The sequence below is a fragment of the Anoxybacillus suryakundensis genome, from assembly GCF_001418025.1.
GTDB lineage: Bacteria > Bacillota > Bacilli > Bacillales > Anoxybacillaceae > Anoxybacillus > Anoxybacillus tengchongensis.
Genome location: NZ_LIOK01000005.1, coordinates 76980 through 134650, shown reverse-complemented (window position 1 = coordinate 134650; position 57671 = coordinate 76980). Strand labels below are relative to the sequence as shown.

At 42.3% G+C, this 57671-nt stretch carries 60 protein-coding genes and 1 other annotated feature (2 of these 61 cut by a window edge); of the genes, 45 read left to right on the top strand and 15 right to left on the bottom strand.

Annotation, left to right across the window (positions count from 1 at the left end; all coding sequences use genetic code 11):
• Nucleotides 1-879, bottom strand: the 5' portion of a protein-coding gene (locus tag ASC42_RS05205; protein WP_055440846.1) for a spore germination protein. 591 nt of this gene lie to the left of the window's left edge; the window shows 879 of its 1470 coding nt (coding positions 1-879); its start codon is at nucleotides 877-879; its stop codon lies off the left edge, out of view.
• A complete protein-coding gene (locus ASC42_RS05200; protein ID WP_055440845.1) occupies nucleotides 876-2390 on the bottom strand; it encodes an FAD-dependent oxidoreductase in 1515 nt (504 codons plus the stop codon). Before ASC42_RS05200 ends, ASC42_RS05205 begins: the two co-directional genes overlap by 4 nt.
• 140 nt (nucleotides 2391-2530) lie before the next feature.
• On the opposite strand from ASC42_RS05200, the gene ASC42_RS05195 reads away from it, so the two are divergent.
• The 6 genes from ASC42_RS05195 (at nucleotide 2531) to pgmB (ending at nucleotide 8861) form a co-directional block, all read left to right on the top strand.
• A complete protein-coding gene (locus ASC42_RS05195; protein ID WP_055440844.1) occupies nucleotides 2531-3823 on the top strand; it encodes a hypothetical protein in 1293 nt (430 codons plus the stop codon).
• A gap of 81 nt (nucleotides 3824-3904) precedes the next feature.
• Complete coding sequence (locus tag ASC42_RS05190; RefSeq protein ID WP_032101622.1) at nucleotides 3905-4132, top strand: hypothetical protein; 228 nt, start codon at nucleotides 3905-3907, stop codon at nucleotides 4130-4132.
• Between the two features lie 173 nt (nucleotides 4133-4305).
• Nucleotides 4306-6909: a bifunctional acetaldehyde-CoA/alcohol dehydrogenase gene (gene adhE, locus ASC42_RS05185; RefSeq protein ID WP_055440843.1), complete on the top strand. Its 2604-nt coding sequence runs from the start codon at nucleotides 4306-4308 to the stop codon at nucleotides 6907-6909.
• Nucleotides 6910-6985: 76 nt separating this feature from the next.
• A complete protein-coding gene (gene ybaK / locus ASC42_RS05180; protein WP_072242666.1) occupies nucleotides 6986-7468 on the top strand; it encodes a Cys-tRNA(Pro) deacylase in 483 nt (160 codons plus the stop codon).
• 18 nt (nucleotides 7469-7486) lie between these two features.
• Nucleotides 7487-8203, top strand: a complete 717-nt coding sequence (locus ASC42_RS05175; RefSeq protein WP_055440892.1) for a TrmH family RNA methyltransferase — start codon at nucleotides 7487-7489, stop codon at nucleotides 8201-8203.
• A complete protein-coding gene (gene pgmB / locus ASC42_RS05170; RefSeq protein WP_003397136.1) occupies nucleotides 8196-8861 on the top strand; it encodes a beta-phosphoglucomutase in 666 nt (221 codons plus the stop codon). The genes ASC42_RS05175 and pgmB overlap by 8 nt, the downstream gene beginning before the upstream one ends.
• Nucleotides 8862-8869: 8 nt before the next feature.
• On the opposite strand, the gene pflA is transcribed toward pgmB, so the two are convergent.
• Together pflA and pflB are read right to left on the bottom strand one after the other, a co-directional pair.
• The gene (gene pflA, locus ASC42_RS05165; protein WP_055440842.1) at nucleotides 8870-9598 is read right to left on the bottom strand and encodes a pyruvate formate-lyase-activating protein; all 729 of its coding nucleotides are present in this window, start codon (nucleotides 9596-9598) and stop codon (nucleotides 8870-8872) included.
• A gap of 49 nt (nucleotides 9599-9647) precedes the next feature.
• Entirely contained in the window at nucleotides 9648-11906 is a 2259-nt protein-coding gene (gene pflB / locus ASC42_RS05160) for a formate C-acetyltransferase (RefSeq protein ID WP_055440841.1), read from the bottom strand.
• Nucleotides 11907-12173: 267 nt separating this feature from the next.
• Here pflB and ASC42_RS05155 point away from each other — a divergent pair, with 267 nt between their 5' ends.
• The 3 genes from ASC42_RS05155 (at nucleotide 12174) to ASC42_RS05145 (ending at nucleotide 14410) form a co-directional block, all read left to right on the top strand.
• On the top strand, nucleotides 12174-12971 hold the full coding sequence (locus ASC42_RS05155; protein ID WP_055440840.1) for a basic amino acid ABC transporter substrate-binding protein: 798 nt from the start codon (nucleotides 12174-12176) through the stop codon (nucleotides 12969-12971).
• 66 nt (nucleotides 12972-13037) lie between these two features.
• Nucleotides 13038-13691, top strand: a complete 654-nt coding sequence (locus ASC42_RS05150; RefSeq protein ID WP_055440839.1) for an amino acid ABC transporter permease — start codon at nucleotides 13038-13040, stop codon at nucleotides 13689-13691.
• Nucleotides 13688-14410, top strand: a complete 723-nt coding sequence (locus tag ASC42_RS05145) for an amino acid ABC transporter ATP-binding protein (protein WP_055440838.1) — start codon at nucleotides 13688-13690, stop codon at nucleotides 14408-14410. The genes ASC42_RS05150 and ASC42_RS05145 overlap by 4 nt, the downstream gene beginning before the upstream one ends.
• 79 nt (nucleotides 14411-14489) lie before the next feature.
• On the opposite strand, the gene ald is transcribed toward ASC42_RS05145, so the two are convergent.
• Both ald and ASC42_RS05135 read right to left on the bottom strand, forming a co-directional pair.
• Nucleotides 14490-15620, bottom strand: coding sequence for an alanine dehydrogenase (gene ald, locus ASC42_RS05140; RefSeq protein WP_055440837.1), 1131 nt, complete (start codon nucleotides 15618-15620; stop codon nucleotides 14490-14492).
• A gap of 120 nt (nucleotides 15621-15740) precedes the next feature.
• Entirely contained in the window at nucleotides 15741-16964 is a 1224-nt protein-coding gene (locus tag ASC42_RS05135) for a helix-turn-helix domain-containing protein (protein ID WP_055440836.1), read from the bottom strand.
• 216 nt (nucleotides 16965-17180) lie between these two features.
• Between ASC42_RS05135 and ASC42_RS05130 the strand changes: the two genes are divergently transcribed.
• The 19 genes from ASC42_RS05130 (at nucleotide 17181) to ASC42_RS05040 (ending at nucleotide 34657) form a co-directional block, all read left to right on the top strand.
• Complete coding sequence (locus ASC42_RS05130; protein WP_055440835.1) at nucleotides 17181-17663, top strand: PTS sugar transporter subunit IIA; 483 nt, start codon at nucleotides 17181-17183, stop codon at nucleotides 17661-17663.
• A 44-nt stretch (nucleotides 17664-17707) separates the two neighbouring features.
• Nucleotides 17708-18538: a PRD domain-containing protein gene (locus tag ASC42_RS05125; RefSeq protein WP_055440834.1), complete on the top strand. Its 831-nt coding sequence runs from the start codon at nucleotides 17708-17710 to the stop codon at nucleotides 18536-18538.
• 187 nt (nucleotides 18539-18725) lie between these two features.
• Nucleotides 18726-20096 (top strand): sucrose-specific PTS transporter subunit IIBC, encoded by a 1371-nt coding sequence (locus ASC42_RS05120; RefSeq protein ID WP_055440833.1) that lies wholly within the window; start codon nucleotides 18726-18728, stop codon nucleotides 20094-20096.
• A gap of 35 nt (nucleotides 20097-20131) precedes the next feature.
• Entirely contained in the window at nucleotides 20132-21097 is a 966-nt protein-coding gene (locus ASC42_RS05115; RefSeq protein WP_055440832.1) for an aminoimidazole riboside kinase, read from the top strand.
• The gene (locus ASC42_RS05110; protein ID WP_055440831.1) at nucleotides 21094-22533 is read left to right on the top strand and encodes a glycoside hydrolase family 32 protein; all 1440 of its coding nucleotides are present in this window, start codon (nucleotides 21094-21096) and stop codon (nucleotides 22531-22533) included. Before ASC42_RS05115 ends, ASC42_RS05110 begins: the two co-directional genes overlap by 4 nt.
• Nucleotides 22534-22646: 113 nt before the next feature.
• Nucleotides 22647-23588 (top strand): DNA-binding transcriptional repressor DeoR, encoded by a 942-nt coding sequence (locus ASC42_RS05105; protein WP_055440830.1) that lies wholly within the window; start codon nucleotides 22647-22649, stop codon nucleotides 23586-23588.
• 175 nt (nucleotides 23589-23763) lie between these two features.
• Nucleotides 23764-24978 (top strand): NupC/NupG family nucleoside CNT transporter, encoded by a 1215-nt coding sequence (locus ASC42_RS05100; protein WP_055440829.1) that lies wholly within the window; start codon nucleotides 23764-23766, stop codon nucleotides 24976-24978.
• A gap of 61 nt (nucleotides 24979-25039) precedes the next feature.
• Nucleotides 25040-25708, top strand: coding sequence for a deoxyribose-phosphate aldolase (gene deoC, locus ASC42_RS05095; RefSeq protein WP_425339069.1), 669 nt, complete (start codon nucleotides 25040-25042; stop codon nucleotides 25706-25708).
• Nucleotides 25709-25723: 15 nt separating this feature from the next.
• Nucleotides 25724-25894, top strand: a complete 171-nt coding sequence (locus ASC42_RS05090; RefSeq protein ID WP_003397112.1) for a XapX domain-containing protein — start codon at nucleotides 25724-25726, stop codon at nucleotides 25892-25894.
• Nucleotides 25895-25919: 25 nt separating this feature from the next.
• Nucleotides 25920-26315, top strand: coding sequence for a cytidine deaminase (locus ASC42_RS05085; protein ID WP_055440827.1), 396 nt, complete (start codon nucleotides 25920-25922; stop codon nucleotides 26313-26315).
• Between the two features lie 98 nt (nucleotides 26316-26413).
• Nucleotides 26414-27610, top strand: coding sequence for an MFS transporter (locus ASC42_RS05080; protein ID WP_055440826.1), 1197 nt, complete (start codon nucleotides 26414-26416; stop codon nucleotides 27608-27610).
• Between the two features lie 66 nt (nucleotides 27611-27676).
• The gene (locus ASC42_RS05075; RefSeq protein ID WP_055440825.1) at nucleotides 27677-28492 is read left to right on the top strand and encodes a glycosyltransferase family 2 protein; all 816 of its coding nucleotides are present in this window, start codon (nucleotides 27677-27679) and stop codon (nucleotides 28490-28492) included.
• An 11-nt stretch (nucleotides 28493-28503) separates the two neighbouring features.
• Nucleotides 28504-28737 carry a hypothetical protein gene (locus tag ASC42_RS05070; RefSeq protein WP_055440824.1) on the top strand — a complete coding sequence of 78 codons (234 nt, stop codon included), beginning with the start codon at nucleotides 28504-28506 and terminating at the stop codon, nucleotides 28735-28737.
• A 225-nt stretch (nucleotides 28738-28962) separates the two neighbouring features.
• Entirely contained in the window at nucleotides 28963-29526 is a 564-nt protein-coding gene (gene ahpC / locus ASC42_RS05065; RefSeq protein WP_003397103.1) for an alkyl hydroperoxide reductase subunit C, read from the top strand.
• Nucleotides 29527-29540: 14 nt separating this feature from the next.
• Entirely contained in the window at nucleotides 29541-31070 is a 1530-nt protein-coding gene (ahpF, locus tag ASC42_RS05060; protein WP_055440823.1) for an alkyl hydroperoxide reductase subunit F, read from the top strand.
• A 63-nt stretch (nucleotides 31071-31133) separates the two neighbouring features.
• Nucleotides 31134-31311 (top strand) — a binding site (T-box leader).
• A 58-nt stretch (nucleotides 31312-31369) separates the two neighbouring features.
• Complete coding sequence (locus ASC42_RS05055) at nucleotides 31370-32752, top strand: glycine--tRNA ligase (protein WP_055440822.1); 1383 nt, start codon at nucleotides 31370-31372, stop codon at nucleotides 32750-32752.
• 57 nt (nucleotides 32753-32809) lie between these two features.
• Nucleotides 32810-33484, top strand: a complete 675-nt coding sequence (locus ASC42_RS05050) for a uracil-DNA glycosylase (protein WP_055440821.1) — start codon at nucleotides 32810-32812, stop codon at nucleotides 33482-33484.
• A complete protein-coding gene (locus ASC42_RS14220; protein ID WP_055440820.1) occupies nucleotides 33459-33665 on the top strand; it encodes a hypothetical protein in 207 nt (68 codons plus the stop codon). Before ASC42_RS05050 ends, ASC42_RS14220 begins: the two co-directional genes overlap by 26 nt.
• Entirely contained in the window at nucleotides 33662-34657 is a 996-nt protein-coding gene (locus ASC42_RS05040; protein WP_055440819.1) for a potassium channel family protein, read from the top strand. The genes ASC42_RS14220 and ASC42_RS05040 overlap by 4 nt, the downstream gene beginning before the upstream one ends.
• Before the next feature lie 17 nt (nucleotides 34658-34674).
• Here the strand turns inward: ASC42_RS05040 and ASC42_RS05035 are convergent, their stop codons facing one another.
• Nucleotides 34675-36291 carry a glycoside hydrolase family 13 protein gene (locus ASC42_RS05035; RefSeq protein ID WP_055440818.1) on the bottom strand — a complete coding sequence of 539 codons (1617 nt, stop codon included), beginning with the start codon at nucleotides 36289-36291 and terminating at the stop codon, nucleotides 34675-34677.
• Nucleotides 36292-36390: 99 nt separating this feature from the next.
• Between ASC42_RS05035 and ASC42_RS05030 the strand changes: the two genes are divergently transcribed.
• Both ASC42_RS05030 and ASC42_RS05025 read left to right on the top strand, forming a co-directional pair.
• Nucleotides 36391-36627 (top strand): YwdI family protein, encoded by a 237-nt coding sequence (locus ASC42_RS05030; RefSeq protein WP_032101365.1) that lies wholly within the window; start codon nucleotides 36391-36393, stop codon nucleotides 36625-36627.
• A gap of 11 nt (nucleotides 36628-36638) precedes the next feature.
• Entirely contained in the window at nucleotides 36639-37001 is a 363-nt protein-coding gene (locus ASC42_RS05025) for a DUF423 domain-containing protein (protein WP_055440817.1), read from the top strand.
• Between the two features lie 26 nt (nucleotides 37002-37027).
• On the opposite strand, the gene gerQ is transcribed toward ASC42_RS05025, so the two are convergent.
• From gerQ to ASC42_RS05005, 4 genes are all read right to left on the bottom strand, one after another.
• On the bottom strand, nucleotides 37028-37471 hold the full coding sequence (gene gerQ / locus ASC42_RS05020) for a spore coat protein GerQ (RefSeq protein WP_055440816.1): 444 nt from the start codon (nucleotides 37469-37471) through the stop codon (nucleotides 37028-37030).
• Nucleotides 37472-37490: 19 nt separating this feature from the next.
• Entirely contained in the window at nucleotides 37491-37913 is a 423-nt protein-coding gene (locus ASC42_RS05015; protein ID WP_055440815.1) for a cell wall hydrolase, read from the bottom strand.
• Between the two features lie 121 nt (nucleotides 37914-38034).
• Nucleotides 38035-38781, bottom strand: a complete 747-nt coding sequence (gene hemQ / locus ASC42_RS05010; protein WP_055440814.1) for a hydrogen peroxide-dependent heme synthase — start codon at nucleotides 38779-38781, stop codon at nucleotides 38035-38037.
• A 67-nt stretch (nucleotides 38782-38848) separates the two neighbouring features.
• A complete protein-coding gene (locus ASC42_RS05005) occupies nucleotides 38849-39412 on the bottom strand; it encodes a YqaA family protein (protein ID WP_055440813.1) in 564 nt (187 codons plus the stop codon).
• Between the two features lie 196 nt (nucleotides 39413-39608).
• Between ASC42_RS05005 and pta the strand changes: the two genes are divergently transcribed.
• Complete coding sequence (gene pta / locus ASC42_RS05000) at nucleotides 39609-40592, top strand: phosphate acetyltransferase (protein WP_055440812.1); 984 nt, start codon at nucleotides 39609-39611, stop codon at nucleotides 40590-40592.
• Nucleotides 40592-41416: an octanoyl-[GcvH]:protein N-octanoyltransferase gene (gene lipL, locus ASC42_RS04995; RefSeq protein WP_055440811.1), complete on the top strand. Its 825-nt coding sequence runs from the start codon at nucleotides 40592-40594 to the stop codon at nucleotides 41414-41416. Before pta ends, lipL begins: the two co-directional genes overlap by 1 nt.
• Before the next feature lie 26 nt (nucleotides 41417-41442).
• Here the strand turns inward: lipL and ASC42_RS04990 are convergent, their stop codons facing one another.
• Nucleotides 41443-42114 carry an RsfA family transcriptional regulator gene (locus ASC42_RS04990; protein WP_032101357.1) on the bottom strand — a complete coding sequence of 224 codons (672 nt, stop codon included), beginning with the start codon at nucleotides 42112-42114 and terminating at the stop codon, nucleotides 41443-41445.
• A 145-nt stretch (nucleotides 42115-42259) separates the two neighbouring features.
• Here ASC42_RS04990 and ASC42_RS04985 point away from each other — a divergent pair, with 145 nt between their 5' ends.
• The 3 genes from ASC42_RS04985 to ASC42_RS04975 all read left to right on the top strand — a co-directional run bounded on the left by ASC42_RS04985 (nucleotide 42260) and on the right by ASC42_RS04975 (nucleotide 44429).
• Nucleotides 42260-42484, top strand: coding sequence for a YuzB family protein (locus ASC42_RS04985; protein WP_055440810.1), 225 nt, complete (start codon nucleotides 42260-42262; stop codon nucleotides 42482-42484).
• Nucleotides 42485-42581: 97 nt separating this feature from the next.
• Nucleotides 42582-43904 (top strand): HD domain-containing protein, encoded by a 1323-nt coding sequence (locus ASC42_RS04980; protein WP_055440809.1) that lies wholly within the window; start codon nucleotides 42582-42584, stop codon nucleotides 43902-43904.
• Between the two features lie 12 nt (nucleotides 43905-43916).
• A complete protein-coding gene (locus tag ASC42_RS04975) occupies nucleotides 43917-44429 on the top strand; it encodes a YwgA family protein (protein ID WP_141653495.1) in 513 nt (170 codons plus the stop codon).
• Nucleotides 44430-44438: 9 nt separating this feature from the next.
• On the opposite strand, the gene ASC42_RS04970 is transcribed toward ASC42_RS04975, so the two are convergent.
• On the bottom strand, nucleotides 44439-44627 hold the full coding sequence (locus ASC42_RS04970) for a 2-hydroxymuconate tautomerase (protein WP_003397075.1): 189 nt from the start codon (nucleotides 44625-44627) through the stop codon (nucleotides 44439-44441).
• Nucleotides 44628-44758: 131 nt separating this feature from the next.
• Here ASC42_RS04970 and ASC42_RS04965 point away from each other — a divergent pair, with 131 nt between their 5' ends.
• Nucleotides 44759-45427, top strand: a complete 669-nt coding sequence (locus ASC42_RS04965; protein ID WP_055440807.1) for a site-2 protease family protein — start codon at nucleotides 44759-44761, stop codon at nucleotides 45425-45427.
• A 17-nt stretch (nucleotides 45428-45444) separates the two neighbouring features.
• On the top strand, nucleotides 45445-45951 hold the full coding sequence (locus ASC42_RS04960; protein ID WP_055440806.1) for a YwhD family protein: 507 nt from the start codon (nucleotides 45445-45447) through the stop codon (nucleotides 45949-45951).
• Nucleotides 45952-46089: 138 nt separating this feature from the next.
• On the opposite strand, the gene ASC42_RS04955 is transcribed toward ASC42_RS04960, so the two are convergent.
• Nucleotides 46090-48141, bottom strand: a complete 2052-nt coding sequence (locus ASC42_RS04955) for a transglycosylase domain-containing protein (protein WP_055440805.1) — start codon at nucleotides 48139-48141, stop codon at nucleotides 46090-46092.
• 176 nt (nucleotides 48142-48317) lie between these two features.
• On the opposite strand from ASC42_RS04955, the gene speE reads away from it, so the two are divergent.
• From speE to argS, 5 genes are all read left to right on the top strand, one after another.
• Complete coding sequence (gene speE, locus ASC42_RS04950; RefSeq protein WP_003397067.1) at nucleotides 48318-49145, top strand: polyamine aminopropyltransferase; 828 nt, start codon at nucleotides 48318-48320, stop codon at nucleotides 49143-49145.
• Between the two features lie 12 nt (nucleotides 49146-49157).
• Nucleotides 49158-50030 carry an agmatinase gene (gene speB, locus ASC42_RS04945; RefSeq protein WP_035049330.1) on the top strand — a complete coding sequence of 291 codons (873 nt, stop codon included), beginning with the start codon at nucleotides 49158-49160 and terminating at the stop codon, nucleotides 50028-50030.
• Nucleotides 50031-50141: 111 nt separating this feature from the next.
• On the top strand, nucleotides 50142-50510 hold the full coding sequence (locus tag ASC42_RS04940) for a hypothetical protein (protein ID WP_055440804.1): 369 nt from the start codon (nucleotides 50142-50144) through the stop codon (nucleotides 50508-50510).
• Nucleotides 50511-50600: 90 nt separating this feature from the next.
• The gene (locus tag ASC42_RS04935; RefSeq protein WP_055440803.1) at nucleotides 50601-51038 is read left to right on the top strand and encodes a YwiB family protein; all 438 of its coding nucleotides are present in this window, start codon (nucleotides 50601-50603) and stop codon (nucleotides 51036-51038) included.
• Nucleotides 51035-52705 carry an arginine--tRNA ligase gene (gene argS, locus ASC42_RS04930; RefSeq protein WP_055440802.1) on the top strand — a complete coding sequence of 557 codons (1671 nt, stop codon included), beginning with the start codon at nucleotides 51035-51037 and terminating at the stop codon, nucleotides 52703-52705. Before ASC42_RS04935 ends, argS begins: the two co-directional genes overlap by 4 nt.
• 38 nt (nucleotides 52706-52743) lie before the next feature.
• On the opposite strand, the gene cls is transcribed toward argS, so the two are convergent.
• Nucleotides 52744-53922, bottom strand: a complete 1179-nt coding sequence (gene cls / locus ASC42_RS04925) for a cardiolipin synthase (RefSeq protein WP_055440801.1) — start codon at nucleotides 53920-53922, stop codon at nucleotides 52744-52746.
• A gap of 87 nt (nucleotides 53923-54009) precedes the next feature.
• Here cls and ASC42_RS04920 point away from each other — a divergent pair, with 87 nt between their 5' ends.
• From ASC42_RS04920 to ASC42_RS04910, 3 genes are all read left to right on the top strand, one after another.
• On the top strand, nucleotides 54010-56148 hold the full coding sequence (locus ASC42_RS04920) for a (Fe-S)-binding protein (RefSeq protein WP_055440891.1): 2139 nt from the start codon (nucleotides 54010-54012) through the stop codon (nucleotides 56146-56148).
• 166 nt (nucleotides 56149-56314) lie between these two features.
• Entirely contained in the window at nucleotides 56315-57496 is a 1182-nt protein-coding gene (locus tag ASC42_RS04915; RefSeq protein ID WP_055440800.1) for an acetyl-CoA C-acetyltransferase, read from the top strand.
• A gap of 14 nt (nucleotides 57497-57510) precedes the next feature.
• A protein-coding gene (locus ASC42_RS04910) for a 3-hydroxybutyryl-CoA dehydrogenase (RefSeq protein ID WP_055440799.1) crosses the window boundary here: on the top strand, nucleotides 57511-57671 show its 5' portion. Its footprint extends 685 nt past the window's final position; 161 of the gene's 846 nt are visible here — the first part of the coding sequence; it begins with the start codon at nucleotides 57511-57513; the stop codon falls past the right edge of the window.

Genomic DNA, 57671 nt, shown 5'->3' with positions numbered 1-57671 from the left:
CATGAAAAAGGCAAGCAGGCGCAGTAAGCGTAAAAACGAAGCGATCATCCAACGTGTACTATAGTCATCAACCGTTTGGAAGAATGTAATAAACGTCATCGGTCCGATCATCACGCTAGGCGACCGATCAACAACGATGACGATGCGTCCTTGCAGTAGGTTGCTTACTGCTGCATCTGGCCGCTCCGTCAATAAAAACTGCGGAAATGGCGAAAACGGGTTATCTTCAATCAGTTGCATAAGCTCGCCTGTATTGACAATTGTATCGACGTCAACTTGTTCAATTCGATCTTTCAATTCTTGCAGTACTTCTGGATGAGCAACGTCTTCTAAATATAATAATGAGACAGGGGTATGTCCCCGTCTGCCGACAGTCGTTTCTTCAATTTTTAGTTGTTGATGTGGCAAATAGCGACGAATTAAGGCGATATTTTTTTCGCACGTTTCAATAAATCCTTGATGTGATCCTTTTAGTGACGATTCAATTTGTGGTTCTGCGATGGCACGTTGTGGCCATCCTTGCGTGTCGAGTAGTAATACGTGGTCGTCGCCGTCTAGAAATAGCGCTGTTTCCCCTTGAAACACGCGCTGAATAACATGTTCCCATATTGTCGCATATGATTTTGCCCCGATTGGCAATTGAATATCAGCAATTGTATTTATTTGTCCCGTTTCAAATAAAAGTGGGTTAATCACGTTATTGTTGATTGAGTTTTTATCAACAAGTGTGTTGAGATATACAAGCAACGCCCGTTTTTTCGGTTCTCCAATGAGTAGATGGCAATATACAAGATCAGGCGTTTTTGTAAAATAGTCACGCAACGTTTGTTCATTCGCATCAAGCGAATGAGTCAATAGTTGTTGAGTGCCGTTCATTATTCATCTCCTTTCAGCTGTTGAAGCGGTTCGATGGCCGGCCCTTCTAGCACTTTTCCTGTGAAACAAAACCGTGAACCATGACATGGACAGTCCCATGTCCTTTCCCCGTTGTTCCATTCGAGTTCACACCCCATATGTGTACACGTCGTATCGACGACATAAAGTGTACCGTCATCGTCGCGATAAGCACCAGCTCGTTTTCCTCCTACATTGACCACAGCCCCTTCTCCACGCAATATGTCGCGGGGGGTACGAATGGCGTATTCAAGCTTTCCGATCAAGAAATGTTTCGCGACATTGATGCCGTCTGCCAGTAAGTGATTGAGCGACGGATCAGCAACAAATCGCGAAGGGGAAAAAAGCTGAGCGTAACGATTTTCTTTTTGTAATGCTAGATCGGCTAACAGCTGAGCTGCGACCGTGCTTGCCGTCATTCCCCATTTTCGATATCCTGTTGCAACAAGTACGTGTGGAAGGTTTGTACGAACAGGACCGATGTATGGAAGATTGTCTAGTGTGACGAGATCTTGCGCTGACCAACGATATTGCACGTTCGAAAGTCCGAATATATGTTCTGAAAATGATTGCAACGCTTCGTAGTGTTGAATCATGTTCGTTCCTTGTCCAACTTTGTGCGACTCACCACCAATCAAAAGAAGAGGTTTGTCGTCTATCATCGTGTATCGCAACGATCGCTTTGGTTCATTTGTGCTTAAATACATACCTTGCAGTCGTTCACGAGCTTCAACTGCAATGACGTACGACCGTTCTGCATGCAAGCGTGCAAAGTAAAAAGAAGGGTCAACAAACGGAAAATGGGTACAAATGACAACCGTGTCGCACGTGATCGTTGCGCCATTTTTCGTTTGTACAATCGGGCGATTGGTTGTCTCGATATGTTGTGCAACAGTTTGTTCGTAAAAAGATGCCCCATGTTTGACCGCGAGCTCCACTAATGTTTTTAAATAATGGAGGGGATGAAATTGCGCTTGGTTGCGCATCATGACTGCACCTCGGACGGAAAAAGGAAGCGAAAGTTGATCGACATATGCCCCATCAATGCCGAGCGTTACATACGCTTTCCACTCCGCTTCAAGCATATGTAATTGTGTTTCTTCCGTCGTATACACGTACGCGTCTTCTAGCGATACGTCGCAATGAATATCGTGTTCTTTTATCGTTTGCAAAATCGATTGCAACGCTTTTTCATTTGCTTCGTAATAATGGCGAGCATTTTCTTCACCGAAATGAGCGATCAGTTCGTGGTAAATGAGATCGTGTTGGGCAGTTATTTTTGCGGTTGTATGTCCTGTTGTGCCGTTACATAGTCGGTCTGCTTCGATGACAGCGACACGCACCCCTTGCTTAGCAAGCAAATAGGCCGTTGTAATGCCTGTTATTCCTCCTCCAACAACCGCTATGTCGACATCAAGCGATTGCGTAAGCGATGGAAAAGAAGGAAGTGTTGTTGATTGTAGCCAATACGATTGAGATGACTTTGGTAAAGACATGAGTTTGTTCCTCCATATCCATGTTTTTCTTAATTTTCCCCAAATCGAAAAGTTTATGATGAACATTTGTAAAGATGATAAAATGGAAATAGACGTGTATAGAAATGTTTTTATAACATAACGTAAGAGGGAGAGTTAAAGTGAATAAAGATGCAAGTGTTCGTTTACAAGATAATATCGTCTTAGAACATTACGGGCTGAATGAATTGCATTTAGAATCTGTTCGCCATTATCGTGAGCAATTTGCAAAAGTCAAACCAAACCACCCATGGAACGGTTTAGAAACGAAAGATTTTTTATATAAGATTGGGGCATGGGGAAAAATACGAAACACAAGCAAGGAAGGATTAACATTAGCAGGACTTCTTATGTTTAGCGAAGAGCGAATGATTACAGAAGTTTTACCACAATACTTTCTTGAATATCGTGAATATGATGATAATCATATGCATTGGACAAATCGTTTCACTTCACAAGATGGAACGTGGTCGGGAAATATTTATGATTTTTATTTTAAAGTAATGAACGAGCTAAAAGATGGATCAGAAGCTGAAAAAGAAGCTATGCATGAGGCGCTTGTTAATGCGATCGTTCATTCCGATTACAACGGTGATGGGGGCATTATTGTCGAACGGCAACGCTCATACGTGCAATTTTCTAATCCTGGGCTTTTCGGTATTCCTTTAGAACAGGCATTTAGCGGCGGTGTTAGCCATTTGCGTAATCCGAATGTGTTCAAAATGTTTATTTACATTCATTTTTGCAAGCGAGCTGGAGTCGGTTTGAAAACGATCGAAACAATTTGTTTGCAACAGCCTGTCATTGATCAATATGATTTCCAGGAGCGGACGGTTATTACATTACCAGTCGTGTCCTTTGCAGAAAGACATAAACACGACGATGATCTAGAGATGATATGTGATTGGTCAGACAATTTAGAGCTAGCTGACTCCATAAATAATGATGAAAACTCCTATAATAGCGACCAAAACTCCATAAATAGCGAGTTAGAGTCCGTAAATAAAGAGTTGGAGTCCATAAATAAAGAATCTAACTGCGTAAATAGTGGGCCTAACTCCGTAATTAGTGAAAATAACTCCTATAATAGCGACCAAAACTCTATAAATAATCTAACCAACTCCGTAAATAATGAAGAAGAAACGAATATCGATCAAGAGCTCTGGAGTATTGCTGAGATTGCGCGTAAGAAAAAAAGGCTTGCACCGACAAAGATGGAAGAAATCATTTTGCAACTATGTGCCCATCGGCCATTAATGTTAAAAGAATTAGCTTATTTATTAGATCGAACGCCAGACGGACTGCGCAATAATTATTTAGGAAAGCTGTTAGCGGAAGGGAAAATGCGTTTAAAGTATCCAGACCAACCAAATCATCCAAAACAAGCATATATAACAAATAAGCAATATTCATGATTTGTTCAATATTTCACAATCTATAGTATAGAAAAGAATGTTACAATAATGGTAACAAAAGAAAAGTTGAGGTGACAGATGATGCTCGTATGCGAATGGAGAAACTTTTCAACAGATGCAGAAACATATACATTGGAGCTATTTGAAGAAATGATTGGGGACGAATTTGAAGCAATGATGTTTGAAGATGATCAAGATATTCCTTCTTATATATGGACAGTGAACTATGTCGTGATCGTTAAGCGAAATACGCGCATGTACAACGATATTTCGTTTACAAAAATTCCACGCAATCCAGTATGTGAGTAACCGCCTTCTTTATAAGAAGCGGTTCTCTTGCACAATATATTTGCTCAATATTTCACAAAGTTGACACACACAAACGATCCTATCTTCGTTATAATGTGAATGTGAAAGTAATCACATTTTTATTTTCGATCAACTTGTGAAAAAATTCACAAGTAAATATAGGAGGGTCTTATATGGCTGTTGATGAAAAAGTATTAGACCAAAAGAAAGAAGTTACAAAGATGATCGATACGCTCGTGGCGAATGCGCAAAAAGCGTTAAAAGCGTTTCGTGATTACGATCAAGAAACGATTGATCATATTGTTAAACAAATGGCGTTAGCTGGGCTTGATAAACATATGTATTTAGCGAAACTAGCCATTGAAGAAACAAAGCGCGGCGTGTATGAAGATAAAATTATTAAAAACATTTTTGCGACAGAATACATTTATCATAACATCAAATATGATAAAACCGTCGGCGTTATTCGCGAAAATGAGCAGGAAGGTATCATTGAAATTGCGGAGCCAGTAGGCGTTATCGCTGGGGTAACCCCAGTCACGAACCCGACTTCAACAACAATGTTTAAAGCGCTCATTTCTATTAAAACGCGCAATCCAATCATTTTCGCGTTCCACCCATCCGCTCAAACATGCAGCAGTGAAGCGGCACGCATTTTACGTGATGCAGCAGTTGCGGCTGGCGCGCCAGAACATTGTATTCAATGGATCGAAACGCCTTCCGTTGAAGCAACGCAACAATTGATGCATCACCCTGGCGTTTCGCTTATTCTTGCGACAGGTGGAGCAGGCATGGTCAAAGCGGCATATAGCTCAGGAAAACCAGCATTAGGGGTTGGACCTGGTAACGTGCCTTGCTATATTGAGAAAACAGCAAATATAAAACGTGCTGTGAACGACCTTATTCTTTCAAAAACGTTTGACAACGGTATGATTTGTGCATCTGAACAAGCGGTCATTATTGATAAAGAAATTTATGACGCGGTAAAAAACGAAATGATTTCAAACAAATGTTATTTCTTAAATGAAGAAGAAAAGAAAAAAGTTGAAAAGCTTGTCATTAATGAAAATACGTGCGCAGTAAATCCGAATATCGTCGGTAAACCAGCATATGAAATTGCGAAAATGGCAGGAGTTGACGTGCCGGTTGATACGAAAATTCTTGTGGCAGAACTAAAAAGCGTCGGTCCGCAAGAGCCACTTTCTCGTGAAAAATTAAGTCCGGTATTGGCGTGCTATAAGGTGAATAGTACAGAAGAAGGATTAAAACGAGCAGAAGAAATGCTTGAGTTCGGTGGACTTGGCCACTCTGCGGTTATTCATTCAGAAAATCAAGAAGTCATTCTTGAATTCGGTAAGCGAATGAAAGCAGGGCGAATCATTTCGAACGCACCATCTTCACAAGGAGCGATCGGTGACATTTACAATGCATACATTCCGTCATTGACGCTCGGTTGCGGTACGTTTGGAGGCAACTCGGTTTCAACAAACGTAGGTGCGACACATTTAATTAACATTAAAAAATTAGCGAGAAGGAATGTAAACATGCAATGGTTTAAAGTTCCGCCAAAAATTTATTTTGAAAAACATGCAACACAATATTTAGCGAAAATGCCAAACATCTCACGTGCCTTTATTGTTACAGATCCAGGCATGGTGAAGCTTGGCTATGTCGATAAAGTGTTGTACTATTTACGCAAACGCCCAGATTATGTGCATTGCGAAATTTTCTCAGAAGTGGAGCCAGATCCATCCATTGAAACAGTGATGAAAGGTGCCGACATGATGCATGCGTTCCAACCAGACGTCATCATCGCCCTCGGCGGTGGTTCGGCGATGGACGCGGCGAAAGCGATGTGGTTGTTCTATGAACATCCAAATACAGACTTTAACGGCTTAAAACAAAAGTTTTTAGATATTCGTAAACGTGTATTTAAATATCCAAAACTCGGTCAAAAAGCGCAATTTGTCGCGATTCCAACAACGTCTGGTACAGGTTCAGAAGTCACATCGTTTGCGGTTATTACAGATAAGAAAAATAATGTAAAATATCCACTCGCTGATTATGAGTTAACACCAGATGTCGCGATCGTTGATCCACAATTCGTGATGACGATGCCAAAACATATTACAGCCGATACAGGTATGGATGTATTGACGCATGCGATTGAAGCGTACGTATCGAATATGGCGAACGACTACACAGACGGATTAGCACTAAAAGCCATTCAACTTGTGTTCGAATACTTGCCACGCGCATACAAAAATGGAAACGATGAAGTCGCGCGCGAAAAAATGCATAACGCTTCAACGATTGCGGGTATGGCATTTGCGAACGCATTTTTAGGAATTAACCATAGCTTAGCGCATAAACTTGGTGCAGAATTCCATATCCCACACGGACGGGCGAATACGATTTTAATGCCGCATGTCATTCGTTACAATGCACAAAAACCGAAGAAGTTTACTGCGTTTCCGAAGTATGAACATTTCGTAGCTGATGAGCGTTATGCTCAAATTGCTCGCTTGCTTGGCTTGCCAGCAAAAACGACAGAAGAAGGTGTCGAAAGCCTTGTTCAAGCAATCATTAAGCTAGCGAAAGAACTCGATATGCCGCTAAGCATCGCAGCTACAGGTGTGAAAAAAGAAGAGTTTGAAAGCAAAGTCGAACAACTCGCTGAATTAGCGTTTGAAGATCAATGTACAACAGCCAATCCAAAATTGCCGTTAGTGAGCGACCTCGCTGACATTTATCGTCAAGCGTATAAGGGAGTGTAAGTGAATGAGGGGCGTCCCGTAAAGGATGTCCCTTCTTTTTGTTTATGGTACACTAATAGGGGAAAGCGAGGGACGGATGGTGAAACAAACGAAGACGAATGCTGTGCGCATGCTCGATCGCACACGTGTGCCATATGAATTGCTCACTTATGACTATGCCGATGGGCAAATTGATGGGAGATCGGTTGCGAAAAAAATTGGACAACGTGAAGAGATTGTATATAAAACGCTTGTGACAAAAGGGACGAGCGGACAACTTTACGTGTTCGTCATCCCTGTCGCAGCGGAGTTGCATGTAAAAAAAGCGGCGGCTGTTGTTGGAGAAAAAAGCGTGCATATGTTGCCTGTGGGAGACATTGAAAAAATGACAGGGTATGTGCGCGGCGGTTGTTCACCAATTGGGATGAAAAAAATGTACGACACGTATGTTGACGAATCAGCTCTTGCGCACGAGCAAATCATTGTGAGCGCAGGAAAAATTGGCATGCAAATGAAGCTTTCTGTTCAAGACTTATTAAAGTTGACAAATGGGAAAACCGCACATGTCATTAAAGCGTAGGAGGGTTGTCGCATGCGAATGGCAAAAGAGGAAGAACAGCAATGGTTAGCACAACGTATAGAAGAAGGATTGTTAACTGACGACAATCGCTTGCTTTGGGAAATGATTTTGCCAAGTCGCTTAAAGCGGATGTACGATGTGTTAAGCGAACGGACGAGGTATATTACCATTTTGACGGAAGCGGTAGACGACCCACACAATCAAGCAGCCGTGTTGCGTTCGGCGGAAGCGTTCGGTATTCAAGACGTTCATGTCGTCACCGGAGCGGCTCCGTTTGAACCGAATAAATGGGTGACGCGACATGCGGACAAATGGTTAACCGTGCATCAACATTCATCGATTGAGCGGGTAATTCGCCATCTCCAACAAAACGGCTATCAAGTATATGCGAGCTATTTAGGAGAAGGAACAATTCCGCTTGAACAAATTGACGTAGCGAAACCGACAGTGCTTTTGTTCGGAAATGAGCATCGTGGCGTATCAGAAGAGGCGCTTGCTTTGGCAGATGGAAAGTTCGTCATTCCGATGAATGGATTTGTGCAAAGTTTCAATATTTCCGTTGCAGCAGCTATTTCTCTTTACGATGTGACGAAGCGGGCGAAACAAGTGGTGAACGAGCGCTATCATCTGTCGCTAGCGGAAAAGAAAGAAATATATGAACATTGGATGAAGCTTTCACTTAGCCCACGACTAAGAAAAATGGTGGAAAGTAAAATGGGAGGACGCAATGATTAAAGCAGTTATTTTTGATTTAGATGGCGTCATTGCTGATACGGTTGAGCTGTACTATATTGCGACAAAACGCGTCGCCGATGAAATCGGAGTGCCCTTTGATCGACAGCTCAATCAAAAGCTTCAAGGTATGAGCAGACAGGCGATGGTTGAGGCGCTTCTTGGAGAAAAGGCGCGTGAATGGTCGGAAGAAGAAAAGCGAGCCCTTGGCGACCGGCGCGGTCAATATTATCGTGTGTTGATCGAGCAATTGTCGCCAAGTGACGTGTTGCCGGGAATGATAGATCTCCTTCGCGACATTCAGCGCGACGGTGTCCCGATGGCGCTCGCATCGTCAAGTTCAAATGCAAGTGTAGTTGTTGAGCGGCTTGGTGTGCGTTCATTTTTCGACGTCATCGTCGACGTAAAAACAATTACGCGCATGAAGCCCGATCCAGAAATCTTTTTAACGGCCGCTAAACATCTTTATGTCGATCCGCGCTTTTGTGTTGCCATTGAAGACGGTGAGGCAGGGATGAAGGCGATTAAGCAAACAAATATGTTTTCCGTCGGTATCGGGAATCATTTGGCATCTTTATCTCCAGACTGGCTCGTGCAACGGACGGAGCAATTGACATGGGATGAGTTGAAAGTAAAATTTATGCAAAAAGCTGGTCAATGACGACCAGCCTATTTTGCGCCTAATATTTGTTTTGCTTTTTCAACACGTTCTTCTGATGGTGTCGGGATGCCTTCAAGCGGATATGTCAGCCCGAGCGCTTTCCATTTGTACACGCCGAGTTGATGATACGGAAGTACCTCAATTTTTTCGACGTTGCGTAACGTACGAATGAAGTCAGCTAAGCGATGTAAATCTTCTTCATCGTCTGTGACGGTTGGAACGAGCACATGACGAATCCAGACGGGTACGTTTCGCTCAGATAATAAACGAGCAAAAGCTAAAATATGTTCATTTGTTTTTCCTGTTAGTTTCCGATGTTTTTTTTCATCGATATGTTTTAAATCTAGCAAAATTAAATCTGTATATTGAAGCAATTCATCAAGCTTTTGTTGGAACGACGGCTCCGTCGTATAACATCCCCCTGATGAATCAATCGTTGTATGAATGTCAAGCTGTTTACAACGGCGAAATAGCTCGATTAAAAAATCGATTTGTAAAAGCGGTTCTCCGCCACTTACTGTAATCCCGCCGCCAGATGCTTGCATAAACGGCAAGTATGTTAGGGCATCAGCGATGATTTCATCGACGGACATTTGCTTTCCTTTGCCAATTTCCCACGTATCTGCGTTGTGGCAATATTGACAACGTAATAAACAGCCTTGTGTAAAAATGACGTAGCGAATACCGGGACCATCCACCGTTCCGCATGATTCAATCGAATGAATAAATCCGTTCATATTGTTTTCCTCCTAGGTAGAAAGCTCCCACAATGTGTGGGAGCTTCCATTACATAGTTTCATGGAACGTCCGATTAATGACGTCAATTTGTTGTTCGCGTGTTAATTTAATAAAGTTCACCGCATAGCCTGATACACGAATGGTGAGCTGCGGATATTTTTCTGGGTGCTCCATCGCATCGAGCAACGTGTCGCGGTTAAAGACGTTGACGTTCAAATGGTGACCGCGTTTTTTAGCATATCCGTCTAAAATTGCCACAAGGTTTTGAACGCGTGTTGCATCATCTTTACCGAGTGCTTTTGGCACGATTGAGAACGTGTTTGAAATGCCATCTAATGCATATTCATACGGTAATTTTGCGACAGAGCTTAACGACGCAAGCGCACCTTTTGTGTCGCGGCCGTGCAATGGGTTAGCACCAGGTGCAAACGGTTCGCCTGCGCGACGGCCGTCAGGTGTATTTCCTGTCTTTTTCCCATAGACGACGTTTGACGTGATTGTTAAGATCGATGTTGTATGTTTTGAATCGCGATACGTTTTATGTTTGCGCAATTTTGTCATGAAGCGCTCAACAATATCGACAGCAATCGAATCTACACGATCATCGTTGTTACCGTATTTCGGGAAGTCGCCTTCAATTTCAAAGTCGACAGCTAAGCCGTTTTCGTCGCGAATCGTTTTTACTTTTGCATATTTAATTGCGCTTAATGAGTCGGCGACAACAGAAAGGCCAGCGATTCCCGTTGCCATCGTGCGCATGACGTTTGTATCATGAAGTGCCATCTCAATGCGCTCATAACAATATTTATCGTGCATGTAGTGGATGACGTTTAACGTATTAATATACAACTCTGCTAGCCATTCCATGACGTTATCAAACTTGCGCATCACTTCATCGTAATCTAAGTATTCAGATGTGATTGGCGCAAATTCTGGACCGATTTGCACTTTTAATTTTTCATCTACGCCGCCATTAATCGCATATAATAATGCTTTCGCAAGGTTTGCGCGCGCGCCGAAAAATTGCATTTGTTTGCCGATGCGCATGGCGGATACGCAGCACGCAATGCCGTAGTCATCGCCGAACTCAGGGCGCATTAAATCGTCATTTTCATATTGGATAGAGCTTGTTTGAATCGACATTTTCGCGCAATATTTTTTGAACGCTTCTGGCAATTGTGTGGACCAAAGCACCGTTAAGTTTGGTTCCGGTGCAGGCCCTAAGTTGTCGAGCGTATGCAAGAAGCGGAACGAGTTTTTCGTCACAAGCGGACGGCCGTCAATCGCGACACCGCCGATCGACTCGGTTACCCACGTTGGGTCGCCGCTAAATAGCTCATTATATTCTGGTGTTCGCGCGAATTTGACGAGGCGTAACTTCATAACGAAATGGTCAACGAGCTCTTGTGCTTCCCGTTCTGTTAATGACCCTTCTTGCAAGTCGCGTTCGATATAAATATCTAAAAACGTAGAAACGCGACCTAAACTCATTGCTGCACCGTTTTGTTCTTTAATCGCAGCGAGGTAAGCAAAGTATAGCCATTGAAACGCCTCATGTGCGTTGCGCGCCGGCTTTGAAATATCGTAGCCGTAGCTTGCAGCCATTTCTTTTAGTTCTTGGAGGGCGCGAATTTGCTCTGCTAGTTCTTCGCGGAGACGAATAATGTCTTCGCTCATTGTACGCGCACCTGCATTTCGTAAGTCTTTTTTCTTTTCTTCAATTAAACGATCAACGCCGTATAAAGCAACGCGGCGATAGTCTCCGATAATGCGGCCGCGTCCGTATGCATCAGGGAGTCCTGTAATAATTCCGGCTTTACGTGCCGCTTTCATTTCGTCCGTATACACGTCAAATACGCCTTGGTTATGCGTTTTACGATATTGAGTAAAAATTTTCTTTACGTCATCGCTCACTTCATATCCGTAAGCTTCGCACGCCTGCTCCGCCATGCGAATTCCCCCAAATGGCATGAGCGCTCGCTTAAATGGCTGATCTGTTTGAAAACCGACAACTTTTTCAAGTTCCCTGTTTAAATAGCCTGGTCCGTGCGACGTGATGGTTGATACAATTTCTGTATCCATGTCGAGAACGCCGCCTTTTTCGCGTTCAAGTTTTGAAAGTTCCATCACTTGTTCCCAAAGAGTTTTTGTCGCTTCAGTTGGACCTTGTAAAAACGATTCATCCCCTGTGTAAACGGTTACGTTATTTAAAATAAAGTCGCGAACGTCAATTTCTTTTTTCCACTTATCACCTTTAAACGTTCTCCATGCGTCCGTTAACGTTTCATTCACAGTAAGTAGCGCCATCATAATCTCCTCCCAATCATTAAGGAATAGTAACCCCCTATATAAAGAATACTACTTTATTACACGCACGGGAGAATAAAGTGTTGAAAAATTTGTGAAAGATTGAGCGAAAACATTTTTTAAAATAAAGATTTTTCCAAAAATTATTTTTATAAAATTTGTTGCATAAAAACAATAAAGCTGATAATATGTGAAACATAGAGAGCATAACATGTTTATACACAAATATTTATTATTTTACAACAAATAGTAAGGGGGATAAAGTTGATGAAAAAAGGAATGATGGCAACACTTATTTTTATACTTATGTTTGCGCTTGTAGGGTGTGGCAGTTCAACAGAAAAAACAGCAACAACAGAAAAGAAAATTACAGTTGTGACCGACGCGGCGTTTGCTCCGTTTGAGTATATGGATAAAGGTGAAATTGTCGGCTTTGATGTCGATTTATTAAAAGCAGTCATGAAGGAAGCAGGACTAGCATATGAATTAAAAAACATCGGTTGGGATCCGTTATTTGCGGCTATTCAAGGAAAAACAGCGGATATGGCCGTTTCAGGTATTACAATTAACGACGATCGAAAACAAACGTATGATTTTTCGATTCCGTATTTTGAATCGACACATATGATTCTTGTGAAAGAAGGAAGCTCGATTAAAAGCGCGAAAGATTTACAAGGAAAAGTTGTCGGTGTTCAAAATGGTACAACGGGACAAGAAGCTGTTGAGAAAATTTTAGGAAAAGAGAATAAAAATATTAAAAAGTTTGAGAATACAGTCGTTGCGATTATGGATTTATTAAACGGTGGTGTCGAAGCCGTTGTGACAGATAATGCTGTTGCGAATGAATATGTAAAAAATAATCCAGATGCTAAAATTGTAGCATTTGAGGATCCTGAACATTTTGAATCTGAATTTTACGGTTTTATGTTCCCGAAAGGTAGCGAGTTAAAGCAAAAAGTAGACGAAGCGTTGAAAAAAGTCATTGAAAATGGCACGTATACAGAAATTTATAAAAAATGGTTTGGCACAGAACCGAATATTGAATCATTACAACAACAGCAATAACATGGACGTAAAAGTTGCGTAACTGTCTCCAGTTACGCAATTTTTTCAAAGGGAAAGGTGAGACATATGGATTTTCGTTTCAATATTATTTTGGAATATGCACCGTTTTTCTTCAAAGGAGTACTATGGACAGTCGGTTTATCGTTAGTCGGTATTTTTTTCGGGACGATTCTTGGTTTGGCGATTGGGCTAGGAAAAATGGTTCAAAACCGCCTCGTCCGTTTGCCGTTTGATTGGTACGTTCATTTCTTCCGTGGAACGCCATTATTTGTACAAATTTTACTTATTCATTTTGGCGTCATGCCGATGTTTACCGTCCAACCGAATCCGCTTGTGTCTGGGGCGATCTCGTTATCTTTAAATGCGGCCGCGTACATTGCTGAAATTTTCCGCGCTGGCATCCAGTCTATTGATCGTGGTCAAATGGAGGCGGCCCGTTCGCTTGGAATGACGCATGTACAAGCGATGCGTTACATCATTTTACCACAAGCGATCAAGCGCATGATTCCGCCGCTTGGTAACGAATTTATCGTCCTTATTAAAGATTCATCGCTTGCAGCAATTATTGCAGCGCCTGAGCTTATGTATTGGGGACGTGCCATGCAAGGGCAATATTATCGTGTGTGGGAACCGTACTTAACTGTTGCGCTTATTTATTTATTACTCACTCTTTCATTAAGCAAGTTGCTACATCGGTTAGAAAGAAGGTATGATGCATGATTCGGGTTACCAATTTAAAAAAATCGTACGGATCGCTACAAGTGTTAAAAGGGATTAACGTACACATTCATGAAAAAGAAGTGGTCGTTGTCATCGGTCCGTCTGGATCAGGAAAGTCGACGTTTTTACGTTGTTTAAACATGTTGGAAGATTTTGATGAAGGCGATATTGTTGTTGATGGATTTCATTTGAAAGATCCAAAAACAGACCTAAATAAAGTGCGCGAGGAGGTGGGGATGGTATTTCAACGATTTAATTTATTTCCGCATATGACGGTACTTGATAATATTACGCTTGCTCCGATGAAAGTGCGCAAATGGTCGAAAGAAAAAGCGACAGAAAAGGCGATGCAATTGCTTGCGAAAGTAGGTTTACAAGATAAAGCGCACGTATATCCTGATTCATTGTCGGGCGGGCAAGCACAGCGGGTAGCGATTGCCCGTGCGCTTGCGATGGAACCGAAAGTGATGTTATTTGATGAACCGACGTCTGCGCTCGATCCAGAAATGGTCGGTGAAGTGCTTGCAGTAATGAAGCAACTAGCTAAAGAAGGAATGACGATGGTCGTTGTCACGCATGAAATGGGATTTGCTCGTGAAGTTGGGGATCGTGTGCTCTTCATGGATGGTGGAGTGATCGTAGAAGAAGGAACACCACAACAAATTTTTGATGCACCACAACATGAGCGAACGAAGTCCTTTTTATCGAAAGTGTTATAGAAAAAGGTGTCCCGTTTGAAAGGACACCTTTTGTTGTATAAACATTCGAGTTTAGAGAGCTGTCTAGCTCTGATCACATTTATGCTAACAATTGTTTTTCTAACGCCACTTCAACTGGAACGTAATCGTAACCGAGGTCGCGTGCGACAGCTTCGTATGTGATTTCCCCGTTTGCTACGTTTACACCAAGACGTAAAGCAGGGTTGTCTGCAACAGCTTTATGCACACCTTTGTTTGCGATTTGCAATGCGTATGGCATCGTAACGTTTGTGAGCGCAAGTGTCGATGTACGCGGAACCGCCCCTGGCATGTTTGCGACCGCGTAATGAACGACGCCGTGTTTCACGTATGTTGGGTTGTCGTGTGTCGTCACATGGTCGCTCGTTTCCACAATACCGCCCTGGTCGATTGCTACGTCAACGATGACCGAACCTGGTTGCATCGCTTTCACCATTTCTTCTGTCACAAGTTTTGGTGCTTTCGCCCCTGGAATTAATACGGCACCGATAACAAGGTCAGACTCCGCAACGGCTTGCGCGATGTTCATTGGATTAGACATCAATGTATTGATTTGGCTGCCGAAAATATCATCAAGCTCACGTAAACGTTCTGCGCTTAAGTCGATAATTGTGACGTTTGCGCCTAACCCAATCGCTAATTTGGCAGCGTTTGTTCCGACAACACCACCACCAATAATTGTTACTTTTCCACGGCTAACGCCCGGAACGCCGGAAAGAAGAATACCTTTTCCGCCTTTTGTTTTTTCAAGGAATTGTGCACCAATTTGTGCTGCCATACGCCCTGCCACTTCACTCATCGGTGTTAAAAGTGGTAACGTACGCCCAACTTGTACCGTTTCATAAGCGATGGCGATCACACCTTTTTCTTTGAGTGCACGTGCTAACTCTGGTTCAGCAGCAAGATGTAAGTATGTGAATAGTACTAATCCTGGACGGAAGTATTCGTATTCGCTTGGTAGTGGCTCTTTTACTTTCATGACCATATCTGCTTGCGCCCAAACATCTGCGGCCCGCTCAACAATTTGCGCTCCTGCACTAACGTAAGCTTCATTTGTAAAACCGCTTCCAACCCCTGCATCTTTCTCAATGAATACAGTATGTCCATGGCTGACAAATGACATGACGCCAGCAGGTGTAATAGCTACGCGATTTTCGTTATTTTTAATTTCCTTTGGAACACCAATAATCATGTGCTGTTTCCCCTTTCGTGTTGTCTTTTTGTATTATCTACAGTATAAATGTTTTTTATCATTTGTTGTTTGTTTAGAAAAGAGAAAGAAAAAACGAGCTTTTGTGGATTTCCACAAAAGCTATGTTGTCCGATATTTGTCTAATTTCATATCGATATATAGTTTTACTTTTTCACTCATGTTGCTTAAATCGATATTCCCGATTTCACTTATTCGTTTGAGACGATAAGCGAGTGTGTTCGGATGAATGTTCAGCGCTTTTGCTGTTTCGTTCACGTTGCTGTCAAAGTCGAGATATGTTTCAATCGTTTCGACTAAGTTGGTATGGTGCTGTGCATCATATTGTTTCAGCTTTTCGAGAGCTGCGTTGTGGAAATCCCCATGTCGTTTTTTTTCAAAAAGTAAATCAAAAAATTGATACATGCCGAGATGCTGATAACCTTGAATATTCGCAAGTTGATGAGGGAAGGCACGTTTCATTTTTAACACCGTTTGCGCTTCCTCGTAACTCTTTGCAATTTTCGTATAACATTCATACACATTTCCGAACGCTCCCATCATAATGTCCACGCGAAAGCGCTCTTTCATTTGCGTGATAAACGAGCGGAAAAAACGTTCAATATGCGCTTCCCCGTAGATGTTTGAACTTGGTGCAACGAGTACAATGAGCCGCTGATGATCGATCGTATAAAGTGGTACGGCGAGTTGTTGTGTCGTTTTTAATAAGTAATCAATTTGTCTTTCTACTTGTGTTTGAATATGTTGTTGAAATTGAAAAATACCAACAGAAAAAAACGGATACACATGTACGTTTAATTGATGACATTGTTCAATTACTTCGTGAGGAGATGGAAAATGCCCAGTCAATAGTTTCCAAAAAAATTCTTGAATCCGCTCTTCTTTTTTATTTTTGCGAATTTGTAATTGCAATAATAAATTTTTAGCAGATTTTGCTGCTTGTTTTAACAAATCAAGCTGTTGCTCCGTCCATGGCTCGTTCATTTCAATTGCCCAAATAAATCCGAGCACCTCTTTATTTCTCCAAATCGAAATGGCGATACGATTGCCGAGCCCTACTTCTGAAATTTCCGCGACACGAACAGGTTCTTCGCTTTGTAAAAGCTTTGGGATCACCCCTTCGCGCCATAAACTATTAATGACGCGTTCTGGCACGCGTCGATGGATAATGGTCGCTGTACGGGCTGGATCGGTATAATGTTCATGCCCACTATAAGCAATTAAACGATGGTTTGCATCTTCAATCGTAATCGGACATTGTAACAGCTCACTTACACGATCAGCAAACTCCTCTAAGCTTTCAAAATGAGTGGCAAAAGGGTTCATCGCATCCACTCCGTTTCTTATGTTGTCTTATGATTATTGTAGCATATTGACAAATGAAAGAGCTTACTTTACTCTATAAATTGAAAAGCCACATATTGTAGGATTGTGACTGCATAAGCAGGCAAGACCTAAAGCGGGTGGAAGAAAAAATGTCTTTCATGCGTTTTAGGTCTTTTGTTTTTATCCAAATAATTCTTAGGAAAGGAGATATTTCAAATGTTTCGTTGGTTTCGCCATCGTGAAGAGAAGATCGTCGCGCCCTTAACAGGACTTGTACGATCACTCGAAGAGGTTCCGGATCCTATGTTTGCACAAAAAATGATGGGTGATGGTTTCGCCATTGAGCCGGCAGATGGCATTGTTGTTTCACCAATACATGGAGAAGTGGTACAAGTATTTCCGACTAAACATGCGATTGGTTTGCGTTCAGATGGAGGGCTGGAGATTCTCATCCATGTTGGAATTGATACAGTCCACATGCAGGGAGAAGGGTTTGAAGTGTACGTGAAGTCAGGGGATCGCGTCAAGGCAGGAGACCTGCTTTTGTCGTTTGATCTGTCGCTTGTAAAACAAAAAGCGAAAAGTCATTTGACCCCAATGGTGATTACAAACGGGGACGTGGTAAGCGAATGTCATCGAGAGTATACAGAAAAATCGGAAAGAGGAAGCACAGTTTTAATGAGAGTCAAATTGAAATAATATAATATATAGTGGATGAAACAAAGAGTGTTAAGGGGACGAAGATGACGTTGCGAATCCATAAAATTTTAAATAATAACGCTGTCGTTGTATTGGATGAAGGGCAAGAGAAAATTGTGATGGGACCGGGTATTGCTTTTCAAAAAAAGAAAAATGACATTATCCCTCGTGCGAAAATCGAAAAAATTTTTGTGATGGAAGAAGAAAATGAAAAGTTTCAAGAGTTGTTACGTACTCTTCCAGAAGAGCATATTGATATCGCTGAAGAAATTATTAGCTATGCCGAAGGAGAGTTGCAAGCCCCGTTGAATAACCACATTCATATTGCATTGACTGATCATTTATCTTTTGCGATTGAACGAATCCAGCAAGGGTACCAAATTCAAAATAAGTTGTTAAATGAAATTAAAGTGTTATATAAGAAAGAATATCAAATTGGTTTTTGGGCAAAACAGCTTATTCAAGAACGTCTCGGTATCACCATCCCTGATGACGAAGTCGCTCATATTGCTCTTCATATTCATACAGCAAAAATGGACGCAGCTAGCATGAATAAAACGTTACAACAAACAACTTTAATTCGTGAAATGATTGATTTAATGAAACAGAAACTACATGTTCATATTGATGAAGAAGGAATATCTTACCAACGTCTTGTAACACATTTGCGCTTTGCACTTAATCGAATTGAAAACGGTGAGTTGTTTCATTCGATGGACGATGACGTGTTAGCGCTCATTCAAATGAAGTACGAAAAAGAGTTTGCATGTGCTGTTGCAATGGCTGAATATGCGAAAAAGGAATACGGAATTGAATTTCCTGTCACTGAATTGGCTTATATTACGTTGCACATTCAACGCATCGTTGCAAAATGATATTTTTGTTTGTTATTGACTTAATTTCAATAATAAGATAAAATGAGAACGGATCAAAAATTAGATAGAGTGGGATTGTGACTGCATAAGCAGGCAAGACCTAAAATGTGCGATGGTGCTCACAGCATCTGTACGCACGTTTTAGGTCTTTTTGTTTTTCACAATATATTAAGAGGGAGGAATACACATGAATTATGAACACATTGCTAAGCAACTCGTTTCGTTGCTTGGTGGGAAAGAGAACGTTATTAGTGCTGTTCATTGTGCAACTCGTCTTCGTCTCGTGCTAAAAGACGAGAAAAAAGTGGATCAACAAGCGATTGAACAATTGGATGGAGTAAAAGGAGCTTTTTCTAGTTCAGGACAGTATCAAATTATTTTTGGTACAGGGGTTGTAAACAAAGTACATGAACAATTTGTCAAAGAAGTAGGTTTACAAAACGTAAATGCGGATGTACACCAACAAGCATTAAAGCAAAAAATGAACCCGCTCGCTCGGCTTGCAAAAACATTGTCAAATATTTTTGTTCCGATTATTCCAGCAATTGTAGCTAGCGGTTTGTTGATGGGATTACTCGGTATGATGAAGGCGTTTAAATGGGTAGCGCCAGATAGTGCATGGATTGTATTACTTGACATGTTTTCAAGTGCTGCTTTTATCATTTTGCCGATTTTAATTGGTTATAGTGCTGCTAAAGAATTTGGTGGAAATCCGTTCTTAGGAGCAGTTATTGGGGGGATTATGACACACCCTGCCTTGTTAAACCCTTGGGGATTAGGAAGTGCTGAACCTGAGTACTTACATTTCCTTGGTTTTAATATCGCAATGATTGGGTATCAAGGGACGGTTATTCCGATTTTATTTGCAACGTATGTCATGAGCAAAATTGAAAAGAGTTTGCGTAAAGTCGTTCCTCATGCCGTAGATTTACTTGTCACACCATTTGTCACGGTCATTTTAACCGGTTTCACTGCGATTTTGCTCATTGGTCCGCTTGGAAATATTGTAGGAAAAGGGATTACAACGACATTAAACTTCGTATATGATACAGGTGGGGCACTTGCGGGGCTCATTTTTGGTGGTTTGTATTCGATGATTGTTATTACAGGTGTTCATCATAGTTTTCATGCGATTGAGGCAGGTTTGCTTGCCGATATTGGCAAAAACTATTTATTGCCGATTTGGTCGATGGCAAATGTTGCTCAAGGTGGAGCGGGTTTAGCTGTATTTTTAAAGTCAAAACGGACGAAAACGAAAGAAATTGCTTTGCCAGCTGCGTTTTCTGCATTTTTAGGTATCACTGAACCTGTTATTTTTGGAGTGAACTTAAAATATCGAAAACCGTTTATTGCTGCTGCCATTGGTGGTGCTGTCGGTGGAGCGTATGTTGTATTTACAAACGTTGTTGCCAATGCGTACGGATTAACAGGTATTCCAATGATTGCAATCGTTGCACCGATGGGCATGGCGAATTTAATAAATTATTTAATCGGCTTTGCAATTGCCGTTGGTACAGCATTTGTGGCAACATGGATATTAGGATTTAAAGAAGAATAAGGCGAGTAAATGACTCGCCTTTTTATGTAGGAGGGATGATGATGAAGCAAGGAATTATTAGTCTTGGTGAAGCGTTAATTGATTTTATTCCACTTGATGCAACAAATCTGGCATATCAAAAAAGCCCAGGAGGAGCGCCGGCGAATGTTGCGGTTGGTGTCGCACGGCTTGGTGCGCCATCGACGTTTCTAGGGAAAGTGGGCCGAGATATACTCGGTATCTTTTTAAAAGAAACGCTTGATAAATACGGTGTAAATACGACTTGGCTTCAATTTAGTGATAATGTTCGTACAGGTGTCGTTTTTGTAACGCTAGCAGGAAATGGGGAACGAAGCTTTGACTTTTACATTAACCCAAGCGCAGACCGCTTTTTACGCGAAGAAGAAATTGATGAATCGCTATTTCATACACATCGCATTCTCCATTTTGGCTCCATTTCACTGATTAGTGAGCCAGCACGAAGTGCAACAAAGCGGGCTGTCATGCTAGCTAAAGAAAACGGGATGATTGTTTCATATGACCCGAATTTGCGTCTCGGTTTATGGGAAAGTGAACAACAAGCTCGTGAAATGATTATATCAATGTTACCAGAAGCGGATGTACTTAAAATTTCTGAAGAGGAATTGACGTTTATTACAGGGGAGAAAGATATACAAAAAGGTGTAGATGCCCTTTCTTCCTACAACATTCCGCTCATTGTCATCACGCTAGGGGAAAACGGTAGTTATGCGTTTACGAAAGAAGGATCGGTATTTACCCCAGCTCTCAAAATAGAGGCAGTTGATACGACGGGAGCAGGTGACGCTTTTGTTTCCGGTATGTTGTATTGCTTGCATGAAAGAGAAGGTACAATGGATTCTCTATCGCTTACGGAAGTTGAACAAATGACCCGCTTTGCAAGTGTTTCGGGAGCGCTAGCTGCATCAACAAAAGGAGCAATGACAGCGTTGCCAACACGTGGTGAAGTCGAACGTATTTTAAGTGAAGGTTGGTTGAAATGAAATCATCAAACGAAAGAAGACAAATACAACTAGCGGAAGAAGAAATAAAAAAATATGCATCGATTGTTGAAAGTGACCCGAATCGCTTGCGCTATCATTTAATGCCTCCTGTCGGATTAATGAATGATCCGAACGGACTTATTTACTGGAAGGGCCAATACCATGTGTTTTATCAGTGGATGCCATTTGCAACGACACATGGAGCAAAATTTTGGGGACATTATACGTCGCATGATCTCATTCATTGGGAAAGGCAAGCTCCTGCGCTAGCCCCAAGTGAATGGTTTGACCGAAACGGTTGCTATTCAGGAAGTGCGGTGGACAACGACGGTGTGCTGACACTCTTTTATACAGGAAATGTGAAAGATGATCAAGGTGTAAGGCATACGTATCAATGTATGGCCATATCAACGGACGGTCTTCATTTTGAAAAAAAAGGCGTTGTTATTTATCTTCCAGATGGTTATACTGCTCATTTTCGTGATCCGAAAGTGTGGAAGTATAAAAATAAATGGTATATGGTTGTTGGGGCGCAGAGCGTTCAATTAGATGGAAAGGTAGTATTATTTTGTTCTGAAGATCTCATACATTGGGAACATATTGGTAGTATTGCAGGCGGTGAGAACGGAACATTTGGTTATATGTGGGAGTGTCCAGATTTGTTTCATCTGAGTGGAAAGGACGTGCTCATCGTTTGTCCACAAGGATTGCAACCGGAAGGAATGCATTATCAAAATGTATATCAAGCAGGGTATTTTATTGGACAATTGAATTACGAAACAGGTCAATATATACATGGTACATTTACTGAATTGGATCGAGGGTTTGAATTTTACGCACCTCAAACGATGGTCGATGAGCATGGACGTCGTATTATGATTGCTTGGATGGGGGTACCGGATCAAGATGAAAATAAACATCCAACAATTTACTATCGATGGGTACATGCACTAACATTACCTCGCGAACTCATTTTAATTGGCGATAAATTATATCAGCGTCCGATTGAGCAGTTGCAGTTGCTTCGAAGTGAGAAAGTTCAATATCCAAATGTATCCTTACAAAAGGAAAAGAGGAAATTTGATGGTGTAAAAGGAAAAACAGTTGAGTTGTTACTTAAGCATATTGATGGTAAAGGTGTTTTATCGATTAATATACAACATCATGTTTCATTCTCATATGATTTTGAGCAAAAAATTGCTACATTAGAACGAGAAAGCTTTGCTCGAAATGGCGAAAAAGAAAGAAGACAATGCGCTTTATCAAGCTTACAAACACTTCACATATTTATTGATACATCGTCCATTGAAATTTTCTTAAATGAAGGTGAGGAAGTATTTACAGCACGATTTTTCTCAAATGAGGAAAACGAAGATATTTTATTTCAAACAAATGAGCAAGTTACGTTTCACTTATACAAATGGAAATTATGTTAAAACTTTTGCTTGTCAAATGTTCAGTCATTTTCGTATGATGAAAGACAAGGGAGTATTCCTTCAAATATGGAAGGCTGCTCCTTTTTCATTCGACATGAAAAGGTGATGAAGCGATGGAGCAAGAAAAATTGAAAAAAGTTGTTGAGGCGGCAAAGTTGTATTATTTGCTCGACTACAATCAAAACGACATTGCTAAAAAGCTCGGTGTGTCGCGGCCGACCGTGTCTCGCCTACTACAGCAAGCAAAAGAGGAAGGAATTGTGGAAATTAAAATTAATGATCCTGCCGAAGATATTCAACAGTTAGCAAGACAACTTGAACAAAAGTTCAATCTCAAGAAAGCAATTGTTGTATCGGTTCCTGAACATCAAGATGGCATTATTAAAAAATATGTTGGAAAAGAGGCAGCTGAATATTTACGTTCAATCGTAAAAGACGGTGATGTCATTGGCGTGACATGGGGGACGACGCTGTATCATGTTGCGTTACAGCTTAAACATAAGCATGTGAAAGACGTCAAAGTCGTTCAGTTAAAAGGAGGCGTCAGCTTATCAGAAACGAATACGTTTGCTTCCGATATTTTGCATTTGTTTGGAAGCGCATTCAACGCGACGGTGCATCATTTGCCGCTCCCAGCTATCGTTGATCATGTCGTTGTGAAACAAGCGATGGAAGCGGATCGCCATATTCGTAAAATTCTCGACCTAGGACGCCAAGCGAATATTGCTGTATTCACGATTGGGCCGATTAAATCGGAATCGCTATTGTTCCAACTCGGTTATTTTACAGAGCAAGATTTGCAAACGATTTATTCAAAAGCAGCTGGTGACATTTGTTCACGCTTTTTTGATCAAAATGGAAAACTATGTAGTGAAGAGTTAAATGCGCGCACGCTCGGTATTGAGCTAGAAGAACTGAAAAACAAGGAATACTCGATTGTGATCGCAGGAGGTATTCATAAAGTTGCTGGCATATACGGCGCATTGAAAGGGAAATATGCAAACGTATTAGTCACAGATCAATTTACTGCCGAATGTTTGTTAGAAAAAGAATAAAGAAACGACAAATGGGGGAAAAGAAGAAAGCCCCCTTTATTTATGCAAAGAAGGAAGAAAGATTTAGTCAAACCATGAATTTTCTTTGACATTTGTTCATGTTAACGTTTACATATGTTCGTTTTCCTGTTATATTGATTACGTAATCAAAATTCAACTTATAGGAGTGTGCAACATGAATATCGTTTGGGGACTTGTTGGTATTGTCGTTGTCCTTGGAATCGCTTTTCTTTCTTCCAACAATCGTAAAGCGATTAATCCGCGAACGATTTTAGGTGGTCTTGCGATTCAAGTCGCTTTTGCGTTTATCGTTTTAAAATGGGAAGCAGGAAAAGCTGCATTACAATGGTTAACAAATGGTGTGACGAGCATTATTAACTATGCGAACGAAGGAATTAACTTTTTGTTCGGTGGCATGTTTGCGGCAAAAGGCATCGGATTTGTGTTTGCGTTCCAAGTGTTGCCCGTTGTTATTTTCTTCTCTGCGCTAATTTCTGTTCTTTACTATATCGGTGTCATGCAATGGGTCATTAAAATGATCGGTGGTCCGCTTGCAAAGTTGCTCGGAACGAGTAAAGCGGAGTCGATGTCAGCAGCAGCGAACATTTTCGTCGGTCAAACAGAAGCACCGCTTGTCATTCGTCCATATTTATCAAAAATGACGCAATCTGAACTGTTTGCGGTCATGACGGGAGGATTGGCATCTGTTGCTGGTTCTGTTCTTGTTGGTTACTCTCTTTTAGGTGTTCCGCTTGAATATTTACTTGCGGCAAGTTTCATGGCAGCGCCAGCAGGATTAGTGATGGCGAAAATGATTGTGCCAGAAACAGAGCCGATTAAAGAAGATGAACATTTTGAAATGGAAAAAGACGAAGAATCAACAAACGTCATCGACGCAGCGGCTCGCGGGGCAAGCGATGGTTTGAAGTTAGCATTAAATATCGGTGCGATGTTGTTAGCGTTTATCGCCCTTATTGCGTTAATTAACGGATTGCTTAGCGGCATCGGCAGTTTGTTTAACTATGATGGTTTAACGCTTCAAAAGATTTTAGGATTCTTGTTTGCTCCTATTGCGTTTGCGATCGGTGTACCTTGGTCTGAAGCGGTGACAGCTGGTGGATTTATCGGTCAAAAATTAATTTTAAACGAGTTTGTTGCGTATTCATCGTTTGCGCCACAAATTCCAGATTTATCAGCGAAAACAGTAGCGATTGTTAGCTTTGCACTATGTGGATTTGCTAATATTTCTTCGATGGGAATTTTACTTGGTGGTTTAGGAAGCTTAGCGCCAAATCGTCGCAGCGACATTGCGCGCATGGGTTTAAAAGCCGTTCTTGCTGGTATGCTTGCGTCATTGTTAAGTGCATCCATTGCAGGAATGTTTATTTAACGACGAAGCGCCTCGTACGCTCCAATCACATCAAATTTTATCAAATTTTAAGGAGGAATGCATGATGAACATTGCTAGCATGATTGATCATACGTTATTAAAGCCAGAAACAACGAAAGCACAAATTGAAAAGTTAGTGGAAGAGGCGAAAAAGTACGAATTTGCATCCGTATGCGTCAATCCAACATGGGTGAAATTTGCGGCTGAACGTTTGCAAGGAACGAAAGTAAAAGTATGTACAGTCATTGGCTTCCCGTTAGGAGCGACAACACCAGAAGTAAAAGCGTTTGAAACAAAACAAGCGATCGAAAACGGCGCACAAGAAGTCGATATGGTTATCAATATTGGTGCGTTAAAAGATGGTGATGATGAGCTCGTAGAGCGTGACATTCGTGCCGTCGTGGAGGCAGCAAAAGGAAAAGCCTTAACGAAGGTCATTATCGAGACAGCGTTGTTGACAGATGAAGAAAAAGTACGCGCATGCGAAATCGCTGTTCGTGCTGGTGCGGATTTTGTAAAAACATCAACCGGATTTGCAAGCGGTGGGGCAACGGTCGAAGATGTCGCATTAATGCGTAAAACAGTTGGTCCAAACGTTGGTGTAAAAGCATCTGGTGGTGTACGTAGTGCAGCGGATGCAAAAGCGATGGTTGAAGCAGGAGCAAACCGCATTGGTACAAGCTCTGGACCAGCAATTATGGACGGAACAACGTCAAACGAAGCATATTAATGGAGGCGGCCACATATGAAAGAAGTATTACTTAGCTTGCTTGCAGGGCTTGTCGTCGGGATTTTATTTAAGTTTTTACGTTTGCCGTTGCCAGCTCCGCCTGTATTAGCAGGAATGATGGGGGTATTTGGCGTATATTTAGGTGGCGTTGTTGCAGATTGGTTAATGAAGACGTTTTTTAATTAAACAGCCCAAGAAGGGATGATCAACAATGAATAAACAACAGTTAATTGAAGCGGCAAAACAAGCGAGAGAGCGGGCGTACGTTCCGTATTCAAAATTTAAAGTGGGGGCAGCTTTGTTAACGAAAGATGGAAAAGTGTATGGTGGCTGTAACATTGAAAACGCCTCATACGGTTTATGCAACTGTGCGGAGCGTACCGCTTTATTTAAAGCATACTCGGAAGGCGACCATGAGTATGCGATGTTAGCTGTCGTTGCGGATACGGAGCGACCAGTCCCGCCATGTGGAGCATGCCGTCAAGTCATTGTTGAATTGTGTGATCCGGATATGCCTGTCATTTTAGCGAATATGAAGGGCGATGTGCAAGAAACGACAGTGAAAGAACTTCTCCCAGGAGCTTTTTCAAAAGAAGATTTGCGATAAGCGTCGGTTTTTCCCGACGCTTTTTGCATTGATACATAACAAAAAAGGAAATATAATCATGAGGAAGACGATTTGACAGATGACAACGGAGGGATGACATGGGTAAAGACATATCAAGAAACAAATTGCTTTGGATTGCAGGACTTGGTTGGTTATTTGACGCAATGGATGTCGGCATGCTTTCGTTTATTATGGCCGCCTTGCAAAAGGAATGGAATTTGACAGCTGAGCAAATGGGTTGGATCGGAAGTGTGAACTCGATTGGCATGGCGGTCGGTGCCCTCGTTTTCGGATTGTTAGCTGACCGCATCGGGCGAAAACAAGTGTTCATTATTACGCTTTTATTATTTTCGATCGGTAGCGGTTTATCTGCCCTTGCCACAACGTTAACGGTCTTTTTAATTTTACGCTTTTTTATTGGCATGGGGCTTGGAGGAGAACTTCCGGTTGCATCGACGCTCGTATCGGAAAGCGTGCCTGCACATGAGCGCGGAAAAGTGGTTGTTTTATTGGAAAGCTTTTGGGCAGGCGGTTGGTTAGTAGCAGCGCTCATTTCATTTTTCATTATTCCATCGTATGGATGGCAAATGGCGCTCATTTTAGGAGCTGTACCTGCGTTATATGCGATTTATTTACGCATGAACTTACCAGATTCACAAAAGTTTATCGCGACAAAAACAGAGCGTCGTTCCGTTTGGCGAAATATTGCGGACGTTTGGGCAAAACCGTATGCAAAACAAACGACAATGCTTTGGATTTTATGGTTTGCGGTCGTCTTTTCCTATTACGGCATGTTTTTATGGTTGCCGAGTGTCATGGTCATGAAAGGATTTAGTTTAATTAAAAGCTTTGAATACGTACTTATTATGACGTTAGCACAATTGCCGGGCTATTTTAGCGTGGCTTGGTTGATTGAACGCATTGGAAGAAAAGCGGTGCTCATTATTTATTTAGTTGGGACAGCGTTAAGCGCTTATTTCTTCGGAAATGCCGAGTCGGCTGCGATGTTAATGACGTTTGGAGCGCTGTTATCATTCTTTAATCTCGGCGCATGGGGAGCACTTTATGCCTACACGCCAGAACAATACCCAACGGTTATTCGCGCGACAGGGGCAGGGATGGCCGCTTCATTCGGACGCATTGGTGGCATTTTAGGACCGCTTCTTGTCGGTTATTTAGTTGCACAAAACGTGTCGATGACGATGATTTTTGCGATTTTTTGCGTCGCCATTTTTATCGGTGCACTCGCCGTTCTTTTTCTCGGGAAAGAAACGAAACAACAAGAACTCGCATAATTGTACAAAAAGAAGCTATAATGGTATCATTGTAGCTTCTTTAATTTTTGAAAGGAGACATGTCATTTGGGTGTTTCTGTAGTCATTGCGACATATAACCGATTACTACCTTTAGCAGAATTACTAGAGTCATTAAGCAAGCAAACGTATAAACCAACACAAGTCATTCTTGTCAACGATGGGGGTTCATCCGTACAAGCCGCGGTTGATGCATATCCTGAGCTCCCGATCGAACTCATTGAATTGCAAGAAAACGTCGGGCATGTTGAAGCGCGGAATATCGGTGTGCGTACAGCAACAGAAGATTTTATCATGCTTTGTGATGACGACGACTTATTATTGCCATGTCATACGGAACGAATGATTGCAAATATGAACGACGCGGACTTTGTATATAGCGATGTAGAAATTTTTCATTACCGCATTGAAAACGGAATGCGCATACCGACAGATCGTTTTTTATTTGCATATGAATGTGATTTACAGGCGATGCGTTCATTTTCAACGTATGTCCCTTCAGGTAGCATGTATCGGCGCGTGATTCATGATATAATTGGCTATTTCGATCCGTACGTTCATAACTATTGGGATTGGGATTTCTTTTTACGTGTTGCAAAACAATTTCGCATCAAACGCGTGCCGACAGCAAGCGTCCTTTATGCCTTTTCAAATGAGGGCGATCATTTATCGAAACAAATGAACGAAAAGAGACAAATGTATTTAAACCGATTAAGTGAAAAGCATGAGCTTGGCGATTTACCGACGAAAAACTTTTGGCTTCTTTTATCGGAGCCGGAAGTGCAAAAAAGAAGAGCGACAAGTGAAATCGTATGGGACGGTGAGCCGTTTCGCTCGCGCTTAGCACATATTGTCATGTGTTAGGAGGATGACAAATGTATTGGTGGAGCGTCCAGCAATTATTTATTTTGCTTTTGTTTTCCCCACTGCTTGCTCGTCACGTCTTTGACGGATATGGGATACGTTTTTTGCTGTTTGTTTGCTTAACGTTTTCCATTGCTTTATTCGCTGAGCATCAAGTAAAGAAAAATAAAAAAGCGAAGTCGTTTTTTATGTCGGCGGTATTATGTAACATACTTATTTTGCTTGGCTTCGCTTTTTTTGCATGACAGAGTCTTTCAGAAGGCTCTGTTTTTGTTTTATAAAAAAGGGATAAAAAGAAAAATGTCGAAAAACTAATTAAATCGACAAGTTTCTACTTGACAAATAAAAATTACTATATGATAATTTATATCGAATTATAATTGTTATAATTTAATTTGTCAGTCATATTTTCTATATGGCTGGATCATACTACTAACATGCAAAAAAATGATGCAGGAGGATGATGAAACATGCCATTAGTAGGAAAACAAGTACAACCATTTAAAGCGATGGCGTACCATAACGGTGAATTTATCGAGGTAACAGAAGAAAACTTAAAAGGAAAATGGAGCGTCGTTTGCTTCTATCCAGCAGACTTTACGTTCGTTTGCCCAACAGAATTAGAAGATTTACAAAACGAATATCCGAAATTAAAAGAGCTTGGTGTTGAAGTATACTCTGTTTCAACAGATACACACTTCACGCATAAAGCATGGCACGATCATTCGCCAGCTATCAGCAAAATTGAATACGTAATGATCGGCGACCCTTCACAAAAATTATCACGCATGTTCGAAGTGCTTGATGAAGAAACAGGTCTTGCGCAACGCGGTACGTTCATTATCGATCCAGACGGCGTTATCCAAGCAGTTGAAATTAACGCTGACGGCATCGGTCGCGACGCAAGCACAATTGTAAACAAAATTAAAGCTGCACAATACGTGCGCAACAACCCTGGCGAAGTATGCCCAGCAAAATGGCAAGAAGGTGGGCAAACATTGAAGCCAAGCCTTGACCTTGTAGGTAAAATTTAAGGAGGCTTACGTCAATGATATTGGATGCTGAAATTAAAGCACAGCTCGCCCAATATCTACAATTGATGGAAAATGACATTGTGTTAAAAGTGAGCGCGGGAGACGATTCAGTTTCCCGCGATATGCTTGCTTTAGTCGATGAGCTTGCAACAATGTCATCGAAAATCAAAGTAGAAAAAACAACGTTAGAGAGAACGCCAAGCTTTAGCGTCAATCGCGTTGGCGAAGAAACGGGCGTTGTGTTCGCAGGAGTACCTTTAGGACATGAATTTACTTCCCTCGTGCTTGCGTTGCTTCAAGTGAGTGGACGTCCGCCAAAGGTCGATCAAGCGGTCATTGATCAAATTAAAAGTTTACAAGGAACGTACCGTTTTGAAACATACGTCAGCTTAACGTGCCATAACTGTCCGGACGTCGTTCAAGCATTAAACGTCATGAGCGTACTAAATCCGAACGTTTCACATACGATGATTGATGGAGCAGCATTTAAAGAAGAAGTCGAACAAAAAGACGTGATGGCGGTACCAACTGTCTTTTTAAATGGCGAACCATTTGCGAGCGGCCGCATGTCGCTTGAAGAAATTCTTGCGAAGTTAGGAAGCACGCCAGATGCTTCAACGTTCGCAAACAAAGACCCGTTCGACGTGCTTGTCATCGGTGGGGGACCTGCTGGTGCGACAGCAGCCATTTATGCTGCGCGTAAAGGCATTCGCACAGGAATTGTCGCTGAACGTTTTGGCGGTCAAATTTTAGATACGCTAGGCATTGAAAACTTTATTAGCGTCAAATATACAGAAGGTCCAAAACTCGCAGCAAGCCTTGAAGAACATGTGAAACATTACAATGTTGACATTATGAACTTGCAGCGTGCGAAACGGTTGGAAAAGAAAGACCTCATTGAAGTTGAACTTGAAAACGGCGCCGTTTTAAAAAGTAAAGCGGTCATTGTCGCGACAGGTGCGCGCTGGCGCAATCTCGGCGTCCCTGGCGAAGCGGAGTTCAAAAATAAAGGGGTTGCTTACTGCCCGCATTGCGACGGTCCGTTGTTTGAAGGAAAGCATGTCGCGGTCATTGGCGGTGGTAACTCTGGGGTCGAAGCGGCAATTGATCTGGCGGGAATTGCTAAGCATGTGACCGTTCTTGAGTTTGCGCCAGAATTAAAGGCGGATGCTGTGTTGCAAGATCGTTTGTACAGCTTACCGAACGTAACAGTCATTAAAAATGCGCAAACGAAAGAAATTACAGGTACAGACAAAGTAAACGGTCTCACGTATATTGATCGCGCAACAGGCGAAGAGCACCATATTGAACTTCAAGGTGTATTTGTTCAAATTGGACTCGTACCGAATACAGAGTGGTTAGAAGGAACGGTCGAGCGCAATCGCTTCGGTGAAATTATCGTCGACAAACGCGGTGCAACAAACGTTCCTGGTGTCTTCGCTGCTGGCGATTGTACAGATAGCGCATATAAACAGATTATCATTTCCATGGGCTTAGGCGCAACAGCTTCTTTAGGTGCGTTTGACTACTTAATTCGGAATTAACCGGTTTCCCTCCCCTTGACGCTCGTATTGTCGTTTGATACAATATTAGCCAAACGAAATACAGGTGCAACGATGAAAGATGGATAGTAGCTAAGATCGTTCTTTTGTAGCGAGCTAGGGGTGGTGGAAGCCTAGCAAAGACGCTTAGCGAAACGGCAGTCTGGAGTTGCTTCACGCAAAAAGTGGATGCGTTACGCATCAACTAGGGTGGAACCGCGGGAGTTACGCTCTCGTCCCTAGGCGAAAGGCCTAAGGATGAGAGCGTTTTTTGTTTACATTTGACAAAAGGAGGATGAAAGATGTCGGTAACGATGGATCAAATTGTAGCACATGCGAAGCATCGTGGTTTTGTTTTTCCTGGCTCAGAAATTTACGGCGGATTAGCGAATACGTGGGATTACGGTCCGTTAGGGACAGAGTTGAAAAACAACATTAAACGTGCATGGTGGAAAAAGTTTGTCCAACAATCGCCGTACAATGTCGGATTAGATGCAGCGATTTTAATGAACCCGCGCACGTGGGAAGCGTCAGGTCATTTAGGGAACTTCAACGATCCGATGATTGACTGTAAACAATGTAAAGCGCGTCACCGGGCAGACAAAATTATTGAAGGCGCCCTTGAAGCGAAAGGTATTGAAATGGTTGTCGATGGGCTCCCATTTGAAAAAATGGAGCAGCTCATTCAAGAGCACGACATCGCTTGTCCGGATTGCGGCAGTCGCGACTTTACGAACATTCGCCAATTTAACTTAATGTTTAAAACGTTCCAAGGTGTGACGGAATCGAGCGCGAACGAAATTTATCTTCGTCCTGAAACGGCACAAGGCATTTTTGTAAACTTTAAAAACGTGCAGCGGACGATGCGCAAAAAATTGCCGTTTGGTATTGCGCAAATCGGAAAAAGTTTTCGGAACGAAATTACACCAGGAAACTTCACATTCCGCACGCGCGAATTTGAGCAAATGGAGCTTGAATTTTTCTGCAAGCCGGGCGAGGAATTGCAATGGTTTGATTATTGGAAACAATATTGCGAACAATGGCTTTTATCGCTTGGCATGAAGCGTGAAAACATTCGTTTGCGCGATCATTCTGAAGATGAACTATCTCACTACAGCAACGCGACAACAGATATTGAATATAAGTTCCCGTTCGGTTGGGGCGAGCTATGGGGTATTGCATCGCGCACCGATTACGATTTGCGCCGTCATATGGAATATTCAGGAGAAGATTTCCATTATCTCGATCAAGAGACGAATGAGCGTTTCATTCCGTACTGCATTGAACCTTCACTCGGTGCAGACCGCGTGACGCTTGCCTTTATGATTGATGCATATGAAGAAGAACAACTTGCAGACGGCACGACGCGCACCGTTATGCATCTTCACCCAGCATTAGCGCCGTACAAGGCAGCTGTATTACCGTTGTCGAAAAAGTTATCAGAAGGTGCACGTGCTATTTTTGAACAGCTTTCCCAGCACTTTATGGTCGATTACGATGAGTCTGGTTCGATCGGAAAACGATATCGCCGTCAAGATGAAATCGGAACACCGTTCTGTATTACGTATGATTTTGACTCAGAACAAGATCAAATGGTAACTGTGCGCGATCGCGACACGATGGAACAAACACGCATTCCAATCGCACAATTAAAAGACTTTTTAGAAGAAAAAATTCAATTTTAACGAAAAACAGGCTATCCTATCGTTAGGGTAGCCTTTATGTTAGGAAGGAGTGAAACGATGAGCATATTGAAAAATGATTGGGCGCCTCTGTTAGAAGAGGAATTTCAAAAGCCGTATTATTTGAAGTTGCGTCAGTTTTTAAAAGAAGAATATCGCACGAAAACGATTTATCCCGATATGCATGATATTTTTAATGCCCTTCATTATACTTCATATGCAGATGTCAAAGTCGTCATTTTAGGACAAGACCCGTATCACGGACCAAATCAAGCGCACGGATTAAGTTTTTCCGTAAAACCAGGTGTTGCTTTGCCGCCATCGTTATTAAACATTTTTAAAGAGTTACAAGATGATCTTGGTTGCTATATTCCAAACAACGGTTATTTATTAAAATGGGCAGAGCAAGGGGTGTTATTGTTAAATACGGTATTAACAGTGCGACGTGGAGAAGCAAATTCGCATAAAGGAAAAGGATGGGAGCATTTTACGGACCGCGTCATTCAACTTGTAAATGAAAAGGATGAGCCTGTCGTCTTTATTTTATGGGGGCGTCATGCGCAAGCGAAAAAAGCGCTCATTACAAATGAACATCATTATCTTATTGAAGCCCCGCATCCGAGCCCACTTTCAGCCGCGCGAGGCTTTTTCGGCAGCCGCCCATTTTCGAAAACGAACGCGTTTTTACAACGAACAGGGAGAGAGACGATTGACTGGCAAATCGAAAACATTTGATACACGAATAAACTGTTATGAATGCAAACATTTTTATGTCACATGGGATGCGCAATTGCCGCGTGGCTGTCGCGCATTCGGTTTTAAAAGCGCAATGTTGCCGTCTATTATCGTTAAGCAATCATCAAGTACACCTTGCATGAAGTTTGTAAAAAAAGAACATAAGGGGAGAAACGGATGAGTTCGTCGCGCTCTATCGTCGTTTCCGTCATCGCGATGATCGTCGCTATTATCGCAGGAACGGTAGGGTTTATGTTTTCTGAACAATTAACGTTTTTTGATGCACTTTGGTTGACGGTTGTTACGATTTTGACGGTCGGCTATGGTGATACAGTTCCACAAACGTTTTATGGGAAAATGTTTGCACTGATCATTATTCCCGTCGGTATTAGTATCGTGACATATGCAACAGGGGCGGTTGTTTCGATGATGATGGAAGGGGAATTTTCGAAAACAGTGCGGAGGCGAAAAATGAAAAAGAAAATTGAAGCGATGACGAACCATATTATTGTATGCGGGTTTGGTCGTGTTGGCGAACAAGTTGTGCGCGAGCTTGTCAAAAATGGGACATCTGTCGTTGTCATCGAACGGAATGTAGATTCGCTTGAAGAAATGGGCGATCCCATTCCGTATGTTGAGGGGGATGCGACAGCAGATGACGTGTTAATTGCCGCAGGCATTGAGCGTGCGTCGGGATTAGTTGCTGCATTGCCTTCTGATGCAGATAACGTCTTCATCTCTTTAACTGCAAAAGGACTGAATCCTAGCATTCAAGTTGTTGCGCGTGCCGAGCGGCCAGAATCAGAAGAAAAATTGCGGCGCGCCGGTGCGGACAAGGTGATTAACCCTTCGTTTTTGAGCGGCCGGCGCATGGCGATGACGATATTAAAGCCAGTTACTGTCGATTATGTTGATACGATTTTTCACGACCGTACCGGACAATACGCCATTGAGGAAGTAAAGATTGAGCCTCATTCTTCATTTGTTCATACGTCTGTCGGCGATCAAGCGGTAAGGACGCGCTTTCGAGTGACGATTATTGCTATTCAGCGGCAGGACGACATCATTGGGAACCCGACCCCAGATGAGCGGTTTTGCGCGGGCGACATCGTCATCGTCTTTGGGGAAAAACGAGCGTTGGAAGCGTTTGAACAGGCAGTAAACAAAAAGTAAGCAGCCATATCGGCTGCTTACTGTAATGCATAAATTCTCGCTTCGTGTGGGCGCATATGAAGCGTCGTTCCTTCTTCTTTGACGTCTGTATAGTTGCCGAGCAAGAGGCGGCGACTTGCAGAGCTGGTCTCTTCTGGCAATGTATATACGTTGTCGCTGTCGCAATGATTTAAAACGATGAGCCAGCGAACGCCATCGAGCTCGCGTGTATAGGCATAAATGTACGGCTCATTTTCTGAAAGATCGCGGAATGTGCCGTACACCATTACCGGATTTTGTTTGCGTAATTGAATGAGCTTTTTATAGTAATAATATACTGAGTTCGGATCGGCCAATGCCTGTTTGACGTTAATCTCTTTATAGTTTGGATTTACTTTAAGCCACGGCGTGCCTGTTGTAAATCCTGCATGTTCGCTATCGTCCCATTGCATCGGTGTGCGCGAGTTATCGCGACTTAATAGCTGCAAGCTTTCAAGCACTTCTTTCGGATCGCGACCTTTGGCGACTTCCTCGGCATATTTATTTTTCATCGCAATGTCGTTATAATCATCGATTGAGTCAAATTTGACACCCGTCATACCGATTTCTTCCCCTTGATAAATGTACGGCGTTCCAGGCAACGTATGCACGAGCGTAGCGAGCAGTTTTGCTGATTCAACTCGAAACTGCTTGTCGTTTCCGTAGCGCGTTACTTGTCGAGTATGGTCGTGATTGTTTAAAAACTGCGAGTTCCATCCTTTTCCCCACAGTCCTTCATACCAACGTTTTTGAATTTGTTTAAAGCGAATTGGATCCCATGTCGGCATTTCGTCGCACACTTCAAAATGGAAAAGGGTATGTAGCTCGTTTCGGTCTTCCCCGACATATTTTAAGCCTTCTTCTGGTGACACGAAAGCGACTTCCCCCACAGTGAAAATGTCATAATGCTTTAACACTTTTTCATGCATTTCTTGTAAATAATCATGCACGCCTGGGTTGTTCGTTAAATAACGAATGTCATATGGATTTTCGGCATCAGGAAATCCTTTAGGTTTGGCAAGCAAAGCAATGGCATCTAAGCGGAACCCGTCAATGCCTTTATCTAACCAAAAACGCATCATTTTATAAATTTCTTCACGAACTTCTTCGTTTTCCCAATTTAAATCTGGTTGTTCTACCGCAAACGAATGGAAATAATATTGCCCTGTTTGTTCATCATATTCCCAAGCCGATGGTGTAAAGTATGAACGCCAGTTATTCGGCTTGTCGCGCCATATGTACCAATCGCGTTTCGGATTGTTTTTTGATGAACGAGACTCAATAAACCAAGGGTGTTGATCAGATGTGTGATTTACGACAAGATCCATAATTAATTTCATTCCACGTTTATGTACCTCATGAAGCAAGCGGTCAAACGTCTCCATATCACCCGCTTTATCCATGATGCGATAGTAATCAGAAATGTCGTATCCGTTATCTTTATCTGGCGATTCATAGCACGGATTCAGCCAAATGACATCGATCCCTAAGTCGCGAATGTAATCCAGCTTTTGAATCAGTCCTTCTAAGTCGCCATACCCATCGCCGTTTGAGTCAAAAAAGCTCCGCCAATATACTTGATATACAACCGCTTCTTTCCACCATGTCCGTTTCATTCGTTGTCACTCCTTTTTTAAAGCGTTTTTAATTTGAAAAGTTGCTATGTATAAGATAACATTGTTTTAGTGGAAAAAGAAGTGGGGAGTGAAAACGTTTTGGATATATCAGTAGCAAATGTATTAACAAAGATAGAAGAAGAAATTGCAAAAGCCAAACATGCGTCGTCACCGCAAGCGGTGCGTGAACATATATATGCCGTTCGCGCGTTGTGCGACGTCATTTTACATCAACCATCGCCAAGTGCACAAACGATCATTACACCGCAACCAACAACAACTGAACGATTAACTATCGATGCTGATGCGAACGGGCCATCATTACTTGATTTTTAGGGGGGAACAATATGAAAATATTTACAATTATCGCATCAATGAGTGCAGCGTTATGTGTTGCGCTCGGTGCGTTCGGGGCACATGTGTTAGAAGGAAAAATTCCAGAACGGTATATGGATACGTGGCAAAAAGCTGTTCAGTATCAAATGTTCCATACGATTGGTTTATTTATTGTTGCATTACTTGCGACAAAATGGCCGAACGTGACGCCGGCTGGATGGTTAATGGTTGTAGGAATCGTTTTATTTTCAGGTAGTTTATACGTCCTGAGCTTGACGCAAATAAAAATACTCGGGGCTATTACACCGTTTGGGGGCGTGTCGTTTATTATTGCTTGGCTACTTTTAGCGTATGTGGCAATGAAACAAATGTAAAACGAGGCGCGTGTAACGCCTCGTTTTTAACGTGGAGCATATGTGCTTAATCCGCTCCCTGATGCAAATGGGTACTCATAATTAATTTCTTCATCAAACGTTACATAGTCGAGATAAATCATTGGCAATAAATAGCGCATTCCTGTTTGAGGATCGCTTAAAATGAGATGATCACGACCAGCCGCTTCAATGACACCGCGGAAAATTTTCGCATTCCATTCACGATTATTTTCAAATGTCATATAAACCGTAGCGATTTTCCCTTTGTTCAGGCGCAAAATATTTTCAATGTACGATTCTTCAATTGGAAGCATGCCAGGTAGTGGCTGGCTTGCAGTTGTTGGTGTTTGCATCGCTCCTGTTTGTGGTGCAAATGTTGGCGTAGGCAAACCAAACGGGTACGTTGGCATTTGGTATGGATAGTAGTATGGATATGAATAATACGGCATTTGTTGACGTTCATCACTCATTGTACTTCCTCCTTAAAAATTAATATACGCGTGGACAATCTGAGCGAGTCGGTGCGTAAAAGCAATGTGACTTAAAACGTCCGGCATTCCATTGATTAAACCATTGGGCTGGGCAAGTACCATCTGGGCGGAAAAACCAAAGCGAATTCGTTGCAGGATGGAATCGCTCACCACGAATGACGCGGCGGGCAAGGCGTATGTCTTCGTCGCGCGCTCGTTGATAAAAATATCCTTTTTGTACCGCTTCAAATCCACCTGGGCTTTGAAATACCATTTGACGAATTGTACGAAGACCGTCAAAGTCTAGGCAGTTTGCACGCACGCGATTCACTCCAACGTTCCCAACCATCAACATGCCGAGCTGACCATCGCCTTCTGCTTCTGCTCGCATGAGGCGGGCGAGTAATTTGACATCTTCTTCTGTATAGGCAACAACAGCCATCCCTTCACCTCACTTTATAGAAATCGCTATTAGCCTATGATGAAAAATAAAAAATGTGAGGAAAGTCGTCATTGTTATATGTATGAAACACATCATAAAAAAAGACCTCCAAATCGGAGGCCTATACATGTAAAAACTGTTCCATTTTTTCTTTCGGTAAAATGTTGCCGACAAAGAAAGAGCCGAATTCACCAAATCGTGCGCTCACTTCATCAAAACGCATTTCATATACGAGTTTCTTGAATTGAAGGACATCGTTTGAAAATAGCGTGACGCCCCATTCGTAATCGTCAAATCCGACCGAACCTGTAATGATTTGAACGACTTTTCCAGCATACTTTCTTCCTGTCATGCCGTGTGCGCGCATCAAGTTGCGGCGTTCTTCCATCGGAAGCATGTACCAGTTGTCGTTTCCTTGTCGACGCTTGTCCATCGGATAAAAGCAAACGTGATTTGTTTTCGGTAAGATCGGATATAAACGGCGACGCACTTCTGGATTTTCATACGGATCGCCAGCTTCTGCCGGCAAATAGTTGCTTAGCTCAACGACAGAAACGTATGAATACGCAGGGATGAGATATTCAGCTAACTTTGTTTTGTTGATTGCTGTTTCAATTTCATGAAGTTCTTCCATCGTCGGACGTAAAAGCATAAACATGACGTCCGCTTTTTGCCCCATAATCGTGTAAATGGCGTGACTTCCCTCTTTAGCCGCTTCCGTTGTTTCCCATTTTTCCACTAGCGTTAAAAACTCATGAATTGCTTCTTGGCGCTCTTCGTTTGTGAGCGTTTTCCAAGCCGCCCAATCTACCGTGCGGAAATCATGCAGACAATACCAACCGTCTAACGTTTGTGCCGCTTCACTCATATTCAACACTCCTTTTGTTATGTACTATTCAAATTTTATCATATGTGTTTTGTTTGTGCCAAACACACTATTTTAATCGTTTGTAAATAAGAAAAGAAATGACAATGATGATTCCGCCGGCGATCGTGATCGTTGTAAAATGCTGTTCAATAAATGTTTTCGCCTGCGCACCTAGGATGAAAATAATGAGACCTTCTATAAAAAAGCGTGCTCCACGACCGATAAACGACCAAAAAAGCAACGTACGAATTTTGATGTTAGAAATGCCAGAGAAAATCGTAAAGACTTTATATGGAATCGGCGTGAATCCTGCGATGACGATCGCCATCGCCCCATATTGTTGAAAATATTGCTCTACTTTATCCATTTTCTCATCCGAGATAAAATAACGTAAAATTGGTCTGCCGAACCTTTTTCCAATATACCACCCAAGTAATGCACCGAGCACAGAAGCGACCGTCGTTAAAAAGGAAAACCATAATGCTTTCTCTGGCTGGGCGATGCTTAACGGAATTAATAATACATCAGGTGGAATCGGGAAAAACGAGGATTCTGTAAATGAAACGATGACGAGACCAATAACACCAAATTCAAGCAACCACTGTTCAAGATGATGAATCCATTGTGACATATCATAACGCTCCTTTGTTTTGTACATGCTTCTTAACAAATATATCACTTTTTAGGCAATATATCACTCGGCATAAAAAACAGAATTGTTATAAAAAAAAGACTATTTTCGTTTACGGCGTAATTCATTGCTTTTCGTCTCAATAAGAGTATTCTAATAGATAGACGAATTTTTTTAAACTAAGGAGGAACATTTCGTGAGTGACTTATTTGCAGCCTTAAAACAAAAGGTGGCAGGAAAAAATGTAACAATCGTATTTCCAGAAGGACTCGATGAACGTATTTTAACAGCTGTCGGACGTCTAGCGGCAGAAAATGTATTGCATCCGATTGTGATTGGCGATCAAGAAGCTGTCGTTCAAAAAGCAAAAGAGCTCGGTTTGACGCTTGAGAAAGTAGAGATCATCAACCCACATACGTATGAAGAAATGGATGAGATGGTTGCTGCGTTTATTGAACGTCGTAAAGGAAAAGTGACGGAAGAAGATGCGCGCAACATTTTGCTTGATGAAAATTACTTCGGTACGATGCTTGTGTATATGGGAAAAGCGCACGGGCTTGTGAGTGGCGCCGCACATTCAACAGCGGATACGGTTCGCCCTGCGTTACAAATCATTAAAACAAAACCAGGCATTCGCAAAACGTCGGGCGTGTTCATTATGGTGCGTGGCGATGAAAAATATGTATTTGCCGATTGTGCCATTAACATCGCTCCAGATAGTCAAGATTTAGCCGAAATCGCAGTCGAAAGCGCCCAAACAGCGAAAATGTTTGATATTGATCCGCGCGTAGCGATGCTTAGCTTCTCAACGAAAGGGTCGGCGAAATCACCGGAAACGGAAAAAGTGATCGAAGCGGTGCGCATTGCAAAAGAAATGGCACCAGAGTTAACGCTTGATGGCGAGTTTCAATTTGATGCTGCATTTGTTCCGTCTGTGGCGAAAAAGAAAGCGCCAAACTCTGTCATCCAAGGCGATGCGAATGTTTTTATTTTCCCAAGCTTAGAAGCAGGAAATATCGGGTATAAAATTGCCCAACGTCTCGGCAATTTTGAAGCAGTCGGACCAATTTTACAAGGATTAAATCAACCGGTAAACGACTTGTCGCGCGGATGTAACGCCGAAGATGTATACAAATTATCACTTATCACAGCAGCGCAGGCGCTTGCGGCGATGGAATAATGAGTGAATTGTTGCGACAACAAACGTGGCGAATTATCGATCATTCGAGTCTCGGTCCATCGTTTGATGCGAAACAGTCATTTGCGTTTGATGATGCGCTTTGCGAATCCGTAGGTAACGGTCAGTCACAACCGATTGTTCGATTATGGGTGCATCATCAGACCGTTGTGCTCGGCATTCAAGATACGAAACTGCCGTACATTGACAAAGGACTCGCCTACTTACATGAACAAGGTTGGCATACGATCGTTCGCAATTCTGGTGGATTGGCGGTCGTATTAGATGAAGGGGTTTTAAACGTTTCACTTATTTTTCCAGATACAAAAAAAGGAATTGATATTGATCGAGGATATGAAGCGATGGCGACACTTATTGCACGTATGTTGCCAGAAGCACATGTACAAACAGGAGAAGTCGTCGGTTCGTATTGTCCAGGAAGTTTTGATTTAAGCATTGATGGAAAAAAGTTTGCGGGCATTTCACAGCGGCGTATTCGAGGCGGCGTCGCTGTGCAAGTGTATATATGTGCAAACGGAAGCGGCGCCGAAAGAGCGCAATGGATTCGTGAGTTTTATGAGCGATCTCTTGCGGGAGAACAAACGAAATTTACGTATCCGACAATCGTTCCGCATACGATGGCATCGTTAAGTGAATTGCTCGGCAAACAAATGACCGTTTCAACGCTTATCATCCGACTATACGAAGCTCTCCAATCGTTTGGAAGTACGCTTGAGCCATCATCGCTTACTCAAGCAGAATGGGAGCGATACTATATGTACTTTCAGCGTATGATCGACCGAAATGAAACGATGTTGCCGAAATAAAAAAGCTGTCGCACCAGACAGCTTTTTTACTCAGCAATTTTTTCGATTTTCTCTAAATTTCCGTTGCGATCCATTTTGAAAATAGGTGCCCTAAACTCATCTTCTGAAATTTCGATTTGTCTTGCCCGATTAATGATTCGCGCCATCGTTCCGTAATCCTCGCGCAATTCTTCGTTTTCTTTTTGTAGTTTTGTAAATTGTTGTTCTAGTTGTTTATATTGTTGTTGTAATTGTTCGAGCTCCAGCTTTAGTTGCTTATTTTCCACTAGCGCTGTTTCTTGCCCGATGTACGATTGCTTTAAAGAATGTAAAAAAGCAATGACATGGTCAAGCGTTAAATGACTTGTCTCAACATGTTCATATTCATTCGTTTGCACTTCTAACGGTTCCATCCCTAATTCTTCAAGCGAAGGTACAGGAGGTGTATAAAGCGGCCGTTTTCGCAATGCATGTTTATTTCCGAGTGCGCGTTGCCGTTGTTTACGGAACTTTTTCGCCATTTGTAACGATTCTTCGTATTGTTGGCGAACGACCGCATTCCAGCGAAATCCGCATGCGGCAGATGTGCGATTCAATTTATCGCCCACTTCTTCAAATGCATTTAATTGCGTGCTTCCTTCGCGCACGTGGCGCAGCACCGTTTCAGCTAACAATAGATCTTCTTCTTCAGTCCAAGCATCTTGTCGTTTTTTTGTCATGGAAAAAACCCCTTTCGCATTCTTTTATTTTCATAATCACCAAAAAGCAAGAAAGATATACTATTTTTCAAAGGAAATAGATGTAGCTTGCATTGTTCGCGTATACACGTTAGAATACTCGTTAGCGAAAAGGAGTGAGTACGGTATGCAAAATGAATTTCGCGTCTGTGACGATTGCCAAGCAACGAATTTAAAAACGTTGTTGCCAAGGTTGAAAAAATTAGATCCGAACGCGACGATTGAAATTGGCTGTCAGTCGTATTGCGGTCCAGGTCGGAAAAAAGTGTTTGCGTTCGTCAACAATCGCCCTGTATCGGCCATGACGGAAGATGAATTAATTGAAAAGATTGCTGAGAAGTTGAAAAAATAAAAAATCGCCTTTGTGTTAAAAGGTGATTTTTTTCTTTATTTCAGGAAAAAGGAAGTCTTTGTTTTTTACAAAGAACGCTCTATAATAAAGCTATGTTATGAACAGAAGAGAGGGAGAAGGATTGTACCTCAATGAAAAATTAAGCGAAGAGAAAGTGTTTAAAGATCCGGTGCATAGGTATGTGCACGTGCGTGATAAAGTCATTTGGGATTTAATTGGCACGAAAGAATTTCAACGGCTGCGTCGCATTAAACAGCTCGGCACGACGTATTTGACGTTCCACGGCGCGGAGCATAGCCGCTTTAATCATTCGCTTGGCGTATATGAAATTGTGCGCCGCATCGTTGACGATGTGTTTGCTGGTCGACCGGATTGGGATGAAAATGAGCGCTTGCTTTGTTTATGCGCTGCGCTTTTGCATGATTTAGGACATGGTCCGTTTTCGCATTCCTTTGAAAAAGTGTTTCGTCTTGATCATGAGCAATTTACGCGCGCGATTATTTTAGGCGATACGGAAGTGAATGCGGTGTTGCGTCGTGTGTCGCTACATTTTCCGAAAAAGGTCGCTGAAGTGATTGAAAAAACGTATGAAAATAAGCTTGTCGTCAGCTTAATTTCTAGCCAAATTGATGCGGATCGCATGGACTATTTATTGCGCGATGCGTACTATACAGGTGTCAGCTATGGACATTTTGATATGGAGCGCATTTTGCGCGTCATGCGTCCGCGCGAAGAACAAGTAGTCATTAAGCGAAGTGGCATGCATGCGGTAGAAGACTACATTATGAGCCGATATCAAATGTATTGGCAAGTATATTTCCATCCTGTTACGCGCAGCGCAGAAGTCATTTTGACAAAAATTTTGCACCGCGCGAAACATTTATATTTATCCGGTTATACGTTTCAAACACCTCCTGTCCATTTCCAATCTCTTTTTCATGGAAACGTGCAACTAGAAGACTATTTAAAATTAGATGAAGCGGTGACATTATACTATTTTCAACAATGGCAAGATGAACGAGATTCGATTTTAAGCGATTTATGCCGTCGCTTTATGAATCGTAATTTATTTAAATACGTCGAATTTCAACCGACGAACGAGGAAATGAAAAAGCTAGTGGAATTGACGACGTTGTTTAAAAAGGCGGGCATCGATCCGGATTATTATTTAGTCGTTGACTCTTCATCCGATCTTCCGTACGACTTTTATCGTCCTGGGGAAGAAGAGGAGAGGCTTCCGATTTATTTGTTAATGCCGAACGGGGAGTTGCGTGAGTTATCGCGGGAATCGACGATCGTTGATGCGATTTCGGGGAAACGGCGCACCGATCATAAATTATATTTCCCACAAGATTTTCTCGATGACTTATCGACAAAACGAAACGTGAAGAAAAAAATTAAGCAACTTTTATATGAATAGGAGATGGGGACATTGCTTTTCGAGCATGCGAAAATAATGAAAGCGTTGGCGGCAGTCGGGGAGATTGTAGGACGAAAAAAGCTACAAAAAATGATTTACATTGCGAAAAAAATGAAGTTTCCTTTTTATGAAAAATTCGATTTTCATTTTTACGGTCCGTATTCCGAAGAGTTGACATTGCGCATTGAAGAGTTATGTAACGTCGGATTTTTGCAAGAAATGAAAGAAAAAAAAGGCGGATATTATCAATATCGTTATGCGTTGACGGAAGCGGGTGAGCAGTTTTTAACTCACTATTATTTGGACATGCCTGATTTAGATGTTTGCTTGCGCAGCTTAAATGAACAAAGTGCAAGATTTTTAGAGCTTGTTTCTACGATTTTATATTTTGAAGACTTAAGTAAAGATGAAGTGAAAGAAAAAGTATTTACATTAAAAAGCAAGCAGCGATACACAGAAGAAGAAATTGAAGAAGCGTATCGTTACATCGAACAGTTACGTGAGCAGACGTACATAAAAAGCTGACCATCAGGGTCAGCTTTCGTCGCTTAATCGCTTTCCGCCAATCGCATAATGATTTTTCGACATTTCTTCAATAAAGACGACAATTTTTTCTTTCGGTGCACCTGTCGTTTCCGCAACGGCTTCTGTTACTTTTTCAACGAGCGCTCGTTTTTGTTCTTCTGTGCGACCTTCAAGCATTTTTACTGTTACATATGGCATCGCGATCGCCCCTTTCTTCTTTGTTCGACAATCGTTATTATACCATTCATCGACTGTTATCAGTAGTGTTTCGGCTTGTTTTTCGTGTATAATAATCAAAAAATGAAAAAAGTTTGAAAAGGGGAAGAAACGTGGACCAATTTTTAGCATATCCGCTTCGAGAAATACCGTATGTTGTGTTGGCGCTTGCGCTTGCGTTTTCTGTTCATGAATTTGCGCACGCATACGTGGCGTATAAATTTGGTGATCCGACGGCAAAACAACAAGGGAGACTAACGTTGTCGCCGCTCGCTCATTTAGACATACTAGGGACATTGCTTATTTTTATCGCTGGGTTCGGTTGGGCGCGTCCGGTGCCGGTCAATCGCGGATATTTTCGTCACCCGCGTCTTGCGGGCGTTCTCGTTTCTGTCGCAGGTCCGCTCAGCAATTTGTTGCTTGCGGCCATTGGCTTCGCTTTATGGTATGCGATGATTCGCATCGGTATATTTGAATTCATCCCGATCTGGTTTCGAGACGGATTGTATCAGTTTTTTGAAATTTATATCGGATTGAATATTTTATTGTTCGTTTTTAACTTATTGCCGTTTCCTCCGCTTGATGGTTATCGTATTGTCGAAGATTTAGCACCGATGCACGTGCGTGCGAAAATGACGCAATTTGAAAACTACGGGGCGCTCATTTTTTTAATTCTTATTTTTACGCCATTAGATCAATATACGATTCAACCGATTTTTCATGTCGCTATTCCAGCGGTTGCTCAATGGCTACAAAGCATATTTTCAACACTTATTTTGTAAAGAAAGGATGAACGAACGTGGAAGAGAAAAAAAAGCCGATGTTTAACATTATTAAAAAAGAGCCAAAAGTGCACGGAACGTTTGGAACAGGGGTGCTCAGTTTATCAAACGTTTCTCCAGTTATTATCGACGTTGAAGCAGGTGAAGCGTTCATTGATATGGGGGCGATGCATGCGCGTAGCGTCGTAGAAAAAGGCATTAAATTTACGCCAAATCGCGAAGAAGTGCCAAATGGCAAACTATATTGGCTCGTGTGGGTAATGATTGATCAGACGGAAGAAGGACCGTATTATGCCGGGGTGACGGCATGTGAGATGACGGTCGATCGTGAAGCGCGCCGCGGATATAAATCGCTTCCTGAGCACGTCAATCGGATGGATAAATCATTAAAGCGCCATATTATCGTCGACCATATGGATGGGCGCTCAAAAGAAGTTTTAGCTTCATTTTTACAACAACATAACCGCGACATGTGGGAGCGTTCGAGCGAGGAATTGAAACGTCAGCTTCAAAATCATGGATAAAATGTGACGGTTTTGTGAACGAGGTCATATCCATACTTGTCGTTGAGTGGGAAAAGGAGTAAACTAAAGGTACAAATGTAACACATGATAAAACTAGGACGCATAAACGCCCAAGCATACTCGCTTGGGCGTTTGTGTTTAAAACCAGTCGAACAGTCGCTTAAACCATGAATCTTTTTCTTTTTTCTTTTTGTTCTTTTTCTTTTCTGCCGGATGGTCTTTGCAGTAGTCTGTTGGTTCTGTACCGACAACGTAATACGTTAATCTTGTTGTCGGACAAGCTGCAGTAGCGAGCTTACCGCTATGAGGATCGACATATACGCCGATAACTCCTTCTGGTGGCTCAAATGTCGCGACTTTTCTTCCGCGTAAACTATCTTCCATAAAACTGACCCAAATATGTTTTGCGTATTGCTTTTCATCCGTGCGATCAATCGTTTCATCTCGGTCATATCCCGTCCAGACGGCAGTGACGAGTTGGGGTGTAAAACCGATCATCCAACTATCCGTTTTCGTCGTTCCTGATTTTCCAGCATACGGTCGAGTCATACGTGATGTAATCGATTGCCCTGTCACCGAAGCATAGTCATTTAACGTTGGATCAAACATGCCGGTCATTAAATGCGTCGTCACAAAAGCAAGCGCCGGATCGAGTATTTGTTCATCGCTTGACCGTTGTTCATATAGCACTTTTCCTTCGTAATTTGTCACCTTTTTAATAAATACAGGCTCGACTTTTTTTCCGCCATTGGCGATGATACTGTAGGCGCGCGCCATATCAATGACTTTAACGGGCGACGTCCCGAGAGCAAGCGATGGCACTTGTTTCAGTTTACTTGTAATACCGAGTTGTTTCGCGATGGCTACAAGCTTGTCTTGTCCAAGCAGCAAATGTGTTTTTACGGCATAGACGTTATCCGAAAGAGCAATCGCTTGAGCAAGTGTAATTGTATCGTTTGCGTAATAGTTGTTAAAGTTGCGAGGTGTATATGTCGAGCCATCTTCAAGCGTAAACGTCGTCGGTTCACTACGTAATTGCGTCGATGGAGTAAATCCGTGCTGTAGCCCGCCATAATATAAAAACGGTTTAAATGTAGAACCGGGTTGACGTTCTGCTTGTATCGCGCGATTGAACGGGCTTTTTTCATAGTCGCGCCCCCCGACAAGCGCTTTAACTTCTCCTGTCTTTGGCTCCATCGCAACGAGTGCGACTTGAATGTTTGATTGCGAATGAATCGTTTCTTTTATCTTTTCCTCTGCGATTGCCTGCATGTTGACATCGAGCGTCGTGTACACACGTAATCCGCCCATTTCAATCGTTTCTTCATCAAGTCCGAGCACCGTTTTTAACATATGCTTGACAGCGTCTTGGAAATACGGGGCAATCGTTTTTGTTTTCATTTGTTGGCCGTTTGAAAAGTAAAGTGGTTCGTTTGCGGCTTGTTTTGCTTCTTCTTTCGACAAAAATTTTGCTTCAACCATCGAATGTAGAACGATGCGTTGCCGTTTCTTTGCTCGTTCTAAATCAACGAGTGGCGAATAGTAGCTTGGGCCTTTCGGAATACCTGCAAGCATCGCTGCTTCTGCCACGGTCAACTCACGAGCGGACTTTCCGAAATAAAAGTTAGCAGCTGCTTCAATGCCGTATACGCCATGTCCGTAGTAAATCGTGTTTAAATACCCTTCTAAAATATCATGTTTATCGTAGTTTGCTTCCAGTCGAATTGTATATAACGCTTCTTGTATTTTGCGCCACCACGTCTTCTCATAGCTTAAAAATAAATTGCGCGCATATTGTTGGGTAATTGTGCTTGCCCCTTGCACTTTTTTCATCGCTTTTATGTCTGCAACGATCGCCCCGGCGATACGTTTCAAATCGAAACCGTAATGGTCAAAAAACTTTCGATCTTCCACCGCAATCGTTGCATGAATGGCGTGTTCGGACATGTCCGATAGTTTAACCCAATATCTTTTCCCGCCGTAATGGTTTTCACCAATTTTCGTGCCGTCTTCTGCATAAAAAATAGTCGATTGCGGAACCGCTAAAGGGGGAGGGCCTTTCCATTTCGCAAATATAATGAGCCCCGCGATCGTTATCGTGCCTAACAAGCTGCTAACTAGCGCAAACCAAAGGAAGAGCCGCATATATTTAAACGTTCGTTTCCATCGTTCGATGGCGATCGTCTCCATAGCCATCACCTCATTTTTTACGTTTAAAATTAGTATGAAAACATTTTTATTTTTTTAAACGTTTTCTAGCAATTTTTACTTGAAATTTTGCTAGATTGCTCTATACTTTTTCATGTTTAGCATTTTATTTTTTGGGCATGATAAGCGGTGCATTATTGACGAAAGGGTGTTCAAACATGGAACTTTGGTTTACTGAAAAACAGACGGACAGCTTTGGGATTACAGCACGAATTAAACGCACTTTACATACAGAGCAAACGGAATTTCAAAAGCTCGATATGGTTGAAACAGAACAATTCGGCAACATGCTTATTTTAGACGGAATGGTTATGACAACGCAAAAAGATGAATTCGTCTATCATGAAATGGTTGCGCACGTCCCGCTATTTACGCACCCGAATCCAGAAAACGTTCTTGTCGTCGGCGGCGGAGATGGCGGTGTCATTCGCGAAGTATTAAAGCATCCGAGCGTGAAAAAAGCGACGCTCGTTGAAATTGACGGGAAAGTCATCGAGTATTCGAAAAAATATTTGCCGGAAATCGCTGGAAAATTAGACGATCCGCGCGTGGAAGTGAAAGTGGACGACGGCTTTATGCACATTGCGCAAAGCGAAAACGAATACGACGTCATTATGGTTGACTCAACAGAGCCAGTCGGTCCAGCGGTCAATTTATTTACAAAAGGGTTTTATGCAGGCATTGCGAAAGCGTTAAAAGATGATGGTATTTTTGTTGCGCAAACAGACAATCCATGGTTTAAAGCAGATTTAATTCGCACTGTTCAACGTGATGTGCGTGAAATTTTCCCAATTACACGTTTATATATCGCAAACATTCCAACGTATCCGAGCGGCATGTGGACGTTTACTATGGGCTCAAAAAAATACGATCCGCTTGAAGTGAGCGAAGAACGTTTCCACGACATTGAAACGAAATATTACACAAAACAGCTTCATAAAGCGTGCTTCGTATTGCCGAAATTCGTTGAAGACTTAGTGAAGTAAGGGGAGAAGACGATGCGATTTGATGAAGCGTATTCTGGCAACGTATTTATTAAAAGCCATCCGAATTTTGAAGAAAGCCAAGCGGTTATTTACGGGATGCCGATGGACTGGACAGTTAGCTACCGCCCAGGCTCCCGTTTCGGTCCAGCACGCATTCGCGAAGTGTCAATCGGGCTTGAGGAATATAGCCCATATTTAGATCGCGAGCTGGATGAAGTGAAATATTTTGATGCAGGTGATATTCCTTTACCATTTGGTAACGCTCAGCGCAGTTTAGACATGATTGAACAGTTTGTTGATCGTATATTGGAAGCGGGAAAATTTCCGCTCGGTCTTGGTGGCGAACATTTAGTGTCTTGGCCGGTCATGAAAGCGGTGTATAAGAAATATCCAGACTTAGCGATTATTCATATGGATGCTCACACAGATTTGCGCGAGCATTACGAAGGTGAGCCGTTGTCGCATTCAACGCCAATTCGTAAAATTGCTGAGCTCATTGGACCGAAAAACGTATATTCTTTCGGCATTCGGTCGGGCATGAAAGAAGAATTTGAGTGGGCAAAAGAAAACGGTATGTATATTGCGAAATTTGACGTGCTTGAGCCGTTAAAAGAAGTGCTCCCAACGCTTGCAGGCCGTCCGGTATATGTCACAATTGACATTGATGTATTAGATCCAGCGCACGCGCCAGGAACAGGAACCGTCGATGCAGGCGGTATTACGTCAAAAGAGCTACTGGCTGCTATTCACGCCATCGCTCGTTCCGATGTGCGCGTTGTCGGAGCAGATTTAGTTGAAGTTGCACCTGTATATGACCATTCTGAACAAACAGCCAACACAGCAAGCAAGCTCGTGCGCGAAATGCTTCTCGGTTGGGTGAAATAAAGATCAATCCCTGTCGGTGAGACAGGGATTTTTTTTTCATAAAACTATTGCCAATGTCATACATTGAAAGTAACATTTACATAGTGTCAATATTGGAAAGGAGGTGAAAAAATGGGCATTCGATTAATTAAAATTTCTGCTGTTTATTTCGCAATTGGCGTCTGTTTAGGGCTTTATATGTCGATGACGCACGTTTTTACATTTACACCTGTTCACGTTCATATTAACTTGCTTGGTTGGACAGCGTTAACGCTTGCTGGTATTTTATATCATTTATTCCCTCATATTGCGGAAACGAAAACAGCGAAAGCGCATTTTTGGCTTCATAACGTCGGTTTACCAGCAATGATGATCGGCTTAGCGTTTGTCGTCTCTGGAAATGAAGCGTTCATTCCATTGACAGCGCTCGGAGGTACTCTTGTGACGCTCGCCGTACTCGTGTTTGCATGGAATGTATTAAAAAACTTAAAGCAGGTGTAATATGTTAGGCGGTCTCTAAAAAGAGGCCGCCTATTGCATGTATGCGCCTCTTTTTCTATACTTAACTACAGTCACAACAACAGCAAGGATGTGGGGAAGGTGAACGGAACACCAATACAACTCAAGCAAGTGACAGAAATTCGTGACGGTGCACGAAAAGAAATTGTTGTCATTGAGGCAAATGGTTTATACTACTTAAAAGGAGACGCAACGTATGTGACGTTTGAAGAGACGTACGAAGGAGAAACGATCAAAAATATTGTGAAGATTGCCAATGATGAAGTCGTCGTTCTTCGTTCCGGTGCAGTCTCGATGCGCCATACGTTCCGTAAACAGTCAGAAACGGTGGGCACGTACGAAAGTCCGGTGGCGCGCTGGGAAATGAAAACAAAAACAGAACAAGTTTTGTATCAGTATAATGAAAAAACAAAAAAAGGGCAGTTGTTTTTTTCCTACATACTCCATTTATCTGGGAAACATGTCGGTCGTCATGCAGTGACGATTTCGTTTAAGGAGGCAAAAAAATGAACATTGTTGAACAAATGAAACAAAAACTAAAAGAAGAAATTAAAGAAGCGGTCATTCGCTCAGGCGTCGCGACAGAAGCAGACGTTCCAAGCGTCATTTTAGAGACGCCGAAAGACAAAGCGCACGGCGATTATTCAACAAACGTGGCGATGCAACTTGCGCGCGTCGCAAAAAAAGCACCGCGTATGATCGCGGAAGATATTGTACGTCATTTTAACGGTGAAGCCGTATTTGTTCAAAAAGTGGACATTGCTGGACCGGGGTTTATTAATTTTTACATGGACAATCGTTATTTAACTGAGCTCGTTCCGACCATTTTACAAGCAGGCGATGCGTACGGTGAAACAAACGTCGGCAATGGACAAAAAGTGCAAGTTGAGTTTGTTTCCGCAAACCCGACAGGTAGCTTACATTTAGGTCATGCGCGTGGAGCAGCTGTTGGCGATTCATTATGTAACATCTTGAAAAAAGCAGGTTTTGACGTCACACGTGAATATTACATTAACGATGCTGGCAATCAAATCGCCAATTTAGCCAAGTCGGTCGAAGCGCGTTATTTTCAAGCGCTTGGTATCGATAAGGACATGCCAGAAGACGGCTACTTCGGTGAAGATATTATTGAGCTAGGGAAAAAATTAGCAGAAGAACATGGCGACAAGTTTGTCGCGCTCGATGAACAAGAGCGACTTCAACAATTCCGTGAATATGGGTTAGCGTTTGAAATGGATAAAATTAAAAAAGATTTAGCCGACTTCCGCGTCACATTTGATGTTTGGTATTCGGAAACATCGCTTTACCATAACGGAAAAATTGAGAAGGCGCTTGAAACGTTGCGCGAAAAAGGGCATATTTACGAGCAGGATGGCGCGACATGGTTCCGCTCGACGACATTCGGTGATGACAAAGACCGCGTACTTATTAAACAAGATGGCACGTACACGTATTTATTGCCGGACATTGCATACCATCAAGATAAACTTGAGCGTGGATTTGAAAAAATTATTAACATTTGGGGCGCGGATCATCACGGTTACATTCCGCGCATGAAGGCGGCGATCGCTGCGCTCGGATACGACCCAAATGTGTTAGAAGTTGAAATTATTCAGCTCGTTAGTTTATATCAAAACGGTGAGAAAGTACGTATGAGCAAACGGACAGGAAAGGCGGTTACGTTGCGTGACTTAATGGAAGAAGTCGGACTGGACGCTACGCGCTATTTCTTTGCGATGCGCTCATCAGATACGCATTTAGATTTCGATATGGATTTAGCTGTATCGCAATCAAACGAAAACCCTGTATATTATGCACAATATGCCCATGCGCGCGTATGCAGCATGCTTCGTCAAGGCGAAGAACAAGGGTTATCTTATGATGGTGACCTATCTTTTACGTACGAATTAGCGGAAAAAGAAATCGACTTATTGAAAAAACTTGGGGAGTTTCCTTCAGCTGTTGCGGAAGCAGCGGTGAAGCGTTCACCACATCGAATGACGAACTACATTTTCGATCTTGCCTCTGCATTGCATAGTTTTTACAATGCGGAAAAAGTACTTGATGCAACGAACGTGGAAAAAAGTCGCGCTCGCTTAGCACTTATGAAAGCTGTACAAATTACATTAAAAAATGCTTTAGCGCTTGTCGGTGTACATGCTCCTGAAAAAATGTAATACGAAAGAGGGTGTCCCCAATAGGGCACCCTTTTTCACTACAATAACGGGGACATCCATGTCGCAACCCCTTCTTTCAGCCGATGAAGCCAAGATTGCTTGCGAAAATATTCCGCTGTCAACAACGTTGATGTGTCGATGTCTTTGGCGATCGTTTGTTTGACATGTTGAATGAACGATTTGTCATATATATAACAATTCATTTCGTAGTTAATGAACAAACTGCGACGATCAAAATTCGCTGTACCGATATCACATATATCGTCATCGATGACAATTACTTTTGCATGGTAAAACCCATGATAAAACTGATAAATATGAGCGCCTGTATGAAGTAGCCGACGAAAAGACGGATACGCTGCTTCTTTCACAAACGGATGATCCGCTTGCATCGGTACAATAATCGTCAGTTGAACACCCCGTTCCATCGCTTCAAGAAGAGAATGCATAATTTTTTTACTTGGAATAAAATATGGGGTTCCGATGATGATTTCCTGTTTTGCTTGTTTAATCAGCTGAATAAATTCATCTTCTAAATACTTCCCGTCCGTTGGAAGAAGACGATGTTTCATCATTCCTTTTCGAAGGGGAGGAAAATACCGTTCATCATCTCCAAACGATTGCCCAGTCGCTTTTGTCCAGTCTTCTTGAAACTGTCGCTGCAAGTCATGCACACCTTCTCCGACAATCTTCAAATGATAGTCGCGCCAATGGCCAAACTTCGGATCTTGCCCCATATATTCTTTTCCGACGTTAAACCCGCCTAAATAGCCAATTTTCCCGTCAATAACAGTAATTTTCCGATGATTCCGTTCGTTCAATTTGTAGAAAAAAAACGGCAATGTCGGACGGTTCGCAAAAGCAAATTGCCCACTTTTTTGTCGGAGGGAAGCCGGTAACCCGAAGCTGCCGACCCAATCGACGAGCAGACGTACTTCTACCCCTTCGTTTACTTTTTGCTCAAGTAAAGAAAAAAATCGCTGACCGATTTCATCATCGCGCACGATATAAAATAAAATGTGAATATGATGTTTCGCTTGTTCTAACTGTGCAAAATAGTCATCAAACAACGTTTCACCTGTCGTAAATAGCGAAATGTCGCTTTCACGTTCAATGCCGACCTTTTTTCGTGCTGATGCTTTTGACACTTTATCGCCCCATTTATAATCAAGCACAAGAAGAAACAATAAAATGATCGCAATGACGAGCCAACGCATGCCTCCACTCCTTTCTTTCGTGTAGTTTCCCCAAAAAGAAAATAAAAAATGAGAAAAAATATTGACTGAATGCTCATTCATTATATAATGAAAGTAAGTTTGTTCAGAAAATTTATTTTATTTTTACAACAAAGGGGGAAGGGTATTGTGCTTTGGTTGAACTGGATCGCTTTTTTGCTTGTGACAGCGTACGCTGTTCATCTATTTGTCTATCTCGTCAAAACGCGCATTGCGTATATTAAGCTAGGGAAAAAAGTTGAGTTTGATGGAAAAGTAAAAGAACGTCTGCAAAACATATGGATCAATGTTTTTGGGCAAAAAAAGCTATTAAAAGATAAAAAAAGCGGCATTATTCACGTCATGTTCTTTTACGGCTTTATTCTCGTTCAATTTGGTGCCATTGACTTCATCATTAAAGGGCTTGTCCCAGGGGCGCACTTGCCGCTCGGGCCACTTTATCCAGCGTTTACGTTTTTTCAAGAAATTGTGACATTACTTATTTTAGTGGCGGTACTATGGGCGTTTTATCGTCGTTACATTGAAAAGCTTGTCCGCTTAAAACGTGATTTCAAAGCAGGACTTGTTCTTATTTTTATCGGTGGACTTATGCTTTCCGTGCTGTTTGGAAATGGCATGGGGCGCATTTGGCATAACGAAGGAACGTCATGGAGCGAACCTGTCGCTTCTGCGATTGCACTTGCATTTAATTGGGTAGGAGAAACAGGAGCAGCAGTATTGTTTTTCGTTGCTTGGTGGGTGCACTTGCTGATTTTATTAACGTTTTTAGTGTACGTGCCACAATCGAAACATGCCCATTTAATCGCTGGACCAGTCAATGTCTTTTTTAGTCGGTTAACGAGACCGAAGCTTGAGAAAATCAACTTTGAAGATGAGACGCAAGAGTCGTTTGGTGTTGGGAAAATTGAAGATTTTAAGCAAACGCAACTCATCGATTTATATGCGTGTGTCGAGTGCGGGCGCTGCACGAACATGTGTCCAGCAACGGGGACAGGGAAAATGTTATCACCGATGGATCTTATTTTAAAATTGCGTGACCATTTAACTGAAAAAGGCGCAGCCATCACATCGAAAGCTCCTTGGGTACCAACGTTTGCGTTTGCGAATACAAAAGGAAACCAACTCGCCTTCATGGCGCAAGGAATGCAAGAACAAGCGGCAACGATCGAAATGCCGAATTTGATTGGCGATGTCATTACGGAAGAAGAAATTTGGGCATGTACGACGTGTCGCAACTGTGAAGACCAATGCCCAGTTATGAATGAACATGTCGATAAAATTATTGACTTACGTCGTTACCTCGTATTAACAGAAGGAAAGTTAAACCCTGATGCACAGCGTGCGATGACAAATATCGAACGTCAAGGAAATCCATGGGGACTGAATCGCAAAGAAAAGGAAAATTGGCGCGAGTTGTGTGAAGATGTCCGGATTCCGACAGTAAAAGAAATGCAAAAAGCTGGAGAAGAATTCGAATATTTATTATGGGTCGGCTCGATGGGGTCATTCGATAACCGAAGCCAAAAAATTGCGTTAGCTTTTGCGCGTCTATTAAATGAAGCAGGCGTGAAATTTGCGATTTTAGGCAACAAGGAGAAAAACTCTGGCGATACGCCGCGCCGTTTAGGAAACGAATTTTTATTCCAAGAATTAGCAACATCTAATATTGCAGAGTTTGAAAAAGCAGGTGTGAAAAAAATTGTGACGATCGATCCGCATGCGTATAACACATTCAAAAATGAATATCCGGATTTCGGCTTTGAAGCGGAAGTATATCACCATACAGAGTTACTAGCAAAGCTTGTGGAAGAAGGTCGCCTCGTCCCAAAATATGAAGTCAACGAAGTCGTTACATTCCACGATTCATGTTATTTAGGCAGATATAACGATGTATACGATGCACCGCGTCAAATTTTGAAAGCGATTCCGGGTGTGAAGCTCGTGGAAATGGCACGCCATCGCGAAACAGGCATGTGTTGCGGTGCAGGTGGCGGATTAATGTGGATGGAAGAAACGACAGGCACGCGCATTAACGTAGCGCGCACAGAACAGGCGCTTGAAGTGAATCCAACAGTTATTAGCTCGGGCTGTCCGTACTGTTTAACGATGTTATCAGATGGAACAAAAGCAAAAGAAGTGGAAGAAAAAGTCGGCACGTATGATGTCGCTGAGCTGTTAGAAAAGGCTGTATTTGGACCTGTTCATTAAAAAATTCTAAAAAAAATAAATAGTTTTATTTTTAAGACATTTTCAGTATAATGAAAGCAACGGGAAGGTGTGCGGTTTCGTGCGCCTTCTTTGCCCGTCCATAATTGAACGAGCGTTCGCTCAACATTTTTGAAAGGGCTTTCTTATGAAGAAAAGGGGGAGAAACATGAGGAAAACGGTCATTGTTAGCGGGGTACGTACACCATTTGGAAAATTCGGTGGAAGTTTAAGTGCATTCAGCGCTGCGCAGCTTGGAGGTATGGCAATCAAAGAGGCGCTCGTGCGCGCAAATATGAATGCAGAAGATGTCGATGAAGTCGTTTTTGGTACTGTATTGCAAGGTGGACAAGGACAACTTCCATCGCGACAAGCGGCCAGAGAAGCAGGCATTCCGTGGGAGACGAAAACAGAAACGATCAATAAAGTATGCGCCTCAGGGATGCGTAGTGTCACGCTCGGTGATCAAATTATTCGTGCTGGGGACGCGGATGTCATCGTTGCAGGTGGAATGGAATCGATGAGCAACGCACCGTATATATTGCCGAAAGCACGCTGGGGACTGCGCATGGGTGATTCGACGGTAAAAGATTTAATGGTGTATGACGGATTAACATGCAGTTTTACAGGCGTGCATATGGGCATTTACGGAAGTGAGACGGCAAAAGAGTTAGGTATTACGCGTGAAGAGCAAGATCGTTGGGCGTATCGAAGTCATCAATTAGCTATTGCAGCGATCGAAAGCGGTAAGTTTGCGGAAGAAATCGTTTCTGTTACTATTCCGCAACGAAAAGGCGAACCGATCACAGTAGCGGTTGATGAGTCGCCGCGTAAAGATACGTCGCTTGAAAAATTAGCGAAGCTTGCGCCTGTGTTTGATCCAACGGGCACCATTACCGCAGGAAATGCGCCAGGGGTAAATGATGGGGCAGCTGCGCTTGTATTAATGAGCGAAGAACGGGCGCAACAAGAAGGGCTCACCCCGCTTGCGACGATTGTCGCGCATACGGCAATTGCCATTGAAGCGAAAGATTTTCCGAAAACGCCAGGCATCGTCATCAATGAATTGTTGCGTAAAACAGGAAAAACAGTAAACGACATTGATTTATTTGAAATTAACGAAGCGTTTGCTGCTGTCGCTTTAGCAAGCATGAAAATTGCTGACTTGCCAGAAGAAAAAGTAAACGTCAACGGTGGCGCCATTGCCCTTGGGCATCCGATCGGGGCAAGCGGTGCGCGCGTTATTATTACGTTAATTCATGAATTAAAACGCCGTGGTGGCGGCACTGGCATTGCAGCGATTTGTAGCGGTGGCGGTCAAGGCGATGCAGTAATGATTGAAGTTCATTAACGGGGGATGGAACGATGAAAAAAGTGATGGTTGTTGGTGCTGGTCAAATGGGATCAGGGATTGCTCAAGTGTGTGCCACAGCAGGATATGACGTCATTTTAAACGATGTCAATGAAGAGCGCGTACAATGGGGGCTGAACAATATTGCAAAAAGCATCAATAAGTTTGTTGAAAA

Bases quoted from the DNA above. Each gene is read 5' to 3' on its own strand.
- ASC42_RS05070 (WP_055440824.1), top strand. From the start codon at position 28,504: ATGTATTGGTGGAGCGTCCAGCAATTATTTATTTTGCTTTTGTTTTCC.
- ASC42_RS05100 (WP_055440829.1), top strand. From the start codon at position 23,764: ATGAATATCGTTTGGGGACTTGTTGGTATTGTCGTTGTCCTTGGAATC.
- ASC42_RS05115 (WP_055440832.1), top strand. From the start codon at position 20,132: ATGATGATGAAGCAAGGAATTATTAGTCTTGGTGAAGCGTTAATTGAT.
- ASC42_RS05135 (WP_055440836.1), bottom strand. From the start codon at position 16,964: ATGAACCCTTTTGCCACTCATTTTGAAAGCTTAGAGGAGTTTGCTGAT.
- deoC (WP_425339069.1), top strand. From the start codon at position 25,040: ATGATGAACATTGCTAGCATGATTGATCATACGTTATTAAAGCCAGAA.
- ASC42_RS05055 (WP_055440822.1), top strand. From the start codon at position 31,370: ATGTCGGTAACGATGGATCAAATTGTAGCACATGCGAAGCATCGTGGT.
- ASC42_RS04915 (WP_055440800.1), top strand. From the start codon at position 56,315: ATGAGGAAAACGGTCATTGTTAGCGGGGTACGTACACCATTTGGAAAA.
- ASC42_RS05005 (WP_055440813.1), bottom strand. From the start codon at position 39,412: ATGTCACAATGGATTCATCATCTTGAACAGTGGTTGCTTGAATTTGGT.
- ASC42_RS05175 (WP_055440892.1), top strand. From the start codon at position 7,487: ATGGCAAAAGAGGAAGAACAGCAATGGTTAGCACAACGTATAGAAGAA.
- ASC42_RS04940 (WP_055440804.1), top strand. From the start codon at position 50,142: ATGGGCATTCGATTAATTAAAATTTCTGCTGTTTATTTCGCAATTGGC.
- ASC42_RS05120 (WP_055440833.1), top strand. From the start codon at position 18,726: ATGAATTATGAACACATTGCTAAGCAACTCGTTTCGTTGCTTGGTGGG.
- adhE (WP_055440843.1), top strand. From the start codon at position 4,306: ATGGCTGTTGATGAAAAAGTATTAGACCAAAAGAAAGAAGTTACAAAG.
- argS (WP_055440802.1), top strand. From the start codon at position 51,035: ATGAACATTGTTGAACAAATGAAACAAAAACTAAAAGAAGAAATTAAA.
- pflB (WP_055440841.1), bottom strand. From the start codon at position 11,906: ATGGCGCTACTTACTGTGAATGAAACGTTAACGGACGCATGGAGAACG.
- ahpF (WP_055440823.1), top strand. From the start codon at position 29,541: ATGATATTGGATGCTGAAATTAAAGCACAGCTCGCCCAATATCTACAA.
- ASC42_RS05025 (WP_055440817.1), top strand. From the start codon at position 36,639: ATGAAAATATTTACAATTATCGCATCAATGAGTGCAGCGTTATGTGTT.
- ASC42_RS04970 (WP_003397075.1), bottom strand. From the start codon at position 44,627: ATGCCATATGTAACAGTAAAAATGCTTGAAGGTCGCACAGAAGAACAA.
- lipL (WP_055440811.1), top strand. From the start codon at position 40,592: ATGAGTGAATTGTTGCGACAACAAACGTGGCGAATTATCGATCATTCG.
- ASC42_RS05145 (WP_055440838.1), top strand. From the start codon at position 13,688: ATGATTCGGGTTACCAATTTAAAAAAATCGTACGGATCGCTACAAGTG.
- ASC42_RS05105 (WP_055440830.1), top strand. From the start codon at position 22,647: ATGGAGCAAGAAAAATTGAAAAAAGTTGTTGAGGCGGCAAAGTTGTAT.
- ASC42_RS05200 (WP_055440845.1), bottom strand. From the start codon at position 2,390: ATGTCTTTACCAAAGTCATCTCAATCGTATTGGCTACAATCAACAACA.
- gerQ (WP_055440816.1), bottom strand. From the start codon at position 37,471: ATGAGTGATGAACGTCAACAAATGCCGTATTATTCATATCCATACTAC.
- ASC42_RS04980 (WP_055440809.1), top strand. From the start codon at position 42,582: ATGAACAGAAGAGAGGGAGAAGGATTGTACCTCAATGAAAAATTAAGC.
- ASC42_RS05090 (WP_003397112.1), top strand. From the start codon at position 25,724: ATGAAAGAAGTATTACTTAGCTTGCTTGCAGGGCTTGTCGTCGGGATT.
- cls (WP_055440801.1), bottom strand. From the start codon at position 53,922: ATGCGTTGGCTCGTCATTGCGATCATTTTATTGTTTCTTCTTGTGCTT.
- speB (WP_035049330.1), top strand. From the start codon at position 49,158: ATGCGATTTGATGAAGCGTATTCTGGCAACGTATTTATTAAAAGCCAT.
- ASC42_RS04920 (WP_055440891.1), top strand. From the start codon at position 54,010: ATGAAAGTAAGTTTGTTCAGAAAATTTATTTTATTTTTACAACAAAGG.
- ASC42_RS05040 (WP_055440819.1), top strand. From the start codon at position 33,662: ATGAGTTCGTCGCGCTCTATCGTCGTTTCCGTCATCGCGATGATCGTC.
- ASC42_RS04985 (WP_055440810.1), top strand. From the start codon at position 42,260: ATGCAAAATGAATTTCGCGTCTGTGACGATTGCCAAGCAACGAATTTA.
- hemQ (WP_055440814.1), bottom strand. From the start codon at position 38,781: ATGAGTGAAGCGGCACAAACGTTAGACGGTTGGTATTGTCTGCATGAT.
- ASC42_RS04990 (WP_032101357.1), bottom strand. From the start codon at position 42,114: ATGACAAAAAAACGACAAGATGCTTGGACTGAAGAAGAAGATCTATTG.
- pgmB (WP_003397136.1), top strand. From the start codon at position 8,196: ATGATTAAAGCAGTTATTTTTGATTTAGATGGCGTCATTGCTGATACG.
- ASC42_RS04955 (WP_055440805.1), bottom strand. From the start codon at position 48,141: ATGGAGACGATCGCCATCGAACGATGGAAACGAACGTTTAAATATATG.
- ahpC (WP_003397103.1), top strand. From the start codon at position 28,963: ATGCCATTAGTAGGAAAACAAGTACAACCATTTAAAGCGATGGCGTAC.
- ybaK (WP_072242666.1), top strand. From the start codon at position 6,986: ATGGTGAAACAAACGAAGACGAATGCTGTGCGCATGCTCGATCGCACA.
- ASC42_RS05155 (WP_055440840.1), top strand. From the start codon at position 12,174: ATGAAAAAAGGAATGATGGCAACACTTATTTTTATACTTATGTTTGCG.
- ASC42_RS05130 (WP_055440835.1), top strand. From the start codon at position 17,181: ATGTTTCGTTGGTTTCGCCATCGTGAAGAGAAGATCGTCGCGCCCTTA.
- ald (WP_055440837.1), bottom strand. From the start codon at position 15,620: ATGATTATTGGTGTTCCAAAGGAAATTAAAAATAACGAAAATCGCGTA.
- ASC42_RS05035 (WP_055440818.1), bottom strand. From the start codon at position 36,291: ATGAAACGGACATGGTGGAAAGAAGCGGTTGTATATCAAGTATATTGG.
- ASC42_RS05125 (WP_055440834.1), top strand. From the start codon at position 17,708: ATGACGTTGCGAATCCATAAAATTTTAAATAATAACGCTGTCGTTGTA.
- ASC42_RS05050 (WP_055440821.1), top strand. From the start codon at position 32,810: ATGAGCATATTGAAAAATGATTGGGCGCCTCTGTTAGAAGAGGAATTT.
- ASC42_RS05080 (WP_055440826.1), top strand. From the start codon at position 26,414: ATGGGTAAAGACATATCAAGAAACAAATTGCTTTGGATTGCAGGACTT.
- ASC42_RS05150 (WP_055440839.1), top strand. From the start codon at position 13,038: ATGGATTTTCGTTTCAATATTATTTTGGAATATGCACCGTTTTTCTTC.
- ASC42_RS05015 (WP_055440815.1), bottom strand. From the start codon at position 37,913: ATGGCTGTTGTTGCCTATACAGAAGAAGATGTCAAATTACTCGCCCGC.
- pflA (WP_055440842.1), bottom strand. From the start codon at position 9,598: ATGAACGGATTTATTCATTCGATTGAATCATGCGGAACGGTGGATGGT.
- speE (WP_003397067.1), top strand. From the start codon at position 48,318: ATGGAACTTTGGTTTACTGAAAAACAGACGGACAGCTTTGGGATTACA.
- ASC42_RS05110 (WP_055440831.1), top strand. From the start codon at position 21,094: ATGAAATCATCAAACGAAAGAAGACAAATACAACTAGCGGAAGAAGAA.
- ASC42_RS05085 (WP_055440827.1), top strand. From the start codon at position 25,920: ATGAATAAACAACAGTTAATTGAAGCGGCAAAACAAGCGAGAGAGCGG.
- ASC42_RS05190 (WP_032101622.1), top strand. From the start codon at position 3,905: ATGCTCGTATGCGAATGGAGAAACTTTTCAACAGATGCAGAAACATAT.